The following is a 56,834-nucleotide window of genomic DNA, read 5'->3' on the forward strand; positions in this document are numbered from 1 at the left end:
GGCTGCTGTCGTTCACGCTGTCGATCGACGACCTGGTGCTGTCGGCGTTCCTGTCGGGGCCGGGGTCGACGACGCTGCCGCTGGTGGTGTTCTCGCGCGTGCGGCTGGGGCTGAACCCGGAGATGAACGCGCTGGCGACGCTGTTCATCACGGCCGTGACGATCGGCGTGATCGTCGTGAACCGGATGATGATCGCGCGCGAACGGCGCCGCGTGGCCGACATGAAGGCGGCGTTCGCGGTGGCGTGACGACGAACTCCGGCTTCGACGATAACAAGCAGTGCAGACAAGCAAGGCGCGCTGCCCCAGGGGGGGCGCGCGATTCGATCCCGATTTGACAGGCGCACGACAAGGAGAATCCGCAATGAAGAAGAAACTGATCTGCCTGCTGGTGGCCGGCGCGTTGCCGGGCATCGCGCTGGCCGACTCGACATCCGCCGAGATCAAGGCGCTGCAGGCGCAGGTCGCGGCGCTGCAGAAGCAGATGAAGGCGATGCAGGCGCAACTTTCGGCGAAGGGCGGCACCGCGACCGCCCAGGCCGGCACGAAGGCCGCGCCGGTCGCCGTGGCCGTCGATCCGGGCTCGCCGGACTACGGCAAGGCGCAGGCGACGCTGACCAACGACGAAGTCGGCGAAATGAAGCAGCAGATCGCGAACCAGCAGCTGAAGGTCGATTCGCTGACGGACGCGGCCAACACGGGCCCGCTGGCCGGCCTGTCGGTCACGGGCTACATCGACCCGACCTACATCTACAACCGCGCGGCCGGCACGTCGTCGTTCCTGTTCGCGAACCACGAGAACGCGTACAACTACTTCAACAGCACGTTCGGCGATCTCTACCTCGACATCAAGAAGACCTTCGGCGTCGGCCCGATGGCACCGTCGGCGGAAATCACGCTGATGCCGAACCGCGGCAACGGCATCACGCTGCTGCAGAACTCGCGCGGCTCGATCACCGACAACCTGCTGAACACGGCGGTCATCAACGTGCCGATCACCGCCGAGACGACACTCGTCGCCGGCTTGATCCCGAGCTTCGGCGGCTACGAGGTGCAGCAGTCGAACCAGATGCTCACGCTCACGCACAACCTGCTGTACGATTTCTCGGATCCGGGCAGCTATGTCGGGATCGGCGCGAACTACACGAAGGGCAACTGGGCGTGGAAGTTCTTCCTCGGCAACGAGCAGTACCGCACGTACGGTTCGGTCACGCAGAAGGGCACCAACGCGCTCGGCGACCCGATCACGACCAGCAACAAGGTGCCGACCTTCACCGCGCGCGCGGACTACACGTGGTCGAGCGCGCTCGACATCGGCGGGTCGTTCAACATCGGGCGGCAGACGCTGTCGTCAGCCGCGGTAACTGATCCGGTGACCGGCCAGCAGATCGGCACCAACTACGGCCCGGGCGGTGCGGCACCGAGCGCATACGGTTCGTTCTTCTTCGGTGAACTCGACGCGACCTACACGCTCGCCGACATTCAGTACAACGCGGAAGTCGACTACGGCCGTCAGCAGCATGCGGCGTTCAACGGCGGGCTCGCCCAGTGGTACGGCCTGTCGCTGCTCGCGCACCGCAAGTTCAACGCACCGGTGGTCGGCCGCATGGGCGTGACGCTGCGCTACGACCTGCTCGCCAACTCGAAGAACGGCGGCGGCGGTGGCGGCATCGCGCTGAACGGGAACGGGATGGATCCGAGCAACGGCTTCGGCGTCGACGCGGACTGCCTCGCGCAATCGAAGGCCGGCGGCGGCCTGGGCTTCGAGTGCAAGGGGGCGGTACGCCAGGACGTCGCGCTCGACCTGCTGTTCTACCCGACCCAGCAGATCACCGTGAAGGTCGAATACCGGCACGACTGGGCGAACAACAAGGTGTTCCTGCGCAACGACGGTTCGTACGGCAAGTCCAACGACCTGCTCGCGACGCAGTTCATCTATTCGTTCTGACGCAGCACACGCGGGACGCCGTGCCGCGTGCACGGCGTCCCGCGCCGTTTTTACCGGCCGCAACACGATGCATCGCGCATCGCGTGCCGGCCGCAACGAGGGAGTCGGTCTGATGACGCAGTCTTTCACCCGCCGCGCCGATGCGCTCGCGCGCGACTCGTACTACGAGGCGACGGCCGTGCGGCCGGCCGCCGACGACCCCGTGCTCGAAGACACGATCGACGTCGACGTCTGCGTGATCGGCGCCGGCTTCGCCGGCCTGTCGACCGCGCTCGACTGCCGCGCGCGCGGGCTGTCGGTCGCGGTCATCGATGCGCACCGGCCCGGCTGGGGCGCGTCGGGCCGCAACGGCGGGCAGGCGATCACCGGCTTCGCGAAGGACGAGGAAATCGAGCGGCAGCTCGGCGCCGACGGCGCACGCGCCGCGTGGTCGCTGTCGCTCGACGGCGTCGCGCTGATCGCCGAGCGGATCGCGCGTTACGGGATCGACTGCGACTTCACGCGCGGCTACCTGACGGTCGCGACGAAGCCGCGCCGCATCGACGACCTGCGCGCATGGATGGACGCCGCAACCGGGCGCTGGGGCCATCCGTCGCTGTCGTGGCTCGACACCGGCGAGATCCGCGCGCGCATCGCGTCGACACGCTATCTCGCGGGTGTCTACGACCCGCTGTCGGGCCACCTGCATCCGCTCAAGTACTGCCTCGGCCTCGCCGAAGCCGCGCGGCGCGAAGGCGTCGCGCTGTACGCGCACACGCCCGCGCTCGACGTCGTGCGCGGCGCGCGGCCCGTCGTGCGCACGCCGTCGGGCGACGTGCGCTGCCGCTTCGTCGTGTCGTGCTGCAACGCGGGCCCAGGCGGCGTGCTGCCGGCCGCGACGGCCGCCCGCATCGCGCCCATCGCGTCGTACATCATCGCGACCGAGCCGCTCGGCCAGGCACGCGCCGATGCGCTGATCGCGCAGCGCGAGGCCGTGTGCGACAACAACTTCTTCCTCGACTACTTCCGGCTGTCGGCCGACCACCGGATGCTGTTCGGCGGCCGCGCGAATTCGGCCGGCGCGTCACCCGCCACGCTCGCCGAAACGATCCGGCGGCGCATGGTCGGCGTGTTCCCGCAGCTCGGCGACGTGCGTGTCGACCACGCGTGGGGCGGCTTCGTCGACGTCACGCGCAACCGCGCGCCGGATTTCGGCGCGCTCGATCCGAACTTCTTCTACGTCCAGGGTTTCAGCGGGCACGGCGTCGCGCTCACCGGCGTTGCAGGACGCGCGATTGCCGGCGCGGTCGCGGGCGACACGCGCGCGTTCGACCTGTTCGCTCGCATGCGCCACCGGCGCTTCCCCGGCGGCGACGCGTGGCGGCAACCCGCGCTCGAGCTCGGGATGCTGTACCACCGCGTGCGCGAGCTGTTCTAAGCCCATTTATTCGTTTTCCCGACCATGCAGACATTCGCCAACCAGCCGCACGTCGCGTCCTACTACGCGGCGACCGCCAACGATACGACCCGCCACGCGCCGCTCGCCGGCACGATCGATGCCGACGTGTGCGTGATCGGCGCGGGCCTCACGGGCCTGTCCGCCGCGCTCAACCTCGCCGAGCGCGGCCATTCGGTGACCGTGCTCGAAGCGTCGCGGGTCGGATGGGCGGCGAGCGGCCGCAACGGCGGCCAGCTGATCGGCGGGTTCGCGTGCGACATCGATACGTTTGCGCAGTTCATGCCGGAAGGCGACGTGAAGCGCATCTGGGACATGGGGCTCGAAACGCTGTCGCTCGTGAAGTCGCGCATCGCGCAGCACGACATCGACTGCGCGCTGGTGCCCGGCTACCTGACCGCCGCGAACACCGAACGCGATGCCGATTCACTGAAACGCTGGCGCGACGAAGCCGCGAAGCGCTTCGGCTACGACCGCTTCCACTTCGTCGAAGCCGACGAACTCGGCGACTACGTGCAGTCCGACCGCTATTGCGGCGGCCTGTACGACCCGGACAGCGGCCACCTCCATCCGCTGAACTACACGCTCGGCCTCGCGCGCGCGGCCACCGGTGCGGGCGTGCGCATCCACGAGGACAGCTGCGTGACGCGCGTGCGCGACGTCGCGGGCGGCCATGTCGTCGAGACGAGCGGCGGCAACGTGCGCGCACGTTTCGTCGTGCTCGCGTGCAACACCTTCGTCGGCACGCTCGCGCCCGCGCTGGCGAAGAAGATCATGCCGGTCGGCACCTACGTGATCGCGACCGAGCCGCTCGGCGAAGCGCGCGCCGCCGCACTGATGCCCGCGCGCGCGGCGATCTGCGACAGCCGCTTCGTGCTCGACTATTTCCGGCCGGCGCCCGACACGCGGCTCGTGTGGGGCGGCAAGGTCAGCTATTCGACGCGGGAGCCGCGCGATCTCGCCGCGGCGATGCGCGCGGACATGCTGAAGACGTTCCCGCAGCTCGCGGACGTGAAGGTCGACTACGCGTGGGGCGGCTTCGTCGACATCACGATGAACCGCGCGCCGCACTTCGGCCGCATCGCGCCGACGCTGTATTTCGCGCAGGGGTTCTCGGGGCACGGCGTGAACACGACCGCGCTCGCGGGCAAGCTGATCGCCGAGGCGATCGACGGACAGGCGAGCCGCTTCGACCTGTTCGACAAGATCCGCCATCGCGACTTCCCCGGCGGCGAGGCATTGCGCACGCCGGCGCTCGTGCTCGCGATGAGCTGGTACCGGCTGCTCGACGCGTTCGGCGTGCATTGAGCGGCGGCGCGGGCGGCGAGCGCCGCCGCCCGCCATGCAAAACGGCCGCGCGAACGCGGCCGCCGGGTGCCGGGTGCCGGATGTCGCGGCACCGGCACGGCAGGCAGGCGACCTGGCCTGCCCGACCGGCCGAAGCCGCTGCATCCGCGCGGGTCAGTCAGTCCCGTACTTCGGCGAGTGCGGCCCGTACAGCAACCCGTTCGGCGGCCCCGCCGACAACAACCTGCTGCTGGTCAGCCCGGCCACATCGTGCGCTTCGTCGGTCAGCGAATGTGCGACCTGCTTGACGGCCGCCTGCACCAGCATCCCGACGACACCGAACGCATTGACGCTCATGGAGTTGCCGACCTCCTTGCCGGTCGCACGGCCCTCGCCCTGCCACAGCACGTCGCCGCTCTTCAGGTCGACGAGCTTCGCCGACGCCGCGACCACCGTCGTGCTGTCCACCACCTGGTAGACGGAGCCGTATTGCGTGATCTTCGAATAGAGCGCGGCATCCGCGCCGAAGATCTCGCGCAGCTTCGCCGGCGACGTGTTCTGGATCTCGGCCGCGTTCGCGAGGCCGTTCTGCTTGAAGGTCTCGTCCATCACCGCGACCGGCACCACGTAGTAGCCCGACTCGGCGAGCGGCTGCGTCATCTGCGACAGCACCCCGTAGGTCGCGCCGACATCGGTGGTCTCGTTGACCGGCGGCAGCACGAGGATCGAGCGCGGCTGGCTCTTCTTGAAGGCCGTGTAGTCGGGACGCTTGACGGGTTGCGCGCATGCGCTCAGCAGCGCGACGAGCGACAGCACGGACAGCAGCTTGAATGAAAGTGTCTTGATCATGGCACGCACGTTACTGTTGGGCGGGAGTCGGATCGGCTTGCTTCCGGCCGGCGATCGCCTGGTCGGCGGCCTTCGGGTTCGCGGCCTGCGGATTCACGGCCTTCTTCTTCATCAGGAAATCCATGTACGACGCGGATTCCGGAAAGAGCGCCTTCTCGGCCTCGAACGACTGCGTGGCCTGCTGCCCGTTGCCGACGCTCGCGTAGAGCATCCCGAGATGCGCATGGAAGCCGGGCGGCGGCTTGTTACCCTTCGCGCGGATCTCCTGCAGCGCCTTCTCGAGCGCGTCGATCTGCTGTTGCGGCGAGCTTTGCCCCTTGAAGTATTCGTACACCTGCGGCTGATAGCCGTTCCACTGATAGAGCGGCGGCGTGGTCGGTGCCGCGCAGCCCGCGAGCAGCATGGCGGCCGCCGTCGCCGGCAGCCAGATTCCCCGTTTCATGGTCTTGTCTCTTCCGATGAGTGAGTGATTCGTCGAGCGCGTGTCGCGCACGGCGCTTACTGCGGCACCTTCAGCGTGCCGGCGTCGACCTGGTCGACGAGATGGTTCACGGCCTCCTGGATCGCGAGATCCAGCACCTTGCCGTTGAGCGTCGAGTCATAACCGGCGGTGCCGCCGAAGCCGATCACCTCGCGGTTCGACAGGCTGAACTCGCCCGCGCCCTGGCTCGATGCGACGACTTCCGACGTCGTCGTGTCGACGATGTTCAGGTTGACCTTCGCGTATGCGACCTGCGTCTTGCCGCGGCCGAGGATGCCGAACAGCTGGTGATCGCCGACGTCCTTGCGGCCGAACTCGGTCACGTCGCCGGTCACCACGTAGTTCGCGCCCTTCACGGCCTGCGCCTTCTTCATGAAGCCGGCTTCCTGCTTGATCTCGTCGAGGTTCTCGCGATCGAGCACGTTGAAGCGGCGGCTCTGCTGCAGGCGCGTGACGAGGATCGTCTTCGCCTGCCCGCCGAGGCGGTCGATGCCGTCCGAGAAGATGCCGCGCATGTAGCTCGAGCGGTTGTCGAACTTGCCGACCGCGATCGCGACGGGCTTGCCCGCGTACGGTTTCTGCGCGCTGCTCACGGCCGGCACGTCGAGCGTGCGCGACGATTCGGTCGCGCAGCCGGACAGCGCCGCAACGAGCGCCGCCGCCACGAGGACGGTGCGTCGTGTCTGAATGTTCACTGTTGGTCTCCTTGTGTGGAAAGATGGCCCGGAACGGGCACGCCGGCTCGCGAACGACCCGGCGGTCGAAACGGTTGCGGTGCGAACGGGGATGCGTGCGTCGGCGCGATGGACGCACGCGCGTTCATCGCCGCACCGGCGGTGGCAGTAGATGAGTGAAACGAGCGCGCAACCCGTGCGTTGCGACGACATGCGGATGCGCGGCGCGGTACGCGACAGGCTCGCGCGCGCCGGCTATACCGTTATTCTGGTTACTGCGCTGTTGATCGCGCATGATCGGCCCCGTATATGATTTTTCGCGATCATATCAAGCCTGTTTATCGAGATGAGGAGTCTTGATAATAGTTGACGATTTTCTTACTTATCCGACGCGCGCGGTCGAATCGGCGCAATTCCTCGCCGACAGGGGCTTTGCAGGCATATGGGCGCAGCGTGCCGATTTTCCTTTGTTGTCGCCGACGATCGATCTCGAATCCGGCGATATCAAGATATATTGTCCGTACCGCCCATCCGCATGACCCCTATCCCGAGAATAATCACCGAAATCCGGCTGCCTTTACCGCACCCGACGGGTTCGCCGGTCACGCTGCCTTCCGGCAATCCTGCCGCGCGTACGAACGCGCGCGCATCCGCTCCCGCTAGTCGGCCACCTTCTGCCGCATCGTCACGAACTCCTCGGCCGCGGTCGGGTGAATGCCGATCGTGTCGTCGAACTGCGCCTTCGTCGCGCCCGCGCGAATCGCGATCGCAATCCCCTGGATGATCTCGCCCGCATCGCGGCCGACCATGTGCGCGCCGACCACGCGCTGGCTGTCGCGCGCGACGACGAGCTTCATCAGCGTGCGCTCGTCGCGGCCCGACAGCGTGTGGCGCAGTGCCTTGAACGACGTGCGGTAGATGTCGACGTCGCCGTCGTAAAGATCGCGCGCGGTCGCCTCGGTGAGACCGACCGTCGCGACCTCGGGCTGGCTGAACACCGCCGACGGCACCCATTCGTGATCGGTCGCGACTCGCGACCCGCCGAACAGCGTGCGGGCAAGCAACGCGCCGTCGCGCGTCGCCACCGGCGTGAGCTGCGGCCGCGACGTGACGTCGCCGATCGCATGGATCGACGGCACCGACGTCGCCGAATACGCATCGACGGCAATCGCGCCACGTGCGTCGAGCATCACCCCCGCCTGTTCGAGCCCGAGCCCGTCGACGTTCGGCACGCGGCCGGTCGCATACAGCACTTGATCGTACGGCCCGTGCCGCGCATCGCCGACGCGCACGCTCAGCGTGCCGTCGTCCGCGCGTTCGATCGACTCGACCACCGCACGCGCGTGGATCGTGACGCCCTGCTTCGTCATCTCGTCGGTGAGGAACTGGCGCACGTCGTCGTCGAAGCCGCGCAGGATCTTTTCGCCGCGATAGAACAGGTCGACGTGGCTGCCGAAGCCGTTGAAGATGCCCGCGAACTCGACCGCGATATAACCGCCGCCGACCACCGCGATGCGTGCGGGCCGCGCGGCGAGCGACAACGCCTCGCGCGACGTGATCGCATGTTCGATGCCGGGCCGCGCCGGCATCGACGGGCGCGAGCCGGTCGCGATCGCGATATGGCGCGCGCGGATCGTGCGTTCGCCGATCGCGACCGTGTGCGCATCGACGAGCGTCGCGCGCCCGGCGTGCATCTCGACGCCCGATTGCCGCAGCAGGTTGATGTAGATGTCGCTGAGCCGGTTGATCTCGCGATCCTTCGCGGCGATCAGCGCGGGCCAGTCGAGCGTGCCGGCGCCGAAGGTCCAGCCGAAGCCCTGCGCGTCCTCGACTTCGTGCGGGTAGTGCGATGCGTAGACGAGCAGCTTCTTCGGGATGCAGCCGCGCAGCACGCAGGTGCCGCCGATCTGCTCTTCTTCCGCTATGCCGACGCGGGCACCGTACGACGCGGACATGCGCGCAAGCCGCACGCCGCCCGAGCCGGCCCCGATGACGAACAGGTCGTAGTCGAAATCCATCGCATTGCCTCATCGCAGTTCGGATGCAGGCACGATAGCAAGATTCCGGAATTCTTGCGGCACACGGTGCCGCCACGCGCACGCCCAATAAAAAACGGCGAGAGACGTTGCCTCTCGCCGGTCAAACCGGCTGCCGGGTGTGCCATGCGTCACCGATCGACCGCATGCCCGACCTGCCGGCTGCGCGGCACCGGCCCGGCCGGGTGCGCGAAGGGCGCGCCCACGGCCGGACCAGCCGCCATGCTCATGCCTGCGACGTGTCGCTGCCGTCCGTCGCCTGCGTGTCGTCTGCCTGCTGCGGCTGCTCTTCCTTCTTCTCGAGCATGCCTTCGATCGCTTCCGCGCCCTTGAAGCCGGCGACGGCGGCTGCCGCCTTGGTCAGCAGGCCCGCATCCGGATCCAGCTTTTCCGCGCCTTCGACGGCTGCCACTGCGCCAGCGATTTCACCCACGGTGTTCAGGATACCCATCGTCATCCCCTTTCAAGAAAATCGTGAGCGCATCGTCCCACGAAAAAAACCGGCGAACCGAGATTGTCATCACCGGATACACAAGTTACGCACCAGGCCGGCCGCGCTCGCCGAGCGTGACCGGAACGACGCACCGCGCGAGCCTGGCGGCACGCAACGGGCGATGCACGCAGCGTAGCGGAAAGGCTTCGCGCGCACTGTAAAAGTATGTTCTGGATTGCCGACGGTTCCCTTACGGCGCGGGGGTCTCGTGATGGAGCATTCGCCGAATAGTCGTGCGCGCGTATGAAGGTCGCACGACGAAAAAAAAGAGGCGCCTCGCGGCGCCCCTTCGATGCATGCCGGACGACTGCCGGCGCATGCGTTCCGGCGTTCGTCAGAAGATATTGCGCAGGCCGATCGCGATGCCGGTCTGGTTGCTGCGGCCGGGCAGCTCGACGTTCGCCGCGCCGTTCGTCTTGTTGAAGTCGACGGTGCCGTAGACTTCCGTGCGCTTGCTGAGCGCGTACTCGGCGATGCCGACGATCGCGTAGCGGTTGCCGCTCGCGAGCGTGCCGTTCGTGGTCATCGCATTGCGCATGTGGTCGTAGTAGAACGCGCCCGTCAGCGTCAGCGGTGCGCTGACCTGCCAGCTCACGCCCGCGAACGGACCGTCGTCGATCCGGCCGGTGCCCTTCGCGACCGGAATCGACTGCTGGGCGAGCAGGCTGTCGACGAAACCCGTGTCGTCCTTCGAGCGCAGGTAGCCCGCGTAGATCTTCGCCTTGCTGAACGCATACACGACGTTCGCGTGGTAGATCGTCTGCTTGCGCGCCGAGTTGTCGCTGTTCTGCTGCGCACCGGCCGCGATGCTGAGCGGGCCCATCACGTACGACAGCGACACGCCCCACGCATTGCCCTTGCCGAGCGAACCCGGGATCTGGCCCGAGAAGCCGCCGGCGCCGGTCGATTCGTAGTTGGTGCCGGTCGAGTACATCGCCTTCGCGGTCAGGCCTTCGAACTTGCCCGTGTACTTGATCTGGTTGTCCGCATACAGGCCGCCGCCGAGTGCGACCGGCAGCCACGCGTTTTCGAGGTAGTTACCGACCGTCAGCGGATCGTAGGTGTCCGACAGCAGGTCGAACAGCGGCGTCTTCTGGCGGCCGAGGGTCACGGTGCCGTACGGGCTCTGCAGGCCGACGTACGCCGCGCGGTTGAACAGGCGGCCGCTGTCGGCGAATGCGCCGTTCTGCAGGTTCACGCCGCTTTCGAGGTTGAACACGGCCTTCAGGCCGCCGCCGAGATCTTCCGTGCCGTAGATGCCGAAGCGGCTGTTCGTGATCGCGCCGTTGGTCATCGACAGCAGGCCGTCGTTCTTGGCGTTGGCGTTGGTGAGGTAGCGAATGCTGGCGTCGGCGACGCCCCAGAGCGTGACCGAGCTTTGTGCGGCCGCGTACTGGCTGGCAAATGCGAGCGCGGCGCCCCCTGCGATGGCTGCGAGTCGGGTGGTCTGCTTCATGAGCTTTCCTGGTTGTAGGTGTCTCCGTTCATGGCCGGCCGCGTGCGCAGCCGGGTGGCGATCGCTCGCGTTCTTGGCGCGCGCGATGTGGGCTGAATCATATGACGACTGCAATCGCTGAAAGAAATTGAAATGCGCGGTAACGGCGGAACTGTCGCCCGCGCACAACGCTGCGCGCGCGAGGCGCGCCGGGCGGGCGTCGGATGCCGCACGGCATCCTCCGGCCATGCGGCTTACGGGATGTCGGGTCTGTAAGCATCGCCCCGCAGGCGCGGGGGAACGGGCAGGCGGCCGGAAGTGCCGGCGGGAGGCTCCGTCACGCCGCCACAGGCGGCTCGCCGGGCGTCTCGCGCCGGCGCCAGGCACGCCGGAGGATCTCCGCGAACGCACCGGCGAGCAGCAGCGCGGCACCCCACAGCGCGAACTCCGGCACGAGCCGCGTGACGAGGCCGCCGATCACCGCGCCGGCCAGGAAGCAGAAGCTGATCGTCGCGAGCAGCGCCGAGTCGTGCAGCGCGCCCGCGTCGTAGCGCGGGATCAGCCCGACGAACAGCTTCTGCGCGGCGCGGCGCAGGTTGCCGGTCGTCATCACCGACGTGTACGACAGTTCCTCGAGATGGGTGAACGACAGCGTCTGCAGCGTCGCGACGAACGAAATGCCCGGAATCAGCCATGCGCTCGACGCGCCGACGAGCCCGCTCGCGGCGACGCCGAGAAAGGCGATCTCGACGAGCAGGCTCGCGAATGCGGTATGCCGCATCCACCCGCGCTGCGCGGCGAGGCCGAGCAGGTGCGCGACGAACACTGCGACCACGAAGCCGCCGAGCGGCGGCACGTGGTGCAGCGCGGCCGCCCATTCGCCGGCCGACACGTTGATGCCGAGCAGCGCGACGTTGCCCGTCATCGTGTTCGCGAACACGTGGCCGTGGCCCACGTACGTGTAAGCGTCGAGGTAGCCGCCGGACAGCGTCAGCAACGCGGCGACAGTGAGATTGCGGCTGGCGCCGTCGAGATCCATCGAGCCTCCCGTGAAGATTCGCGCCAGTATGGCGCACGGGACGTTACCGTGCGACGGTCATTGCCCGATGCCCGTGAGCCCGATCAGCGCGCCGCCCGCGAGCAGCCACAGCGGATGGATGCGCGTGCGCCACGCGAGCACCGCGCACGCGGCGGTGATGCCCCACTGGATCGCCGTGCGGTTCGACGCCTCGGAGATCAGCACCGCGCTCGCCGCGACGAGCCCGGCCGTGACGGGCATCATCCCCTGCTGCACGTAGCGGCGCCACGGCCGGTCGCGAAAGCGCTCCCACGCATGCAGCGCGAGCACGGTGACGATCGACGACGGCCCGAACTTCGCGAGCGACGCGACCAGCAGCCCGCTCCAGCCGGCCACGTGCCAGCCGACCAGCGACACGATCATCATGTTCGGCCCGGGCGCCGCCTGGGCCAGCGCGAACAGCGCGGTGAACTCGTGCGCGCTCATCCAGTGATGGACGTCGACGACCTGCCGCTGCATCTCCGGCAGGATCGTGTTGCCGCCGCCGAATGCGAGCAGCGACAACTGGCTGAAGATCGTCGCGATGGCGATCAGCGTGTCGTTCATGGCCGGCCTCCCGGCTGCGTGTCGCGCGCCGCGGCCGGCGCCGGCTGCGGCGTGCCGGCATCGCGGCGGCGCGACGCGAGCCAGATGCTGACGGGCGTCAGCACGAGCATCGCGGTCAGCAGCGGGATGCGCAGCACCGCGATCGCGACGAACGCGAGCGCCGCGATGCCGGCCGCCGCGTGCGCATGCCGCAGCGGCTTCGCGACCTTCACGGCCATCGCGACGAGCAGCCCGGCCGCCGCGGCGGCGAGCCCCGCGAACAGGTGCTGCACGCGCGGATCGTTCTGCGTCTTCGCATACAGCACGCCGAGCGCGACGACGACGAGCGTCGGGCCCGCGATCAGCCCGAGAATGGCGGCGAACGCGCCGGCCACGCCGCGAAAGCGCATGCCGACGGCCACCGACAGGTTGATCACGTTGCCGCCCGGCAGGAACTGGCACAGCCCGAGCAGGTCGGTGAATTCGTCGGCGGAAAGCCACTTGCGCTCGTCGACGATGGTGCGCCGCGCGAACGGCAGCGCGCCGCCGAACGACATGAGGCCAAGCGACAGGAAGCCGGTGAACAACTCGGCGAGGCCGATGCGGCGGGGTGACGCGGCCGGCGGCGGAGCGGCGGGCGGAAAGGCGGATTGCATGGGGCTCCTCATCAAACGGTGAACCGAGGTTACCGCCGTTCGGCAGGCCTGCAAAACGATTTTATCGGCGCGCCCTTGTGATCTAGAATCACAAGCATGGCACGCGATCTCCCGCCCTTTTCCGCGCTTCGGGCCTTTGAAGCCGCGGCACGACATGAAAGCTTCAGCGCCGCCGGCGACGAGCTGCATGTGACTCACGGTGCCATCAGCCGCCAGATCGCCGGATTCGAGGCATGGCTCGGCAAGCCGGTGTTCCACCGCTACGGCAAGCGCGTGAAACTCACCGACGAAGGCCGCCGCTACCTGGACACCGTGCGCGCGGCGTTCGACAGCATCGCGCACGCGACCGAGCAGCTGCGCAACACCGGCGCGGCGCGCGTGCTGCGCATCAACGCGCTGCCGACCTTCGCGATGAAATGGCTATTGCCGCGCCTGTCGCGGTTCCAGCGCGACGTGCCGAACGTCGAGCTGAAGCTGTCGACGTCGAACGCGCCGCTCGACGCGCTCGACGGTTTCGACGTCGCGATCCGCCGCGGCCCCGGCCACTGGTCGAACTGCACGAGCGGCCACTTCCTCGACGAAAGCGTGATTCCGGTCTGCAGCCCCGCGCTGCTCAAACGCGCGCCGATCGCGCGCGCGGACGATCTCGCGCGCCACGTGCTGCTGCATTCGGATACGCGGCCGGAAGGCTGGCGCGACTGGTTCGCGGCGGCCGGCGTGACGATGAAGGGGCGCAAGCGGCAGTCGTTCGACCACTTCTACCTGGCGCTGCAGGCGGCCGTCGACGGGCTCGGCGTCGCGCTCGGCCCGTTGCCGCTGATCGACGACGAGCTCGCGAGCGGCCGGCTCGTGATGCCGCTGGCGGGGCCGCGCATCGCGACGCGCAGCTACTGGTGGATCGCGCCGCGCGCGCCGGCCGACGATCCGCTCGTCGCGCAGTTCTGCGCGTGGCTGCAGGCGCAGTCGAATACCGGCGCGTGAGGCAAGCGATCGGCGGCGTTGCGCCGCCGGCCCGGGTCAGACGACATCCGGCCGAGCGGTTGGTCACGGACGATCCGGATCATCCCGCCGCCTCATGACGAGAATCCCGGTCAAGGCGTTCAGATCAGCGGCTGCGTACCGGGCATGGCCGCGCCTCGCGTCAGTTCCTGGCCGGTCGGCGCCGAACGGACCACCAGTTGAACATAACTGTTCGTCGGCCCGTACGGCGCGAAGAACCGTTCAAGCAGTTTCGTGAATACGATCAGGCTAACTTCGCGTAGCGCGGTCTCGTCAAGCGACAACATGATTTCGATGCCGCGCACGAATGACGGGAACTGATTATCCAGCGACATCCATTTCATCGCCGGCTTGTATTCCAAATCGGTAATCGCGTCGATGCAGCGCTGCGCGAGCGGCGTCGTGCGCACCGCGTGGAGCCGCAGGAATGCTTTCAGCCCCGATAGCCCGTCCCGCGTGAGGTCCAACGGATGCGGCGATAAAGTCGACAGTACCCGCCACAACGCGCCGTTGCCGCGCGGCAGCTCAGCCGTCAATGTCGGGCGAGTGATCATCTGAATCGGACAATCCAGCGTCTTGCTTTCGAGCAGTAAGTCACCCACCGAATTACCGATCGACAACCGAGCCGGCAAGTCGCGATTCGTCGCCGTCGTCACCACATCGATTTGCGGCAGCTTCGGCCGAGCCGACTGTCCGTCTTGTCCGACCAGCGACAGCATCATGGTTTGCCGACCGGGCGATCCCGCGTCGCGATCACGAAACGCGACCCAATAAACCGTCGCCGAATCAGGGCTCGGATCGTGACTCAGCGCCTGATAGGGCCGCACCAGGGTCCTGGACCGATCACCGTCGAGCGACACGTCCTCGTCTTTGTCCTTCTTCTTGGACAGTTCACCCAGATAGACTGCATCGACCGAATACACGCCGAGCGGCGAATGTTTCGTCAGTCGTACGGGCTCAACGGGGTAGGCGTCCTGCCCCTTCAACACGATGGGCTGGGCAGGTTGAGAGAAGAGATTCACGACCGGCGTGCAAAACAGCTTGAACGCCGTCGCGTCAAGTGACGCGAGCGCCAGCGCAGCGATCGAATCGGCCGGCGTATCGCGCAATACGACATGCAAGGTCAGTTCCCGAGCATCGGGGGCGTTGGCCGCACGCCGTACGCGGCCGATGTCGAGATCGACGAAATCGAACAGCTCGGGAAACGCGAAGTATTCCAGCAAGTAGCGATAAGTGGTCGCGGTGCGGCTGGTGGTTCTGCTGCCCGGCAGCAAGCGATCGTCATCGGCGAACCCGACCGGCTCAAACGGCACCTTCGATATGGCCCGCCAGCGCCCACATTGATCGACCTCAACATACGCGGCGGCCGCGCGCAGCAGCAAAGCATCCAGCAGCGACGAGACAAACGGCCGCTCGCCGGAAAGGTAGACACGTATGGGGCCGTCGGTGATGGCCGCTGTGAACGGGCCGGCAGCCGACGTGAAACTGATCGACAGCACGCCAGTTGCGTCGGCGGGCAAACTCACGGCCGATGGTGCCAACGTCGTCGGTGCATACCGAGCGGACCGGATTTGCAATGGCGAGATCGTCACGTCGTAGGCCGACCGGAATCGCACCGGGGCCGTGCGTGCATTCAGCTCCACGCCACGCGGCACGACGACCGGCTCTGTCAGTTGACCGACGATCGCCCGTGGTTCGAATCGGGCAATCGCGCACGATGGCACGGTTCGCAGATAGTGCGGGTGGACGACCTCAAGCAACGCCTCGGTGAATTCGGGATAGTCGTCGGCGAGCTTCGAATCGAGGTGCGCGGCAAGAAACGAAAAGGTCTGAATCAGACGTGTAACATGCGGATCGTCGGTCCGGCCGCTCTGGATGCCGAGCCGGGCGGCGATCTTCGGATAGCGGATCGCGAAATCACCCAATGCCCGCGCGAACAACCCGAGTTCATATTCGTAATGCGACAGCAGGTGATCCATTCAGCTACAGCCCTAGTCGGTCGGGACGCACGAGCGTCGGGCCGACGAAGATAAGTTTGCGCAATGCCGCTTGTGGGCCGTATGGCTGCATCCGGAAGTGCGGTCGCCGCCAGTGGCCACTTACTTCGCGCTGCGCACTGTCCGATGGGACTGATCCGGCCGCCTCGGCGTCGAGAATCGCGGGGCCGACGACATGGCGATCGTAGAGCTGTTCGATTTCGGCGAGCCGTTCCGTGCGCTTACGCTTGCCAAGTCCCGGAAAGTGTCGCGGCGCGTTCGAATAAGCGCGATCAGGGACGACCTGCGCATCACGTGCGTTGAGGTACAGCAACATCTTGATCGCATAGTCCAGGGCGTCGCGCCAGAACCGCTGAGCATCTGGCGGATCGGGCATTCCGTCAGCCGCAGGCCGCTGGAACAGGTCGTCCACCAATTCACTGATCGTCTTGTCGGGATCCTCCAGCGGCAGCGTAATCGAATCCATCGTCGCGCCGTCATCGGGACCGCCGGCCATTAACCACGTCGCGAATCCAATCGACCGTTCATTCTTGAAAATCGCGATCGCCTCGATGTCGCCGGCTTGTTTCCAGCGGGTGGGTTCGGGAATGATGCAGAGCGTATCGGTGGGCATCTTTAGCATGCCGATCGGCACATCCTCCGCGATGTAGGCGGCGTCGAGCAGGCGGTGCAGCGGTGGGGTCGGTTCGTAAAATGCTCCTTTGCGCACCTCGAACGCGAGCCACACTGCGCTGTACTGAGCGACCCCGGCGAGCGCGTCGGCAGAGCGACCGTCAGCGCCGTGCGGCAAGAGGTCCCGCGTGAAGCGATCGAAATAGCGCGTCAGGCGCCGGACACCGTGCGAGCGCAGCATCTCGGTAAGCGTCGGCGACGCCACGCGGTCTGTTGCGGCTCGCAGCGCGTCCCACGCGGCGAGCGCACCGGTAACCCGATAGCGAACCGGTCCAGGCAGGCGAGCGAGCTTCGGATCGGTAACGGCATCGCCCGAGCGCACCAGCGCGGTCACGAGCCGCTGGCGAATATCGGTTCGCAGCGCTTCGCGCTGAGCCTCCGAAATCAAAACAGGGTTGCGTGACGGCGCCCCCGTCAAAGTTACTTTCTCCCCCCTATCTACCGAACCGCTCATGCACGATACCTCTATTCAAGCGACGAAATCAGTCGCGCCCCGCATTCCGTCAGATCGTCGTGAAAGGCGACCGGCGTACCGTGATGGTCGCGCGTGCTGTTTTGCGGAATGATCCTGAACTGCCCGCCGCACTTTGGACACCACGTCAGGTGATCCTTCAACGCAACCGGCACGCCCAGCGCCGTCAAATCGTCGCTTGCGGTAATGACTTCGCCCCCGTGGGTCGTCTTGTCACGCAGGCGGATCACGCCACGTCCGTTTTCGTCTTTCATGTTGCGTCTCGCTGCGCGGTAGCCGCCGTGGCGGGGTCCTTGAGCCACGCAGCCGCGTACCTGAGACCATCCGGCTCACTGGTCCAGTTCGGGACGCGCGCATGATCGTCGTCCGGATAGTCACCACGTTGCTGGGCCAGTACCGTCGCGGCCCAACCGACTGGTGTACTTGCGCGCGGTTCGGCATACAGGTCATCAGGCGAGACCATGGAAATACGCGCGATCGAATCCGGCCAGACAGGCGCACGGCACGTCACATTTGCCATCATCCGCATGACCGTGAACGTCAGAACCGCAGGCATCGCGATCAGCCGCATGAGCAGCGGCGCGCTCATGCCGAAGTTGTACAGCGAAAACAAGAATGATTCGCGCGGCGTTTCATGCTGGGTATGGAACAGCATCGGCTTGGGCAGACCGTGCGGACCGTTGTTCATGTATATGCACCAGTAGTTCCACTGCGCCAGCGCCAGCCGGGCCTGCGAACTGGTCCACTCACGACCAATCGAGAATACCCGCGTCACATTGCCTTGGTTGTCTACCGTGTAGTGCCGGATGTGAAACACCGTGCCGAAAGGTGTGACTTCTTGATGCAGACAAAAGATCGCATCATCATTCCACGGTACTTCCCACACGACATCGCCTTCGCCAGACTTCGCGAAGAACCGCCGTGCGCGAATCGAATAGAGCGTACGCGAGGCACGGTGGAACCGTATCGGTCGGTAGAGCAGGCCAAAAAACAACCCCCTGCCGAGATTCCAGACGATCGAACCAAACAGTATTACAGGAAGAATTGCTAGACCGTTGAATACGAACATCCAAAAGGCAGGTGCCGGGTCGCTATGCGTGAGTATGTAAACATACGGGCCAATTCCCATCGCCAAAAAGGCAATCAAGACCGCCATGATGACCCACTGCTTATCCAGAAACCCAGGGTCGATAACATCCATGAAAGTGGAGTTGACGGTAAAGACCGTTCCGAGGTCCTTGATTTCCGGGCCAGCCGGCTGGCTAATCGACAGGCGGTGAGCCTGATCCCATTCGGGGATCGGCGCACCGACGCACTTCTTCATCAAGCGCTCGTCCATGCGTCAATCTCCCATTGCAGAATTGAAGGCTTTTAACTCTTCATCCATTGTGTGATAGCCCGGTTCTTTGCTGAATTTGCACCGTGATACCCAATCATTAATAGCCGCTGATTTGAAATACACGATCACGAAGCCGATCACAATGGAAATCACCAGAATCGGCCAGAGAGGCGGCATCCAAGCGGCGATGAACGGCACAGCAGAAAGAAGTGGGGAGAGCGCAATATATACTCCGAGAGTTCCACCGACCACATAGAGAGCAGTCAGTCCATACTCCTTGTTCCCGTATGCCTCCGGAGCATTTTTAAACAGGTCGTAGCATGAGAGGATGACGCCCGCAACCGCCCCGGACCATCGAGCGACCTTGGCGGTAATTTCAGCCGTATCGTGATTGAACCAAGCCCAATGTTTCATAAGGAAAGCCGAGAGCGGGTGCTCGGGGGCCTTGGCGACGGTTTCGGAGACTGTCTCGACAAGATTGCCGATGGTTGAGACGACAGCGCCAGAAAGTTTGAGCAGGGTTTCGTTATAGTTAAAGCTATCGCTGCCCTTGAAATCCTTGTAAGCGAATCTCAGCGTCGCGATCTGGAAGATTGCGGTGGCAATCCCCTGATTGAATTCGACGGGCGACGATGAACCCAGCCATTTGCGAGTCATCTCCACGCCCGGAAGCTTGATCGCTTTGACCTCGCTCGCATCCAGCTTGCCCGACTTCACCCATGCATCGGTATCGATCGCATAGGCAAACACGGCTGGGTCAGATGGCGGCGCAGCCTTGAAGACCTCGCGACGAATATTAGCGGCAGCGGCCTGCCGTTCGAGTCGGTCGCCGTCCATGTTCAAGCCCAATGCATCGCCCTGCTTGAACACCCAGTTACGCATCTCGGCCGGCGTGATGTGGGCGGCCTTGATCGACACGCCCGCATGCAACGACAGTCGGATCGTAGCGAAACCGATGGCCGCGCCTTTCCCCCCCTTCGCCAGCACATTGACGATCGTGTTGGCGGTCGTCACGATGAGCCGGTCACGCAGGTTCGCGGCATTACCCAGTTTCTCGATCTGCTTGAAGGCTTCCTTGTACAGATTCAGGATGTTTTCGTACTGAATGTCCGAGCCGTGTACCTGCGCATCGGCCGCCTTCATCAAGGTTTCCTGATTGAACATCAGCGCTCGCACATACAAATTACGGGCATCCGATGCCTGACCGTTCAGCCAGTCATTGAGCACCTTCTGGCACGCTTCCGTGCCGGCCGCGGCTCCGATCGACTGCGCGCACGATTCGCTATAGGCGTAGCCGCTGCGCAGATCCTTTGTATCGTGATTGCCTGCCATCCAGTCGGCAAGCAACTGTGATTTGAGCCAGTCGGCGTGCGCCTGCACAAGCGGCGCCCATTTCGGCTTGAACGCGTCGAGCGCATGCGGGTACTCGTTATCGCGGAAGCGTTGCAGCGCTTGGGTATCGATCACGGTCACGGGTTTACCGTCCGGGCCCATCTGCGGCTTGCCGTCCGGCCCCTTCTTGTAATACGCGTCGCCCCAGGCTTCGTTGGCGGATTCGTTCGCCGCCTCCGGTACATTTTTCGAACGCTTGCTATCCTCGTCGGCGGCCTTCTCCAAACTCCCAGTCTTGATCCATCCCTTCGTGACTCGATAAAGGTAGCCAAAATCTATAGATTCCCCGCCTGACATTGGGGTTGGCGGCGATGCGGACTGATTGCCCATGTTGATCGCTGCCGATACAGCGTAACTGGTCTGGGTCTCCATTTTCGCGTTGGCCCGAATGCCCGCCTCGGCACGCTCAAGGAGCTGTGCCGACACGTACTTCCAGTACATCCCGGCGTCAAAACCATTGTTCAGATTCGGCACCGTGAGTTCGGAAAGATCGTTGGTGATCCCGACAGGATCGTTGACGGCAACGACAAAGCCTTTTTTGAGAGGCGACTGGGCCATGACGTCGCCGATGCGTGCGTCTGCGTGGCGCTGACGCAGCTTGATTTCGTCCTTCGGCGAGCGATTGCTGAAGCCGAACGCCTCTTTCATCGCACGATCGTCCATCGTGAAGTGCGCGATCTTGCTGCGCGTTGCCTGAAACTCGCCCGTGTCGGCCTCGTTGCCGGCCACCATCGCAGGAACGTTTATGCACTGCATATGCTTCTTGCGCCACGTGGCGTCCCCGATCTTGTTGAAGACCGTATCGCGCGTCCAACGTACGTTGGACCACCCGATCCAGAAGTTGGTCGCTTCGTCGCTGCCCGGGGTATGTTGGACGCCCACACAACGGCCATAGGATTCAGGTGCCATGTCGCTGGACGGGCAAATACCCTGGGTCACGTTATTCTCGGCCGCATTACCGGGCGGTGGCACGATGCTGGGTGCGAACTGGTAGAGCACACCGTCATCCAGCACCATGAAGGCACGCAGCTTCTTGCGCTTTTCGTCGTACGTGTACAGGTAGCCTTGCCGCAGCGACCGCAAGGTGTACTTGGCCGTCGCGACGGCCTGCGGGGCGCGCGCGTCGATACGGAAATTTCCGGACAGCGCGGGTGCTTTGGCCGCGCCGCGTGGACACGCGATCGCGTAGCGAACGGGGTAGATCAGCAGCGAGTCGCGATCGCAGATCGGACAGCCGGGGATGGTCGCCATAGTGTGATCCTTGAGCCTCGGAATATTCGTATTGGGATACCGGTGTTATTCGGCCAACAATTCTTGCTGTACGCGTTGTACCGCGTGTTCCACCAGCGCATCGGTGCCTGCGACATCTTGATCGGCCAAAGCATGCAACGCCTGATCGATCGCAGCCGGCAACCGCGCGGCTTGGTTAGACGTCAGCGCCGGCAATCGCTGGCGTACCTGCTCGGCAACTTCGCTGCGATCGAGGCGCGGCCATTGGTCCGGACGCGGCCAGCCGGTTGATTGGTCTTCGGGTACGACCTTCGCTCCTGGTACGTCGACGGACCAACGGTGGCCCGCCCATGCAAACCGCCAAACGTCGATCGGCCCGAGCAAAGCACGGCGCTGGTCCGGCTCGAGAATCGCGAGCGCGAGACTGAGAACACGCGGATCGTAATACCGCCAGAACACAGGGCGGCCGTCTGCGCCGGGACCCACCAGATGCCGGGCGATATGCTCGACGACCGTATCGGCGCTGGCTTCGGTATTGAGCCACGCGCACGCGACCGGCGGCCGCTCGGTAGTGACTTCATCTTGCCAATGCGCTGCGGCGATATCCTGGCTTTGCGCATCGAGCGCCGCGAGATCGATCAAGTGCGGCATCAATTCTTCCCGATGGGCCAGCACACGCGGCGAACAGGGGCGCATATCAAGTGCTGCGAGATCCGGCGCGTGAATAAGCATGGTCGGTTCAACCAGCAGAAAGCCCCGCGTCAGCGGTGGCGCAGCGGATTCGTCAACGGACAACATGAGAGTAGTGGCGGCGTTCATCGGCTTTAGGAGAGAGCAACCGACGCCTGACCGCTTTGCGCGGCGTCCTGAGCAACCGGTGCGCAGAGGTCGGAGCCGGGGAATTTGGCCGGGACGCTCTGCGGCCCCACTGTATCGTGGCTGCCCGCATGAATCTTATTCTCACCGGGCGTATAGCCCACGATGCCTTTTGCGCTGACTTCGAGCTGGCTGTTGCCGGCCGTCAAGCGAATGCCCTGCTTGGCGGTGATGTTGATCCAGTCCGTCGTGCTGATGATCGACAAGACCTTCTTCGCCAGCAACTCCAGCTCGTCGTTTTCCGCATGCACCTGCACCTTGCCGCTCGCGGCGATCAGCTTCATGCCCATCTTGTGCACGAAGAGCGAGAACTTGTCGGATACGCTGGCGAAGAACGATTTGCCTGTCGCGACCGACATGCTTTCGCCGGCCGTAACGGCTACGTGCTGGCCGCCCGTGAGGTGCGCCGTCGCGGGCGTCGTGACGGCGATGCCGGCCGCACCGGCCAGCAGCAGGTGCGCTTCGTCGAGTTCCGGGAAATCACCCTTGTCGCTGCTGCCCGTCGCGCCTGCGCCCTGGATGCCCTCCACCTGCGACTTGAGCGCGTCGGCGATGGGCGTCTGATCCGCTCCGTTGTCCTGCGCCTGATAGTGCTGCGCAAGCTTGGCCGACTGCGCGTGTAACGTTTGCGCTTTGGTCAAGCGCGATGCCGGCGGGCCTACGTCTGACAGATGGCCCTTCGCCATTGCCTGGACTTCGGTGCTGATCAGCATTCCCTTGCCCGAACGAATCGCACCGACCTCATCGGTACGCAGCTCGAAGCCCTCGCCACGGGCATCCTTGCGGCCCTGCCAATCCTCGATTCGCGTGATCTTGCCGAGCGAGAGCTGGCTCGCCGCATGGTCGGACCGGAGCTGCGCCTGAATGGCATTCGCCGTATCGTCGAAAATCAGGTGATTGCTGCGGCCGGACGACGCGTTGCCGTCCGCACCGTTCAGTTCCCGGCTGCGAATGCCCATCAGCGCATGCTCGTCCGGCAGCTTCCACGACGGGACGTTGCGCGCGTTCATCACGCGGCCCGTAATGATCGGGTGGTCCGGATTGCCATCGAGCCATTGCACGATCACTTCGGAACCGATGCGAGGCAGCGCCGCCATCCCCTGGCCGCCGCCGGCCCATCCGCTTGCGACCCGCACCCACGTCGAATACTTGCCGTCGCGATCCCAGTGGAATTGAACCAGCACGCGGCCGTGTTCGTCGGTATGAATGCTCGTGCCCGACTGGCCGACGACGATCGCTGTCTGCGGTGCGAGGATCTTCGTGTCGACACTGTTGAAGCCGCGCCCGGGCCGCCACGGCATCGCCCTAGGAACGCACGTGAACTCGTTGCGGTATTCCGCCAGCACGCCGGTGTCCTGCAGATAGTTGTTGGTCGCTACGTGCCGGACCGTGACGATCAGGTATTCGTCGTCGCTCTGGTCGCGACTCAGCGCCGAGCCGTAACGGTCCGTCAGTCGGAACCAGCGCCCAGGCTGCACGAAGCGATTGTTGCCCTTCGCGTCGAAGTGCTTGATCGTCGCTTCGATTTCCTCCATCCGTCGATTGGCGACCTGATACCCGTGTTCCATGTTCCGATAGCCGTACGCGCCGGCGTACTCGTTCCATTCAAGACGGGGCTGCGCGGCTTCGGGGTTCAACAGACTCGTTTGGACATGGGTCGGCGTCGGGCTCTTGAAGTCGAAACGGGACAGTTCCGCGTGCGTCGACGTGGTTTGCTGGAACGGGGACCAGCTCAGAATGCTGTCCGATTCCTCGGCACCCATGCCATTGTGGAAACGGATTTCGTGAACCTTGCCATCGATCGCGGGCGCAGGGCGCGTCGGATCGGAGACGGTGAGCTTGTGCACCTTGGCCGTGTGCTCGTACCAGTACAGGTAGCCCGCGTGTTCCCAGCGCCGATGAAGGTAATTGTGGTCGTCTTCGTCGAACTGGCAGGCCATCGTCATGCGCGGATCGTCTTCGCCGACCTGCCACGCCCATTCGGGCAATACGCCGTAGTCCTGGAAAACCGTCGCTGTCTGGTCGTGCAGGTTCTGATCGAGGAACAAGCGATTGTGCTGGCTGTACTTCAGGTAGCGCAGCCACGGACCGACATGCGCCTCGTAGAACACCCAGCCGCCATCCGTACGAACGTGCCGGAACGCGAAGATATGACCGTTGAAATATCGCTGGCTGCCGTCGCCGCGCAGCAGGCTGATCGTCACGCGCTTGCCGATGAAATCCTTCGGCGCAAAGTGGTCGTTATCGGACAGGATTTCGATTTTGTAAGCGAAATCTTTCGATAGCGCTTCAACTGCCTCGAATGCGTTCGGCAGGAGGATTCTGTAAGGCGCGTTATCGTCCGGAAAGCTGATTTGCACTTGCCGGTTGTGCTGCGGCCCCAGCGCAAGGTCTCTCAGGGCTTGTGCCGTGTTCTGCATTGTTCTTATCCCTAGATCCGAGCGCGAAATGCCGCTGGGCGGCCCGTGCGCCCTGAATGCGCCGGCAACGCGGGACTAACAATGCTCATCCCGTCCCGACGTGCGGCGATAAGCTCAGACGTATACCACAAAGCCTCTCGAAGGCACACGGGGAAAACTGTCAGGAATATTGAACGAACGGTGGTCGCGTGTAGGGAAAACGAACGCCATATGAGGCGACATCGAGTCCTTTATTGGGGTCCGGCACCGACGGCTTTGCATCCGACACCGTTACTAATTGTGACGTTACAAAATGGGACCCACGAGGTATTTTCAGCCAACCGGACAGCATACGAAATGTAGCGGGGCCAAATCGATTCCAACGCGATGTTGCTCTCAAGAGCCCCTCGCATCCATTTGCAGCGGATCAGGACTTGTAGGGTATCCATTTCGGGATACCTGACCAGGAGTCCAAAAGAACGCCCGCACTCCGCACGGGTTTGCCGTTCACACGTATGCCCGCGGGCGGCATTGCACCGCCCGCTCCCGAATCACACCACCGGGCCCGGTTCCTTTTCCTTGCGCAGGATCGCGTACAGGATGATCGCGCCGAACGTCGCGGTGCCGATCCCGCCGAGCCCGAAGCCGCCGATCTTCAGCGAGAAGTCGCCGGCGCCGAGCACGAGCGTGACGGCCGCGACGATCAGGTTGCGGTTGTCGGAGAAGTCGACCTTGTTGACGACCCAGATCCGCGCGCCCGTCACCGCGATCAGCCCGAACACGACGATCGACACGCCGCCGAGCACGGGGCCCGGAATCGTCTGGATCACCGCGCCGAACTTCGGCGAGAAACCGAGCACGATCGCGATCAGCGCGGCGACCGCGAACACGAGCGTCGAGTAGATTCGCGTGACGGCCATCACGCCGATGTTCTCCGCGTAGGTCGTCACGCCCGTGCCGCCCACGCTGCCCGACACGATCGTCGCGAGCCCGTCGCCGATGAACGCGCGGCCCACGTAGCGATCGAGGCTGGTGCCCGTCATCGCGCTGACGGCCTTGATGTGGCCGAGGTTCTCCGCGACCAGGATCACCGCGATCGGCGCGAGCATCAGCATCGCGTGCGGATCGAACACCGGCGCGCGGAAGCTCGGCACGCCGAACCAGGCCGCGTGCCCGACGATCGAGAAATCGATCGGCTTGCCGAGCCCCATCCCGTTGGTCACGACCGCGTAGATCACGTAAGCGATCACCAGCCCGACGAGGATCAGCAGGCGCTGCACCATGCCGCGCGAGAACACCGCGACGCCGCCGACGCACAGCACCGTGACGAGCGCCATCACCGATTCGAAGGTCGACCCGGACACGCCCTTGACCGCGATCGGCGCAAGGTTGAGCCCGATCACCGCGACCACCGCGCCGGTCACGACCGGCGGCATCAGCGTCTCGATCCAGCGCGTGCCGATCGCCTGCACCAGCGCGCCGATCGCGACGTACACGACACCGCACGCGATGATCCCGCCGAGCGCGACCGGGATGTTCGGGTTCGGGCCGCTGCCGCCGTAACCGGTCACCGCGATCACGAGGCCGATGAACGCGAAGCTCGAGCCGAGGTAGCTCGGCACGCGGCCGCCGACCAGCACGAAGAACAGCAGTGTGCCGATGCCCGACATGAAGATGCACAGGTTCGGGTCGAAGCCCATCAGCAGCGGCGCGAGCACGGTCGAGCCGAACATCGCGACGACGTGCTGCACGCCCATCGCGACCATCTGCGGCCACGGCAGGCGCTCGTCGGGGCCGACCACGCGCGATGCCGCGCCGGTCGATTGCACCCGCCAGCGCGGGAAGTAGGAATCGGACATGGGGAAAAGGGCTCCTGTCGGTCGGTCGCCGGCTGCGGAGGATGCGCCGGTCTGGAATCTGGCGCGAGTTTACGGAGCGGAAATGGGGCTGGCAAGCAGACCGACACGCGGGACGGCGGGCGGCGCCGGCAGGCGCGGGGCGCGGCCGGGTGCAGGTGAAACGGGGCGCGATCGCGCGGCCCGGCGGCCGGCCGGCCGCGCATCGGGGGCAAGCGGGCAGGCGGGCGGCGGTCGACACCGGCCGCGACGCAAGCGTGCGCTCACATCGCGGCCGGCGCGGCGTGCATCAGGGGTTGATGTACTGGAACAGCGACAGGTTCTGCAGCTGCGCGTAAGCCTTCTGCGAGCCCGTCAGCGCGTTCTGCATCTGCAGGAACTGGCTGATCGTCGACACCATGTTGGTGCTCGTCAGGTCGGACAGGTTGCTGGTGACCTGCAGCGTGTTGGTCTGGTTCACGGTCTGCATCGCCTTGATTTCCTGCTCGCGGCCGCCGACCGACGCCTGCACGGTGAGGACGTTCGTCATCATGTTGTTCAGCTTCGTCGTGCCGGTGGTCATCGCGTTCGCGAGCGAGGCCGCGGCCGACGTGTTGCTGCTGATCGGCACCTTCAGCGCGGCGATCATCGAGTCGAGCGCCGCGAACACGTCGGTGCCGGCCTTCGGCGCGGGCGTGACGGTGAACGTGTCGCCGGGCGCCGGCGTTCCCGACACCGGCACCGACAGGCCGTTGCCGAGCGCGATCCCGGCGCCGGCCGAATACGGCTGCGCGGGGTTCGTGGTCGGCGGCACCACGGTGTTGTCGGTGACCGTATAGGTCGGCGCGGCGGCCGTCCCGCCGAACGTGATCGTGAACTGGTGCGTGTTGGTCGCGGCCGACGGGCTCGTGATCGACACCGCGCCGATCGTGCCCGTGCCGGTGTTGCCCGCGCCGGCGAGCGGCACCGGCTGGCTGCCGAGCATCGGCACCGACAGGAACACGTTCGCGCCGTTGTCGCCCTGCGAGATCGCGCGCGTATCGGCGATCTGCACCTGCCGCGTGCCCGTGTCGCCGCTGTAGGTCACGCCGCCGCCCGGTGCGTTCGAGAACGGCGCCGTGGTCGACTGGAAGCCCGAAAACAGGTAGTTGCCCGAGCCGTCGGTCGAGTTCGCGAGCGTCAGCAACTGGTCGCGATAGCCCTGCAGCTGCGTCGCTTGCGCCGCGCGGTCGCTGTCGGACAACGAGCCGTCGCCGGCCTGGATCACGACCGTATGGATGTTGTTCAGCAGGTTGTTGACGCTGATGAGCGTCTGGTCTTCCTTCTGCAGCGACGACAGCGCGGCGCTCTGGTTCGACGCATACTGCGACAGCGTCGCCGACGTCATCGACAGCTGCACCGCCTGCGCGGCGCCGAGCGGGTTGTCGGCAGGCGTCGAGAGGCTCACGCCACTCGAGATCTGCTGGTACAGCTGCGAGAGCTGCGCCTGCTGATCGTTCATCTGCGCGACGTTCATCTGGTAGAACTGCGTGGTGGAAATCCGCATCTGATCGATCTCCGAAATCAGTTGAACAGGCCGAGCACGGTCTGGAACAGCGTCGACGCGGTCTGGATCACCTTCGCGTTCGCCTGGTAGAGCTGCTGGTACTGCATCAGGTTGGCCGCCTCTTCGTTCTGGTTCACGCCCGACACCGACTGCTGCGCCTGCGTGATCTGGCCGATCAGCGAAGTCTGCGCGGCGCTCGACGACTTCAGCTGGCTCGTCGTGTTGCCGATGCTGTTCACGTAGCTCGCGTACGCGCCCGTCAGCGTGGTCGAGCCGTTGCCGAACGATTTCGCGCTGACGAGCTTCGACAGCGCAAGCGCGTTGCTGCCGTCGTTCGTGCCGCCCGTGTTCGGCGCGACCGTGAACGTGTCGCCGACCGTGGGCGCGCCCGACACCGTGACCGTGACGCCGGCCGTCAGCGTGATCGGCGTGCCGGACTGGTACGGCTGCGCCGCGCTGGTCGTCGGCGGCACGGCCGTGTTGTCGGTGACCGTGTAGGTCGGGCTGGCGGTCGTGCCGCCCATCGTGATCGTGTAGTTGTGCGGGTTGGCCGCGGCCGTCGCGCTGGTGACCGACAGCCCGCCGATCGTGCCGGTGCCCGTGTTCGTCTTGGTGGCCGACGGCACGTACGGCGACGCCGCCGCGATCGCGGAGCCGTTCGACGTCGCGAGGCCAAAGCCGTTCAGCGCACCGCGCGTCGGCTGCACGGTGAACTTGTCGCCGGCATTCATCGCGCCGGACGAGAACGAGAAGTTCAGCCCGCCGATCGAGGCCGGCATGCTGGCCGACTGGCCGACCACCGCACCGCTCGCGCGGTCGGTCAGCGTGTAGTTCGTGCCGTCGTACGACAGCGTGTAGTCGCTCGTGGTCGGCTGCGACGCGTTCGCGAACGACACGGACAGCGCCGCGTTGCCGGTATTGCGCTGGTTCGCGTACGTGATCGGCGTGCCGGTGGTGAACAGGTTGCCGCCGACGTTGCCCGACAGGTCGATGCCGAGCGCGTTCTGCGCGTTGACCTGCGCGGCGAAGCTGGTCGCGATCGCGCCGAGCTGCGCTTCGGCCGGGTCGAGCGTCTGGCTGCGGAACGCGAGCAGGCCGCCGAGCGTGCCGCCCGACAGCGACGCGTCGGACAGCGCCTGGTTCGGCCCCTGCGGGTTCGCGCCGGCGATGCCCTGCGACACGACGGTCAGCTCGCTCGGATCGGACGGCGACGTGACGGCCGCGAGCTGGTAGCTCTTGTTCGCGACGACGAGCGGCGTGCCGCCCGCGAGAAACACGCTGTAGCCGTCGCTGTTGCGCACGACCTGCACGCCCGCGAGGTTCGACAGGTTCGACACCGCGAGGTCGCGCTGATCCATCAGCTGGTTCGGCGGCTGGCCCTGGCTGCTCGCGGACGCGATCTGCTGGTTCAGTTGCGCGATCTGCGCGGTGTACGCGTTGATCTGCGTCACGGTGCTCGAGATCTGCGTGTTCACGCTCTGGCGCAGCGCGTCGTACTGCTGGCCGGCCGCCGTGATCTGGTTCGCGAGCGTCTGCGCATTGCTCATCGCGGTCTGCCGCACCGACGCGTCGGATGCGCTGTTCGCGACGTTCTGCATCCCGGTGAAGTAGCTCGTGATCGCGGTCGAGATGCCGGACGTCGGGCTGCCGATGTAGTTGTTCAGCTGCGTGACGAGCGAATACCACGTCGACAGCGCGCCGCTCTGCGTCTGCGCACCGTTCAGCTGGTCGCTCAGGTACTGGCTGTACTGCCGCTGCACGGTGACGGTGTTCACGCCCTGCGGCATGTAACCGCTGCTCGTGTACTGGCCGCTTGCCTCGGCATAGACGGGGCGTTCGACCGAATAACCCGGCGTCGCCGCGTTGCTGATGTTCTGGCCGGTCGTCGTGAGGCCCCAGAGTGCGGCATTCAGGCCGCTGACGCCGAGGTTCATGAGTGTGTTGGACATGCGCGATCCTGATGAGCCGGCCGCGCTGCGGCCGCCGGGTTGCGTGACTCCCGGTATAACGGCCGCGGATCGAAAAAATTGAGGAAAAAATGCACGCGCGACGCGCGCTCGCGCGTGGCGGGTCGAAACGCCCGGCGGCCCGGGCCGGCGGCGGTGCGTGGGCGGCCTCGAGCGGCCTCGGGCAGCCTCGAGCGGCCCCGGGCGGGGCCGGCGGCCGCGTGCGCGTCAGGCCCGCGCGAGCGAGCGGCGCTTCATCTCGAGCTGCGTGATCAGCCGCTGCAGCGTGTTCTCCGCGCTGCCCGGCAGCGACATGTAGCGAAAGCCGAGCTGGTAGCGCCGCGACCCGTTCGGCATCTGCGTCGAACGCTGCGACACGAGCTGCAGGTCGAGCGACAGCTTGCCGTGACCGGTCAGTTCGAGCTCGACGTCGGGCAGCAGCGTGCCGACCTCGAGCGCCTCGACGCGTTCGTCCGCCGTGCGCAGCCCCACGCCGCCGAGCGACAGGTTGTGCACCTCGAACAGGAAGCTCTCGCCGTCCGGCAGCTTGCCGCGGCACACGTACGGATCGACGACCGGCGCATCGACGCGGAAATACTCGCGGCGCTGGATGCACATCAGGACGTCGGGGAAATCGGCGACGAACGCGGGCAGCCCCTCGTAGCGCGTCTCGCGCGGCGTGCCCGTGGAGAATTCGACGCGCACGCCCTCCGGCGCGGCCGCGAACGTGCAGTGCGACGCGCCCAGGATGCCGGCGTTCTGCTCGGACAGCGCGCCCCAGTCGAACGTGAACGTCCGCGCGCCGACATCCACCTCGAGCAGGCGCGTGACGAGCTGGCCGCCCGGGTACTGGACGGTCAGGAAATCGCCGCGATTGACGAGGTTGCGCAGCTGCACGCCGATTTCCAGCGGATTGCGGCGGGCATAGTCGGGCCCGGAGTGGCCTGCATCCAGGCTGGGGTCCGTCGACGTTTCGATATTCATGGCTAGCCGGTCTTTCTTGTCATGGGCGCCCGGGCAACCGGTGCGCGATAAAACCGGGCCAGAACGGGGGCCCGGTCGCAGGTCTCTCACACTTAGCGGCAGTGCTGACCGAAAGTTTAGATCGAAACGGGGATTTTTTTCGCGCAAACGTTGAAACCGCGCGCGGCGGGCTGCCGGGCGCGGTCCGAAAGGGGCAACGGCGCTGGCCGACGGGCCGTCAGCCGATCTGCTGCATGATCGAGATCAGCTTCTTCGCGTAGTTCGGGTCGGTCGCGTAGCCGGCCTTCTGCATCCCGTGCGCGAAGCCTTCGACGCTGCGGCTCGCGCTCAGCACGCCCGAGTAGCGCGGATTGTTCTTCAGCAGGGTCGCGTAATCGGTCATCGCGTGCTCGTACGAGTCGTACGCGCGGAACTTCGCGACCACGCGGCGCGGCGTGCCGTTCACGTATTCGGTCGTCAGCGCCGACACCGTGCGGCCGGTCCAGCCCTTGGTCGCCTTGATGCCGAACACGTTGTAGCTGGTCGAGCCGTCGCTCGCGCGGATCTCGCGCTTGCCCCAGCCCGACTCGAGCGCGGCCTGGCCGACGATGAAGCGCGCCGGGATGCCGGTCGACGCGCTGGCCGCCTGCGCGGGGCCCGCGAGCCGGTCGACGAACGCGTCGGCGTCCTGCACGCCGCTCGCGCCCTTCAGCGGCGGCGTCAGCGCGCTGCCGGCCGAATAGCCGCGCGTGCCGGCGAGCCCGCCGTTGTTCGCCGCGTTCGCGTAGGCCTTCGCCATCGCGTTCATCGCGGCGAGGCCGCCTTCGTTACCCGACGTGCCGAGGCCGCCCGCGCCCAGGCCGGCCGCGCCGACGTCGGCCGCCGTGTCGCTGCCCGCACCCTGCCCCGCATTGCGCAGCAGCTGCTTCATCAGCGCGTCGGCGACGCCGATCCCGCGCGTCGACATCTGCTGCGCGAGCTGCTGGTCGAGCATCGACGTGTACAGCTTGGACGTATGCGAATCGAACAGCCCGCCGTCCGGCGACGCGTCGCGCATGCTCTTGAGCATCATCTGCGTGAACATCGCGTCGAACTGGCCGGCGACCGCCTTCGCGCCGGCCTGCGGCGACTGTTTCGCCTGCGCGCGCAGCGCGTCGAAACCCTGCACGTCGAGCGCGAAGCGCTGCGTGAGGTCGTTCGCGTTCGGAAGAGAGGCTGCCATTTAGATGATCTCCAGGTCGGCGCGCAGCGCGCCGGCGGCCTTCATCGCCTGCAGGATCGACATCAGGTCCGCGGGCGTCGCGCCGAGCGTGTTCAGCGCCTTCACGACGTCGGCGAGATTCGCGCCGGCCGTCACCATCTTCAGCGCGCCGTTGTCCTGCTTGAGCTGGATCTGCGACTGCTGCGCCACCACCGTCTGCCCGTTCGAGAACGGCCCCGGCTGCGATACCACCGGCTGCGTGTTGACCACGACCGACAGGTTGCCGTGCGCGACCGCGCAGCTCTGCAGCGTGACCATCTGGTTCATCACGATCGAGCCGGTGCGCGCGTTCAGGATCACCTTCGCCGCGGCCTTGTCCGGGCTCACGTCGAGGTTCTGCAGGCGCGCCATGAACGCGACCTGCTGCGCCGAATCGGCCGGCGCGGCGAGCTGGATCGTGCGGCCGTCGAGCGCCGTCGCGGTGCCCGGGCCGAAGCTCGAATTGACCGCGGACACGATCCGCTGCGCGGTGCCGTAGTCCATGTCGTTCAGCTGCAGCTGCAGCACGCCGTTCATCTGCGCGATCGCGTTCGGCACCGAACGCTCGACGATCGCGCCGCCGACGATCCGGCCGGCCGCGAGCTGGTTCACCTGCACGCGGCTGCCGTTCGCGCTCGCGCCCGCGCCGCCGACCGCCATGTTGCCCTGCGCGAGCGCGTAGACCTGGCCGTCCGCGCCCTTCAGCGGCGTGAGCAGCAGCGTGCCGCCGCGCAGGCTTTTCGCGTTGCCGAGCGACGACACGGTGACGTCGAGCGCCTCGCCCGGCCGCGCGAACGGCGGCAGCGTGGCGGTCACCATCACGGCCGCGACGTTCTTCAGCTGCATGTTGCTCAGCGACGACGGGCCGCCGTTGGCCGAACCGTTGTTGATCGAGATGCCGAGGTTCGCGAGCATGTTCGCGAGCGTCTGCGTCGTGAACGGCGTCTGCATCGTCTGGTCGCCCGTGCCGTCGAGACCGACGACGAGGCCATAGCCGATCAGCGGGTTGTCGCGCACGCCCTGGATCTGCGCGAGATCCTTCAGGCGTTCCGCGTGCGCGGGCGCCGCGCCGAGCACGCACGCCGCGAACACGAGGGCGAGCCGCGCGGCGGCATGCGCGCGGGCCGACAGCCGGTTGAACAGGGTCTTCTGCATCGTCATCACCACGGCGCGATGTTGAGGAAGAAGCGCTGCAGCCAGCCCATCGTCTCGGCTTCGTTGATGTAGCCCTTCGACGAGTATTCGATCTTCGCGTCAGCGACCTGCGTCGAGTAGACCGAGTTCGCGCCCGAGATCGTGTTCGGGTTCACGACGCCCGAGAAGCGCACGAATTCGTTGCCCTGGTTGATCAGCATCTGCTTCTCGCCGCTGACCACCAGGTTGCCGTTCGGCAGCACGTTGGTGACGGTCACCGTGATCGTGCCGTTGAACGTGTTCGCCGCGCTCGCGCCGCCGGTCGCCGCGAACTTGTTGTTGCCGGCGGCCGACAGGTTCGCCTTCGCGAACAGCCCGCCGAGGAAGCCGGCCGTCGGCACGTTGAAGTCGGTGTTGCCCTGCCGGTTCGTGTTCGCGCCCGACGACTTGGTCGCGTTGATGTTCTCCGCGATCATGATCGTCAGGATGTCGCCGACGTTGCGCGGCCGCTGATCCTCGAACAGCGGCCGCCCCGCGTAACCGGGGTTGTAGATCGAGCCGGGCGCCTGCATCGACATCGGCGCCGGCGGCTGTGCCGTCATCGGCTGCTGGATGATCGGATCGCGCGGAATCTGCGCGCAACCGGCGGCGAGCGCCGCCACCGCGACCGCGCATGCGGCGCGGACGGTGGCTGACGGGAGGAGGCGAACCTGCTTCATGGCGACGACGGGACTTTCCGGTTAGCTCTTCATCTGCGTGACGGTCTGCAGCATCTGGTCGGACGTCGTCACGGCCTTGCTGTTGATCTCGTAGGCACGCTGCGTCTGGATCATGTTGACGAGCTCCTGCACGACGTTCACGTTCGACGCTTCGACGTAGTTCTGGTTGAGCACGCCCGCGCCGTTCAGGCCCGGCTGCGACACGTTCGGCGCGCCCGACGACGTGGTCTCGGAGAACAGGTTCTCGCCGCGCGCCTCGAGGCCGGCCGGGTTGATGAAGGTCGCGATCTGCAGCGAGCCGATCTGCACCGAGTTGGTCGAGCCCGCCTGCGTGACCGACACGACGCCGTCCTTGCCGATCGTCAGCGACGTCGCGTTCTGCGGGATCGTGATCGCCGGCAGGATCTGGTAGCCGCTCGACGTGACGAGCTGGCCCTGCGCGTTGGTCTGGAACGAGCCGTCGCGCGTGTACGCGTTCGTGCCGTCCGGCATCAGCACCTGGAAGAAGCCCGCGCCGTTGATCGCGACGTCCTTCGAGTTGCCGGTCTGCGTGAGGCCGCCCTGCGTGTACAGGCGCTCGGTCGCGACCTGCTGCACGCCGGTGCCGAGCTGCAGGCCCGACGGCAGCTCGGTCTGCTGCGTCGAGTTCGCGCCCGGCTGGCGGATGGTCTGGTACAGCAGATCCTCGAACACCGCGCGCGACGCCTTGAAGCCGTTCGTGCTGGTGTTCGCGAGGTTGTTCGAAATCACGTCCATCTGCGCCTGCTGCGCATTCATGCCGGTGGCGGCGATGTAGAGCGAACGGTTCACTTGTCAATTCTCCTGCGTGGGCTGGCGCGGGCGCTCAGCTGAAGTTGAGCAGCTGGTTCGCCGACTGCTCGTTCTGGTCGGCCGTCTGGATCAGCTTCGACTGAAGCTGGAACGCGCGCGCGTTGTCGATCATCGCGACCATCGCGGTCACCGGGTTGACGTTGCTGCCCTCGAGCGAATTCGGCGTGACGACCACGTTCGGGTCGGCGTCGGCCGGATTACCGTCGGCGGTGCGGAACAACCCGTCGTTGCCGCGCGTGAGCGTGGCCGGATCGGGATTGACGAGCTTCATCTGGTCGACGATCGCGACCGCCGTCGGCGGGTCGCCCGGCATCAGCGCGGACACCGTGCCGTCCTTGCCGATCGTCACTTCCGCGTTCGGCGGCACCGAGATCGGGCCGCCGTTGCCGACCACCGGCAGGTTGCTCGCGGTGACGAGCTGGCCGTTCTCGTCGACATGCAGGTTGCCGGCGCGCGTGTACGCCTCGCTGCCGTCGGCCGCCTGCACCGCCAGCCAGCCGGCGCCCTGCACGGCGACGTCGAGCGGGTTGCCGGTGCGCGTGATCGGACCCGGCGCGTAATCGGCGCCGGGCGTCGATGCGAGCACGTAGGTGCGCGTCGTCGTCGGGTCGATGTTGCTGCCGTCGCCGAAATTCATCGGCACCGCGCGATACGTCGCGAGCTGCGCGCGAAAGCCCGTCGTCGACGCGTTCGCGAGGTTGTTCGCGACGATCGCCTGCTGGTCGAGCGACTGCGACGCGCCCGTCATCGCCGTGTAGATCAGTCGGTCCATGGCTGCCCGTTATCCGCGCTTACAGGTTGATGAGCGTCTGGTCGACGGTCTGCTGCGTCTTGATCGTCTGCGCGTTCGCCTGGTAGTTGCGCTGCGCGGTGATCAGGTTGACGAGCTGCGACGTGAGGTCGACGTTCGAGCTCTCGAGCGCGCTGCCCTGCAGCGTGCCGTGGTTCGTGCTGCCCGGCGCCGAGATCTGCGGCACGCCCGACGCGGAGCTTTCCGCGTACTGGTTGCCGCCGAGGTTCACCAGCCCGTTCGGGTTGTTGAAGTTCGCGAGCGCGATCTGGCCGAGCACGGACGTCTGGCCGTTCGAGTAGTTGCCGGTCAGCTTGCCGTCGGTGCCGATCGTGTAGGTCGTCAGCGTGCCGCTCGCGAAGCCGTCCTGCGCGAGGTTGTTCACGCCGTCCTTGCCGCCGTACTGCGTCGTGCCGGTCAGGTCGAGCGTGAGGTTCTGCGGCGTCGCCGAGCCGTCGGTGTTCGGCACCGTGAACTGGAACTGGCCGAGCGACGTGGTCGGCGTGGCCGGCGTGCCCGTCGTCGTGCTCTGGATCGCGCCCGACGAGTTGAACGTGACCGTCCCGAGGTCGTTCGTCGCGCCGCCCTGCACGCCCGCGTACGCTTCCCACGTGCCGGCCGCCGACTTCACGAAATACATGTTGACCGCTTGCGAGCCGCCGAGCGAGTCGTATACCTGGATCGACGTCGAGTAGTTGTACGTCGTGTTGTCGGTCGCGTTGAACGGCGTCTTGGTCGGCACCGTGTCCTGCGAGTTCAGGTTGAACTGCGCGGAGATCTTGGTCGTCGCGGTCGGCGCGAGGTTGGTCGTCGGCGCCTGCAGCGGCACGGTCTGCGCGGTGTTGATCACGCCGCCCGCGTTGGCTGCGTAGCCCATCAGGTTGCGGCCCTGCGAGTCGACGATGAAGCCGTTCTTGTCACGCTGGAACGTGCCGTCGCGCGAGTACGTCGTCACGCCGTTGTTCGACATCTGGAAGAAGCCGTTGCCGTTGATCGCGACGTCGAGCGACGAGTTCGTCGTGGTGATCCCGCCCTGGCCGAAGTTCTGCTCGACCGAGTTCAGCCGCGTCCCGATGCCGATCTGCGTGTTGGTCGACGTCGCGACCGAGTTCGCGTACATGTCGGCGAACTGCGCGGTGCTCGACTTGAAGCCGACCGTGTTCGCGTTGGCGATGTTGTTGCCGATCACGTCGAGCGCGTTCGATGCACCCGAGAGGCCGCTCAGACCCTGTTGATAACCCATTTCGGTCTCCGTTTCGAGAATGCTCGATCAGTATCAGTTGGTGGTGGTGCCGCCGGCCGACGACGAGGACGACGCGGTGTTCGGGAAGATCGACGCGACCTGGGTCAGCCCCACCGTCGTGCCGTTCGACAGCACGAGCCCCGCCGTGCCGTCCGCCTGCTTGATCACGCTCTGCACCGTCGCGGCCGCGAGCGTCGTGGCCGGCTGCGGCGTGCCGTTGCTGTCGGTGTACGACGCGCTGACCGTGTACTTGCCGTCCGGCAGCGCGTTGCCCGCCGAGTCGGTCGGCGTCCAGTTGAACGGCACGGTGCCGGCCGACTGCGCGCCCGCCTTGATCGTGTTCACCACGGTGCCCGCCGCGTTCTTCACGGTGATCGTCAGGTTCGACACCGAGCTCGACAGCGACACGCCGAACGGCGACGCCGCGCCGCCCTTCACCGCGACCGCGTTGCCCGGCGCGAGCACGTTCGTGCCGATCAGCAGCGCGGCCTGCGTCTGCTGGCCGGCCGTGAGCTGCGACGACAGCGACGTGAGCGACGTATTCAGCTGCGCGATGCCGCTCACCGTGTTGATCTGCGCGAGCTGCGACGTCATCTGCGAGCTGTCGACCGGGCTCGTAGGGTCCTGGTTCTGCAGCTGCGTGACGAGCAGCTTCAGGAACGTCGCCTGCAGGTCGCTCGCCGACGTGCCGTTGGTCGACGACACGTTGTTGGTGTTCATCGTGTCGGTCGGCAGGTTCGACACGTTCGTGCCGTTGCTGCCGATCGTCGTGCTGGAGGAAGTCATCCTGGGTGGCCTTCTGTCTGGACTTTCGGAACTGTCGGGTCTGTGAGGTCGGTCGGCGCGCGGCTTACGAGCCGATCGTCAGCGTCTTGAGCATCAGCGTCTTCGCGGTGTTCAGCGTCTCGACGTTGGCCTGGTACGAGCGCGACGCCGAGATCATGTTCACCATCTCCTGCACCGGATCGACGTTCGGCATCTGCACGTAGCCGTTCGCGTCGGCGGCCGGGTTCGACGGGTCGTAGGTCGACTTCATCGGCGACGGGTCGTCCATCACCTTCGTCACGCGCACGCCGCCCACGCCCTGGCCGGACGCGGTGCGCGCGCCGCCGATCGGGTCGGTCGCGAACACGACCTGCTTGGCCTTGTACGGCTTGCCGTCGGGGCCGGTCGCGCTGTCGGCGTTCGCGAGGTTCGACGCGGTGACGTTCAGGCGCTGCGACTGCGCGGACAGCGCCGAGCCGGCAACGCCGAAGATGTTCATCAACGAAGGCATGGAAGCTCCTTTTGCTCGGATTCGGAGGCGGCGCGCGCCGTCACTGGTTCGTCGTGATCGCGGCGATCATCGCCTTGATCTGCTGGGTCATCACGGTCATCCCGGTCTGGTAGTGCAGCGCGTTGTTCGCGAACTGCACGCGCTCGACGTCGAGATCGACCGTGTTGCCGTCGAGCGACGGCTGCAGCGGCATCCGGTACTGCGCGCGGCCGTAGTCGTCCGCCGGGCCGCCCGTCGGGATCAGCTTCGCGGTGCCGGCCATGTGCCCCGCCGCCGTCGACACCATCGACATGCCGCTCGTCACGCCGGCCGGCTGCGTCATCGGCAGTTGCGCGGCGTTGCTCGGCGCGAGGCCGCCATTGGCCTGCTTCAGCGAGCGCGCGAGCGTCGACGCGAAATCGACGTCGCGGGCCTGGTAGCCGGGCGTGTCGGAGTTCGCGATGTTCGACGACAGCAGTTCCTGCCGGTAGGCGCGCACGTCGAGCGCCTGTCGGCCGAACGCGAATTCCGCATCGAGTTTGTCCAGCATGTGTGCGTCTCTCCGTATGAAGCGCTGCACGCCCCTCGCGCCGGATGGCGGCCCGAGAGGCTTTTTTCCATGACAGCGATGGTAGGCGCCGGACGCAACCGGCAATCGGGCGAATAACGCGGCAAAGGCCCCCTCTATTCATCGTTTGCGCGACGGCCCCGCTCCCTAGAATGCGAAGCGGAGCAACGGATCGGGGATCGGGCGATGACTGGCAGCGCACTTCGCGGAAGGAACGGGCGGCTCATGCACGTCCGGCGTGCGTTTGCGCGTGCCTTTGCGCTCGCCGCGGCAGTGTGGATCGCCGCCCCGGCCGCGCATGCGGACGACGGGATGATCGTGATTCCCGGGCGCGGCGAGACGGCCGAAACCGCGCTCGCGCACGCCAATGCGGCAAGCGGCGGGCAGTTCGGCGGGAATGCGGCGATGGCGCCGGGTGCGGGCCTCGCGCCGGACGCGGGTCGCTCGACGAGCGGCACGGGTGCCGCCGGCACCGGCTACGCGCCGCAACCGGCCGGCACGATGGTCGTGACGACCGTCCCGCCGCCGGCTGCTGTGGCACCGGCGCCCGCGCCCCGCCCCGTCTACGCAGCCACCCGCGCGAACGCCGGATACGGCGCGCCGCGTGCCGCCGATCCGACTGCGATCGCGACGGTCGTCGCCGGCACGGCCGAACCCGCGTCGAATCCCGTGCGGCCGGCCCCGCAGCCGGCCTTCGCCGCACGCATGGCGGCCGCCCGCGCCGCGTCGGCGTTGCCGGCGCCGCGCGCGACGCCGGGTTCCGCCAACCCGGCCCCGGCAGCCAATCCCACCAATGCCGCCCAACCCGCGACGCCGCTCGGCCAGCAGGATCCCGAGTCGATCCGCCGCGCGGCCCTCGCGTTCCTGCAGCAGCAGATCGCGGGCCTGCCCGGCAAGACCACCGCGACGGTCACGACCGCGTTTCCGCGCGGGCTCGCCGCGTGCACGACGCTCGAGCCGTTCATGCCGACCGGCGCGCGCCTGTGGGGCCGCACGACGGTCGGCGTGCGCTGCGCGGGCGAGCGGCCGTGGACCGTCTACCTGCAGGCGAAAGTCACCGTACAGGCCACCTATTACGTCGCCGCGCGCCAGATCGCGCCCGGCGAGCCGCTCTCCGCGGCCGACCTGGTCGCCCGCGACGGCGACCTGACGGTGCTGCCGCTCGCGGTGATCACCGATCCGGCGCAGGCGATCGGCTCGACCGCGCTCGCGCGCATCTCGGCCGGGCTGCCGCTGCGGCAGGACCTGCTGAAGAGCGCGGCGTCGGTGTCGGCCGGCCAGACGGTGCGGGTGGTCGCGGCCGGGCCCGGTTTCACGATTTCGGCCGAGGGCAGCGCGCTGGCGAATGCCGCGCCCGGCCAGTCGGTCAGGGTGCGGATGGCGGCGGGCCAGATCGTCACGGCGATCGTCAAGGACGCCGGCACCGTGGAGATTCCGCTGTAGGGACGGATCCTGCGGCAAGAATGTAAAGAATTGTTTATTCGGAGCATTTCGGGCTCGCGATGCTAAAGTTCGGGCCGACCCGGCCGTTATCTGGGTCAAACCGAACAGGAAACCCATCGTGAAGATCGATTCCACTCCGAACCCGAGCCCCCTGGCGCCGACCGGCAACGGCGCGACCCGTGCGCCATCCGGCGCGGCCTCGTCTTCGTCCGCGCAGGCGGCCGACGCAGGGTCGACCGGCGGCGACACGACCGTGAACCTGTCGGGTCTGTCCGGCCAGTTGCGTTCGGTATCCGCGTCCGGCAACGCCGATATCGACACGGGCCTCGTCCAGTCGATCAAGGACGCGCTGAACAACGGCACGTTGACGATCGATGCGAGCAAGATCGCCGACGGCATATTGAATACCGCCCGCGAGCTGCTGCAGCAGCAGCGCCCGGGCAACTGAAGCCGGCCTCGCGGCCGGTCCCCCGGTCTACCGGTTTGCCGGCGCGCCCAACCCGCGCCGGCGCGACGAGCATGACGCGATGAGAGAAGAGCTGCTGGCCACGGTCAACGACGAACACGCGACGGTCGAGGCGTTCGCGTCCCTGCTCGCCTACGAGGAAAAGGCGCTGACGATGGCCCAGCCGCTCGAGATGCTGCCCGGGATCGTCGAGAAGAAGAGCGAGCTGATCGACCGGCTCGCGCAGCTCGAACGCACGCGCGACACCCAGCTTTCCGCGCTCGGCTTTCCGGCCGGCAAGAAGGGGATGGACCAGGCCGCCGAGCGCGATGCGCGCCTCGCCGGCCGCTGGCAGCTGCTGCAACAGGCCGCCGAACGTGCGCGCCAGGCCAATGCGAACAACGGGATGCTGATCCGGATCCGGATGGACTACAACGAGCGCGCGCTCGCGGTACTGCGCTCGGCGCCCGCGCCGGCTGGCGTCTATGGCCCCGACGGGCGCGTATCGGCGCTCATGCGCTGACGCACGGACTGACCAACCGAGCGACCGGCAGCGGCGCCGCTGCCTTTCCTGCCGCACCACCTCATAGCAGCTCGCAGTACCTCGCAGTACCTCGCAGCACCTCGCCGCCATTCGCGGCTTCCCGAGTTTCGACAGACCGGGCTCGAACCCGGCACCCACGGTCCCTTCCGATACACGGCTGCGCAGCCGCGCCGCCGTCCCGTCACAACAATCAGAAGAGGGCCGCATGCCATATTTCCGCATTCCGTTTTCGTACCGCATCGCCGCCGTTTCCGCCGCCGCGACGCTGGGCGCCGCATTGACGCTGTCCGCCGCGCAGGCCGCCGGCGTCGCGCCGCTGCCCGTGCCGACGGGCGACATGTCGCTGTCGCCGGCCGGCCCCGACATCGTGCCGCCGGCCGCCCCGGCCACGCCCGGCGCGACGCCGCGCGCGCCGCGCCGCGGCTCCGACACCTACACGTACCTGCGCTGCTGGTACCGGATCGACGCGGATCCGCTGAAGCCGGCCGCGACCTACGAATGGGCGCGCGACCCCGCCGGCGGCGACTGGTATCGCGTGTCCGGCTACTGGTGGGCGGACGGCATCACGCAGTGGAAGAACATGTTCTACAGCACGACGACGCAGGACACGCTCGCCGACGTGTGCCGCAAGACGCTGGCCGCGAAAGGCATCGGGTCCGACCTCGTGCAGGCGGTCGCGGCAAACAACGCGCTGTCGTTCAACTACACGGTATGGACCCTCGACGCCGCGCAACAGGACGCACGCGTCAACAAGCTGATCGTGTTCGGCGACAGCCTGTCCGACACGCAGAACATGTTCAACGCGAGCCAGTGGAAGCTGCCGAACGGCACGAGCTGGCAGGCGGGGCGTTTCAGCAACGGCCCGGTGTGGGCCGAATATCTCGCGAACGCGCTGCGGCTGCCGTTCTACAACTGGGCGATCGGCGGCGCGGCGACCGACCAGTACCTCGTCGTGCCGGGCCTCGTTCAGCAGATCGACTCGTGGCGCGAATACATGGATCGAGCACCGGACTACCGGCCCGCCAACACGCTGTTCGCGGTGTTCGCGGGCGGCAACGACCTGGTGAACTACGGGCGCTCGCCCGAGCAGGCGGCGAATGCGGTGCGCGACAGCCTCGAGCGGCTCGCCGCGGCCGGCGCGACGCGGATCATGCTCGTCACGCTGCCGGACGTGTCGCGCGCACCGGTGTTCGCGACGCGCACCGACACGGCGAGCGTCGCCGCGCAGGTGAAGGACTACAACCGGCGCCTCGCCGACGCGGCCGCCGCGCTGCGCGCCCGTTACGGCGCGACGCTGCGGCTCGAGGTGTTCGACGCGTACGCGCTGTTCGACGACCTGCTGAGCCATCCGGCCCAATACGGCTTCGACGACGCGAAGCGCGCGTGCCTCGACATCCCGAAACCGTCGTCGCTCACCTACCTGAGCGCGCAGACGCCGCGTGCGGACTGCCGCGACCCGGCGCGCTTCGTGTTCTGGGACACGCTGCACCCGACGACACGCACGCACGCGTGGCTCGCCGAGCGGATCGCGCCGTTCGCACGGGCGCGCCTGCTGAACTGACCGGTGCGGGCGGCGGTGCCTACAGCAGCGGACACGCGGTGACCTGCGTGCCGCGCTCGACGCACAGCCGCTCGTAGTCGCGCAGGTACGCGCGCTCGTCGTCGTCCAGCAGGTCGAGATCGATCAGGTCCCAGTCGTAGCCGACCGTCACGATGTTCTCGAACGTCACGGTATCCGGCTGCGCGTCGTCCTGACGGATGATCACGATGTTCTCGATCCGCACGCCGCCCTTGCCCGGCAGGTAGATGCCCGGCTCGACCGAAATCACCGCATTCGGCACGAGCCCGTACTGCGCGCCCGGCGCGAACCGCACGCCGCCCTCGTGCACGTGAATCCCGACGCCGTGCCCGGTGCCGTGGCCGAAATCGTGGCCGTGATCGCGGCACACCTGCCGCACGAGCGCATCGACGTCGCCGCCCTTTGCCGTGCTCGGGAAGCGCGTGACGAGCCCCTTGATGCAGGCCTTCAGCGCGACCGTGTAGATCTCGCGTTGCCACGGCTGCGCGACCGTATCCGCGCGCGTCCGGCGCAGCACCACGCGCGTGCAGTCCGTCGCGAAGCCGGCTTCGTAATACGCGCCGCTGTCGAGCAGCACGAGTTCGCCTTCCGTCAGCTCGACGTCGGCGCTCGCCGCCGTGTAATGCGCGAACGCGCTGTTCGCGCCGTTCGCGGCGATCGACGGAAACGTCAGCGCAACCGCGGAGCGCGCGGCGTATGCATCGTTGATCGCGCGCGCCAGGTCGTATTCGGTATGGCGCACACCCGGCTCGCCCGTCTTCGCCCAGCGCATCGTCTCGGCGATCGCCGCGGAACTGCGCGCAAACGCGTCGCGGAACCGGTCGAGCACCGCCGGCGTCTTGCCGGCCCGCATCGCCTCGACCGGGTTGAAGTCGGCATGCCGCGCCTGCGGCCACACCCGCTTCACCGCGTCGACGAGCGCGCAGTTCACCGATTCGAAGCCGTAGCACACGTGCTCGACCGCGAACGGCGCGAGAAAGCGCTCGAGCGCCGCGACATCGCGCCGGATCACATGCAGCGCCGGATACGACTCGAGCGCGACCTCGCAGCGGTCGCAGCCTTCCGGCAGGAACAACGCCACCTGCCCGCCCACCGCGAACAGGAAACCGAGGTGCGACGACGCATTCGGGATGTGATAACCGCGGCTGTTCAGCAGATACGCGAGGTCGTCCGATGCGCAGGTGAAGAAGGCGGTCCTGCCGTCCGGCGCGCCGGTGTGCGCGGCGAGCTTGGTGTTCAGCGCGTCGAGGTTCTGCGCGACGCTCAGGCCGGTCATCGCTTCCGGCACCTCGAAGATCGGCCGCTCGACGACCCAGCCCGGCAACGCGATCGCGCGATCGATCTCGCGATCGGCGAGACTCGTCCAGTCGAGCGACGCGGCCTGCGTCCGCTCGAACAGGCGATCGCGCTGCGCGACGCTGATCCGCCGCGCGTCGTAGCCGACCCGTGCGAGCCGGCTCCCGTGCGCGACCAGCCAGTCGGCCATCGCCTGCCAGATCGTCACGTTCATCCCGAGCTTCTCGATGCGCACGCGCGCCGGATCGCACTGCTGCTCGGCCTGCAGGTGATAACGGCCGTCGACGAACAGCACGAACGGCGGCACGCCGAGCGCCTGCGCGGTCGCCGCGCTCAGGAAGATCCCGCAGCCGGCCGAACCGTCGAAGCCCGACAGCGCATAACGCGGGTTGTTGCTGCGCGGCAGGTACTCGGTCACGTATTCGTCCTGTGACGTGACCAGTACCGCGTCGAGCCGCGCGGCGTCGAGCAGGCGCGACAAGGCCGCCTGCGTGTCGACGACGGACGCGTCGTACGGGGGAAGGCCGGAGAAGCTGTATTTCAGTCGATCGATCATCGGAAGCCCGTTATGCATTGTTGTCGGCGGCCGGCGGTGACGCGGCGGGGTACAGGCCCAAAGCGGGCCCAAAGCAGGCTTGAAGCAGGCCTGACGCGGCCCGGCGCCGCTGCACGGTCGACGCTCGACCCGGCGCGGCACGACGCCGGGCCGCCGTACCGTCCCGGCGGCGGGCCCTTTAAAAAATTTCGTCTCACTTAACTTTTTTTGATGCGCGCGACAGAATCTAGAGCACGCTGAAATTGAGGTCAAGCTGAAATTTTCGTAGGGCTAAAATCGGCATGACGCTTGCGGATCCCGGCACAACGGGCGTTCGTCCGGCGGCACCGCGCGGTACAATGCGCCGGCATCGCCGCCCCGACGGCCGTGCTTCTGCGGTGCGCGGAATTCCCTGTCCGGCGACTGCACCGCCCGTCCGCCTCCCGATTCGTTGCCGCGAAAGAGATTCATGGATTCAGACCTCATGCGTATCGGCCAGCGCATTCGCCGCCTGCGCCGGGAAGCGAAGAAGACGCTGCAGGAAGTCGCGACCGAAGCGAAACTGTCGGTCGGGTTCCTGTCCCAGGTCGAGCGCCATCTCACGGGCATCTCGCTGTCGTCGCTCGTCAACGTCGCGAAGGCGCTCGACGTGCCGCTCGGCGCGCTGATCGACCAGCCGCGCCAGGTGCGGCCCGATTCGCACGAGGGCAGCCGCAAGGCGTACGCGCTCGACGCCACGTCGCAATGGTACGAACGCCTGTCCACCACGTTCGACGGCAGCCAGATCAACGCGCTCAAGGTGCGGATGATGGAAGGCTACCGCTCGGAATGGGTGGCGCACGGCGGCGACGAATTCGTGTACGTGCTGGCCGGCCGGATCTGCTTCACGATCGGCAAGAAGCATTACGCGCTGTCGCCCGGCGACTCGCTGCACTTCGACGCGCGCAAGCGGCATCGGGTCGCCAACGTGGGCGACGGGCCGGCCGAGCTGATCGCGGTCGGCACGCTGCCGCTGTTCGACGACCGTCGCGCCGGGTTCGTGTCCGCGACGACGGACACCACGAAACCGGCCCCCGTCGTGCGCGCCACAGCGGACGAACCGCGCACGAGCCGCCGCGCGCCGGCGCCCGAACGGGCGGATCGCGATCGGGCCGCCGGCTCGGTGAAAAAAGACCAGAAGGCGGCAGCCAAGCCGCGCGCGGCCGCCGGCAAACGCGTGGCGGCCGCCAAGCCGGCACGCAAGAAGAAGCCGTAACGGCTTTGCAGGCGCGCGACGCGCGCCCTTCCTGCCGCCCTATTCGCCGATCTCGAGCGCCTGCGCGACAGCCTCGATCCGCGCGCGATGCACGGCCTCCCGGATCTTCTCCGTATCGTTGCCGATGCCGCGCGCGATCGCGCCGGCATCGACGCTGCGCGCGGCCGCGAGCGCGACACGCAGCCGCTCGGCCTGCGGATACGGCTGCGTATCGAGCCCGAGCCGCCCGCGCGCATCCGATTCACACGCCTGCAGCATCTCGGCGAAACGCGCCGGCTTGCGCAGCGCGTCGCTGCGCTCGAACAGCCGCACCAGCGCGGCCGCGCCCATCTCCATCACGCGATGCAGGTTGCCGTGCTCGCGCGCGACCACGAGCGCGAGATCGCGGCATTCGTTCGGCACGCGCAGCCGTTCGCACAACGGCTTGAGCAGGTCGACGCTGCGTCCCTCGTGGCCGATATGGCGCGGCAGCACGTCGGCAGGCGTCGTCGCCTTGCCGAGATCGTGCGTGAGCGCCGCGAAGCGCACCGGCAGCGAATAACCCTGCTTCGCCGCATAGTCGACGACCATCATCACGTGCACGCCGGTGTCGACCTCCGGGTGGTAGTCGGCGCGCTGCGGCACGCCCCACAACGCATCGACTTCGGGCAGGATGCGCGCGAGCGCGCCGCACTCGCGCAGCACCGCGAACATCCGCGACGGTTTCACCTCCATGAGCCCGCGCGCGATTTCCTGCCAGACGCGTTCGGGCACGAGCGCGTCGACCTCGCCCGCGTCGACCATCCGCCGCATCAGCGCGAGCGTTTCGTCCGCGACCGTGAAATCCGCGAACCGGGCGGCAAAGCGCGCGATGCGCAGGATCCGCACCGGATCCTCGACGAACGCATCGCTCACATGGCGGAACACGCGCGCGCGCAGGTCGGCCTGCCCGTCGAACGGGTCGATCACGGGCCCGACCAGCTCGCCCTCCGGGCTCACCTCGCGCGCCATCGCGTTGATCGTCAGGTCGCGCCGCGCGAGATCCTCGTCGAGCGTCACGTCCGGCGCGTAATGAAACTGGAAGCCGTGATAACCGGCCGCCGTCTTGCGCTCGGTGCGTGCGAGCGCGTACTCCTCCTGCGTCCGCGGATGCAGGAAGACCGGGAAATCCTTGCCCACCGGCCGGAAACCCTGCGCGGCCATCTGCTCGGGGGTCGCGCCCACCACCACGTAGTCGCGGTCCTGCACGGGCACGCCGAGCAATTCGTCGCGGATCGCACCGCCTACTGCGTAGATGTTCATGGCTGCGGCTCGAATTCAGCGATCACGTTCGTTTCACGGCGCGCGGCGTCGATCCAGCGCTGGACGGCCGGCAGCGCCGTCACGCGGGCCGCATAACCGGCCGCCTCCGGCGACAGGCCCGGCGCGTACGTGTTGAAGCGCATCACGACGGGCGCGTACATCGCATCGGCAATCCCGAATTCGCCGAACAGGAACGGCCCGCCCGACGCCTCGAGGCACGCGCTCCACAACGCGTCGATGCGCGCGACGTCGGCGAGCGCATCGGGCGTCGCGCCGCGCCCCGGCATCGACGCGCGCACGTTCATGCCCATCTGCGTGCGCAGCGCCGCGAAGCCCGCATGCATCTCGGCCGCGACGCAGCGCGCATGCGCGCGCTCGAGCGGATCGGCCGGCCACATCGGAAACTGCGGATAGCGTTCGGCGAGCGTCTCGGCGATCGCGAGCGAATCCCAGATCGCGACGCCGTGGTCGTCGATCAGGCACGGCACCTTGCCGGACGGCGAATACTCGAGGATGCGTGCGGCCGTGTCGTCGTGGCGCAGCTCGATCGCGATCTCGTCGAACGGGATGCCGAAATGCACGAGCAGCAGCCACGGACGCATCGACCACGACGAGTAGTTCTTGTCTCCAATGACGAGTTTCATGACGGTGTTCCGGAAAGCGAGAAGGTGAAAAGGGTGAAGCTGAACGCCTAGCGGCGCGAGCGGAACCAGTCGAACCGGGACCGCTGCGCGGCCTGGCCGAGATACGCGGGCGCGATGCTTTCGAGACTCGCGGGCGAGATCCCGAGCTCCGGCGCGAGCGGCCCCGACAGCACGTTCGGCACCGACATCGTCGCGAGATTGTCGCGCGTGAGCACGGGCTCGCCGGGCAGGCATTCGAACACGCTCGCCTGCAGCCGCGCGAGCGCGTCGGGCAGCCGCACGATGCGTGCCTGCCGGCCGACCAGCGTGCCGCAATAGCGGACCAGCTGCTCGAGCGTGTAGACGGTCGGGCCGCCGAGTTCGTAGGTCTTGCCGTGCGCGGCCGCGAGATCGAGCGTGTTGACGAACGCGCGCACGACATCGCCGACGAACACGGGCTGGAAGCGCGCGTCGGGCATCGCGAGCGGCAGCACGGGCACCGTGCGCTGCAGGTTCGCGAACGTGTTGAGGAACGCATCGCCGGGGCCGAACACGACCGACGGGCGGAAGATCGTCAGCGCGAGCGAATCGGTCGCCGCGATCGCATGCAGCGCGGCCTCGCCGTCGCCCTTCGAGCGCTGGTACATGCTCGCGCCATGCGAATCGGCGCCGAGCGCGCTCATGTGCAGCACGCGCCGCACGCCCGCCTCGGTGCAGGCGGTCGCGAGCGCGGCCGGCAGCGTGACGTGCGCGCGCTCGAAGCCGGGCCCGTAGGGCGTACCGCGGCCGCCGTGCAGCACGCCGACGAGGTTGATCGCCGCGTGCGCACCGGCGACGAAGCGCGCGAGCGTGCGCGTGTCGAGCGCTTCGAGCTCGACGATTTCGACCGGCAGCATCTGCAGGTGGCGCGCGTGGTCGCGCCGGCGCGTGCCGATCCGTACCTGCTTGCCGGCTTCGATCAGCGCATTGACGAGCCGGCTGCCGATGAAGCCGGTGCCGCCCAGCAGCGCGACGGTCTGGCGATCCATGATGTGGGCCTCAAAAGAACACTGCCGCGTCTCGCGCGGCAGTGTGAAGATTGCTTATCAGGGCGAGATCATGCCTAGACGTTTCTTCAACGACTGCGGTTTGCCCTCGAAGAGCGCCGCGTAATAGACGGTGTTCGACAGCACGTTCTTCACGTAGTCGCGCGTCTCGTTGAACGGAATCGTTTCTGCGAAGATCGCGCCTTCGACCGGCTGCGTCAACACCTGGCGCCACTGGCGCGGCCGGCCCGGGCCCGCGTTGTAGCCGGCCGTGGCGAGCACCGGCGAGCTGTCGAAGTTGTTGTAGATGTCAGCCAGATACCAGGTGCCGAGCTGGATGTTGGTATCGATGTCGTGCATCTGCGTGCGTGAGATCGTGCCGAGGCCGAGCTTCTTCGCGACCATCTGCGCGGTGGCCGGCATCAGCTGCATCAGGCCGCCCGCGCCCACCGACGAACGCGCGCTCGTGATGAAGCGCGACTCCTGGCGGATCAGCCCGTACGCCCATTCGGTGTCGAGGCCCGTCGACTGCGCGTAGCGCTCGACGATGTTGCGGTACGGCGACGGGTAGCGCAGCGTGAAATCGTGCTCCGCTTTCGTGCGGTCGGCCGTGTTGACCGTGCGGTCGAGCAGGTCGACACGCTTGCCGTACTCGGCGGCCGCGAGCAGCTGGCGATCGGTCATCCCGCGCAGCGGCCAGTTCCATTCGCGGTTGCCCTCGAGGCGCAGGTTCAGCGCGTAGAAACGCTGCGCGAGCGCGAAGCCCGGAATCTTGCCCATCGCGTCGATCTCGGCGTCGCTCACCTTCGTGCGCGGCGGGATCGTCGTGCGCTGGCCGAGCTCTTCACCGGCGAGCTGCCCGTAGAAGTTGTACTGCCCGGCGACCTGCTCGAATTCCTGGTTCGCCTGCAGCGTGTCGCCGCTCTGCTTGAGCGCGCGCGCATGCCAGTAGATCCACGCCGGATCGTCGCGCAGCGACGGCGGCATCTGCTCGATCGACCAGCGCACCATCGGCCAGTTGCCGGCGAGCAGCGCGGCGCGCGTGCGCCATTCGTAGCCCGGGTTCGACAGCGGCGCATTCTTGGATTTCGCATACCAGACCGATGCGAGCGGCGAGCGCTTGATCGCGCCCTGGTAGCCGATCGCGCCCCACGCGATCGCCTGCTCCTGTTTGGTCAGCGAAGGCGCGATCGTCGTGAGCATGCCGGCGGCCGCGTCCGGATCGTTGCGCGCCATGCGGCCGAGCGCGATCAGCGCGAGCTGGTGCGACGTCGCGTCGGGGCCGACGCCGCGCGCGAGGTACAGCGGCGGCGCGCTCGTCGCCTGGTCGAAGCCGACCGGACGCGCGCCGAGCGCGTCGACGATCTTGCCGCCGAGCGTCGTGTAGTTCTGCTCGTACGCGAGGCGCGCCTGCTGCCACACGTCGTCGCTCGTGAACTGCTGGTTGACCGTCAGCGCGGTGATCAGGTCGACGCATGCGTCGCCGTAATTCTTCGGCTCGACGAGCAGCGCGCGTGCCGCATCGGCGACGTTCTCGCCGCGCGCCGCGCGCGATTCGAGCGCATAACACTTGACCTGCGTGTCGTCGTCGAGCACGAAGCGCTTGTATTGATCGTCGAAGTTGCGCCAGTCGTGGCGCGCGCCGAGCACGAGCAGGTAGTCGTTGCGCAGGCGGTCGGCGATCGCCTGGCCATCGTAGCGCTGCAGGAACGACTGCACGGGCGCGTCCGGCGCATCCACGCGCGCGCGGCCCGTCGAATCGAACAACTGCGGCTTGATCTGGAAATACTCGACGTAGGACGGTACCGGATAGTTCGGAATCATCGACGCGAGCTGCGCGGCTTTCGCGGCGTCGTTGCGGCGCGCGGCTTCACGAAGCTGCACGAAGGTCTGGTCGTCCCCGGAGACCGTATCGTCGTTCGGTGCGGCGCACGCGGCCGTGCCCGCGACGAGCGCGGTGGCCGAAAGCGTCAGCGCGACCGCGCGATATACTCGGAAAAGGCTGTTCGACATCGTTTTGAATGGAGCACGAAGTGAGCGAAAGCATAGCACGCAACCCTGTGCCGAACCCGAAGGTTGCGCTACGCAAAACGCTGTCCGGCGCGCGTCGCGACGCCGCGTCGCAACCCGCCGCGAATGCCGCGCTCGACGCGCGGCTGCGCACGCTGCTCGAACGGCTCGCGCCGCGCACGGTCGGGTTCTACTGGCCGCTGCCGGGTGAATTCGATGCGCGCGATGCGGTGCTCGCCTGGTGCGCGGCCGGTGCCGGCCGGCGCGCGGCGCTGCCCGTGATCGGCGAGCGGCACACGCCGCTCGAGTTCCATGCATGGGACACGCACACGCCGATGCGCGAAGGCCATCACCGGATTCCGGAACCGGCGTCGGGAATCGTCGTCGTGCCCGACCTGTTGCTGATTCCCTGTGTGGGATTCGATCCGCAGCGCTACCGGCTCGGCTACGGCGGTGGCTATTACGATCGCACGCTCGCCGCGTGGCCGGGCAGCCGGCCGCCCGTGACGGTCGGCATCGCCTATGAAGCGTGCCGCGTCGACGCACTGCCGGCCGAAGCGCACGATCTCGCACTGGGCTGGATCGTGACCGACGGCGCGCTCTACCCGGCCGCCGGATGATGCGGCGGGCGCCGCCGCGTCCGTCGTCGCACGCCCGCCGGCGCATTGCCGCGCGCCACGGCCGGCGCCACCCCGGCCCTGACCCAACCGTTTACAGCGACGCCGCCGCGCGCGCGGCCGTGTCGTACAGGCCCGATGCATTGCGCAGCAACTGCGCCGCGTCGCCGATCTGCTCGTTGGTGAGCCCGCTGTCCTTCAGCGTCTCGATCAGGCAGTGCTCGCGCACCTCGCGGTACTTCAGGCACAGCTCGCGGCCCGCGTCGGTCGCGAAGAAGAATACTTCCTTGCCGCTCTTCTCGCTCTTCACATAGCCGCGGGCGATCAGTTTTTTCAGCGCATAGGTCGCGACGTGCGTATCCTCGATATTGAGCACGAAGCAGATGTCGGCGAGCTTCTTCTTGCGTTCACGGTGGCTGACGTGATGCAGCAGCGACACCTCGACCGCCGTCATGTCCTTCGCGCCGGCCGCCGACATGCAGCGCACCATCCACCGGTTGAACGCGTTGCCTGCCATGATGAGCCCGTATTCGAGCTCCGACAGCTCCGCGCTCGAATCGGAAACGAGGTGTTCGGATGACACGATCTTGGTCGCAGGACGCTTCATGTAAAGACGGAGCAAGCCGGATGACAGGGTGTGCCGAGTGTACGCCAGAAGCCCGGACATACGGGCTAGGCGAAAACGCTTATTGGGAAGTTGTCGATATTTTATTGACAATGTGCGCTAACATTGCCGTCCGAACCGTGCCAGTCCGATGACGCAACCCCGCATTTATCCGCTCGGCGATGCCGCCCTCGTCTGCGAGGTGCCGCCGCCCGCCACGCTCGATTGCCAGCGCCGCGTCTGGGCCGTTGCCGAGGCCGCGCGCGCGTGGCCCGACGTGATCGACGTCGTCCCCGGCATGAACAACCTGACCATCGTGTTCGACCCGCTCGCCGCGACGGCCGACTCGCTCACGCCCGCGCTGCGTGACGCGTGGGAGACGGCCGACGTCGAGCATGCGGACGGTCGCGAGGTCGAAATCCCGGTCGAGTACGGCGGCGCCGCCGGCCCCGACCTGGCGGCCGTCGCCGCCCATACCGGCCTGTCGGCCGACGAAGTCGTCGCGCGCCACGCAGCCGGCGCCTACGTCGTGTTCTTCGTCGGCTTCCAGCCGGGTTTCGCCTATCTCGGCGGGCTCGATGCCGCGCTGCACACGCCGCGCCGCGCGGCGCCGCGCCTCGAGGTGCCGGCCGGCTCGGTCGGCATCGGCGGCGCACAGACAGGCATCTACCCGGCCACGTCTCCCGGCGGCTGGCAACTGATCGGCCGCACGTCGCACGTGCTGTTCGATCCGGCGCGGCCGCAGCCGACGCTGCTGCTGCCCGGCGACCGCGTGCGCTTCACCATTGCGGGAGTCGACGCGCGATGACCCAGAACAACGCACCGGGCACCATCGAGGTGGTGCGGGCCGGCCCGCTGTCCACCGTGCAGGATCTCGGCCGCCGCGGCTCGCGCCATCTCGGCGTCGCGCAGGGCGGCGCGCTCGACAGCCTCGCGCTCGAGGTCGGCAACCGGCTGGTCGGCAACCGTCCCGACGCGGCCGCCGTCGAAATCACGATCGGCCCGGCCGCCTTCCGCTTCACGCGCGCGACCCGCATCGCGATCACCGGCACCGAGTTCGGCGCCACGCTCGACGGCCGGCGCGTATATTCGTGGTGGAGCCTGCCGGTCGAGGCCGGGCAGACGCTCGTGCTGCCGGCCGCGAAACGCGGGATGCGCGGCTACCTGTGCATCGCCGGCGGCATCGACGTGCTGCCGATGCTCGGCTCGCGCAGCACCGATCTCGCGTCGCGCTTCGGCGGCCTCGGCGGCCGCGCGCTGCGCGACGGCGATCGCCTCCCGGTCGGCGTGCTTCCGGCCGGGATGGGGTGCCTCGCGGCCGATGCGCCCGAATTCGGCGTAAAGGCGCCGGCGTGGTGCGCGTTCGCGCGCGTCGACGAGCCGCCGCGCCGCCATCGCCCCGCGCATGCGCCGTGGGCGATGCCCGTGCGCGTGCTGCCGGGCCCCGACTACGCGTCGTTCGCCGCCGATGCGCAGCAGGCGTTCTGGGACGAGGAATGGCTCGTCACGGCGAACAGCAACCGCATGGGTTATCGGCTTGCGGGCGTCGAACTCATGCGCGAGCGGCCGGCCGAGCTGCTGTCGCATGCGGTGCTGCCCGGCACGATCCAGGTGCCGCCGAACGGCCAGCCGATCGTGCTGATGCATGACGCGCAGACCACCGGCGGCTACCCGAAGATCGGCACGGTGATCCGTGCGGACCTGTGGAAACTCGCGCAGGCGCGGCTCAACCTGCCGATCCGCTTCGTGCGCACGACACCCGACGCCGCGCGCGCCGCCCTGGCCGCAGAACGTGCCTATCTGCGGCAGATCGACGTGGCGATCGACCTGCGCGAGGAAGCGCGCCGCCGCGCCCAGTCGCGCGCGGCATGACGATGGCGGTAGCAGTACCGAAGGCAGTAGCAGCAAGAACGGGCCACGCAATCAGTGGACGAGGAACACCATGGAAATCGATCTGAATGCCGATCTCGGCGAAGGATGCGGATCGGACGAGGCGCTGCTCGACCTCGTCACATCGGCGAACATCGCATGCGGCTGGCATGCAGGCGGCGCGAATGCGATGCGCGACTGCGTGCGCTGGGCCGTGCAGAAGGGCGTGTCGATCGGCGCGCACCCGAGCTTTCACGATCCGGAGAATTTCGGCCGCAAGGAAATGCAGCTGCCGGCTGGCGACATCTATGCCGGCGTGCTGTACCAGCTCGGCGCGCTGTCGGCGATCGCGCAGGCCGAAGGCGGGCGCATCGCGCACGTGAAGCCGCACGGCGCGCTGTACAACCAGGCCGCGCGCGACCCGATGATCGCCGATGCGGTGGTGTCCGCGATCCGCGACTTCGATCCGTCGCTCGCGGTGTTCGGGCTCGCGAACAGCGTGTTCGTCGCAGCCGCACGGCATGCGGGGCTCGCCGCGGTGGAGGAAGTGTTCGCCGATCGCGGCTACCGCGCGGACGGCTCGCTCGTGCCGCGCAGCCAGCCCGGCGCGCTGATCGACGACGAAGACGCGGTGCTCGCGCGCACGCTCGACATGGTGCGCAACCGGCAGGTGCGGGCACTGAGCGGCGAATGGGTGCCGCTCAATGCGCAGACCGTCTGCCTGCATGGCGACGGGCCGCATGCGCTCGCGTTCGCGAAGCGGATTCGAGCGGCGCTCGAGGCCTCCGGTGTCGATGTGGTGGCGCCGGGTGCGCTGCAGGCGGACGAGGGGACGTAAGCCATCCCCCGCCAGCAGTCCCTTGCTCCACGCGTAGCGCTTCTTGAGTGCAAGCCGCATCGCCTGCGTGCGTCGCGATAGCCTGAGCATCCGACGCGACGCGCCTTCACCGGTCGCCAAGTTTCTCCCATCGTCGAAAACGACAGATTTCGACCGCTCCCCGAAGTCTCCCTCTCGGCCAGCGCCTCCATTCGAAAGGCACGCTATTGCGACTCCTTTGACCTGCGCCCAAAAAACCGATCCGCCGGGGCCGCGGAGAAGCTCACGAACACTTCGCCAAAATCACGGAACGCCTTGTCTCAAAAAACCGTGAGAAATTCCATATTTTCTGACGACCGAACCGCTGTTAAGTTTGAGGGGAGACAGTCAATCGAATAGCGATCGGCTTGCTCATATTTATAGGATACCTAAATCATGCGAGTTCTGACGCAAAACGAAACCAACCAAGCCAGCGGCGCAATTACCTGCACGCTCAATCCGAACCCGATCAATCTCGCCGACCTCGCGATCGCAACAGCGCTGGGAGCGCTGGCCGGCCCTCAAATGGCCATTCTTGCTGGCGGAGGGAATTTCCCTTCCCAAAGCTGGATTTGCCGGTTCTGATCGAGTCGAAGCCCCGACCGACCCGGCCGGGGCAATGTTCCTCCCCGACCTGACAATTCTTGATCAAAAAGCGCTCCAGCCAATGAAACTCCGCACGGTCACCGACATGCTGACGAGATACTGGACCTACGGCGTTTTTCTTGCTCCGCTAGCCCCCCGTTTCGGAGGCAACTGGAAGGGCATCATTCTTGCCGCAACCATCCGGACAGCGATAGTTTCGCTTCCCTATGCGATTCTGCTTCGCGCCTTCTCGTCACAAAAGACTTTCGGGTGGCTAATCGTCACGTCAGCCGCGCTTTTCTACTCGCTCTGGGTCGAATTCCGATGGAGCCGCAAAAATCGACACTGACGTCACGCGTCGTGCGGAAAGCCCGAACGAACTCAAACCGATGAAATTCCGACCGCAATGAACGCACTGAAACGCCCCCCTGATTCGCCGGGTTCATTTCAGTCCGCTTGCACCCCGCTTCGGAGGCGGGCGCACCGGAATTATCATGGCCGCCGCCGCGAAAACGGCGCTGTTCGCAATCGTCAATGCTGTCGTTCTTTGCTTCAGCGACATCGGAACCCCTATGTCCTGGATCGCATCCACAGCGCTCACGTTTCTTGCCATGCTGGGAAGCGAAGTAGTCTGCCGTTGGGCCCATCGCCACTAGCCGCGACACGCGCCGGCTGATCGACCCTGTTTGTGCGACACCACCGAAACGATGTCCGTTGGACGAGATCGTCCGAATCGATCATGCGGCCCGTCAATCAATGAAAAACAAAACCCTCGCCGAAACGCTCAGAAAATTTGCCCGGTACGGCATCTTTCTCGGTCCTCTTGCTCCTCGTCTGGGAGGTGGGTGGATCGGCACCCTGGCTGGCGGAGCAGTCAGAGGTCTCATATTTTCCACACTGTCCGCACTAGCGCTGTACCTGCTGGGCACATGGGAACTGTTCAAATGGAGCGCAGGGGCCGTCGTATTCCTCGTGTATTCGCTCTTGCTCGAAATAGTTCTCAGCCGGCCGCGACGACGCTGACAGCGGATCAACATGCTCGTTCACGCCGACATCGCGCCACGCTTGCGGGCAACCGGCTCGCCCGATCCGCTCTCCCATCCCTCACCTTCGCACGCATCGATCATCCCGAGCGCGAGTGCCCGCGTAATGGCGTGTGTGCGATTCCTCACACCCAGTATCCGCATCGCGCTCGCAATGTGATTGTCGACCGTGCCGATGGCCAGACTCAGCATCACCGCGATTTCCTTCGTCGAATACCCCGCGCAAAGCAACTGCAGCACATCCTGCTGGCGCGCCGTCAACCGCATGCCCGCCGCGATTTCCGGAAACGCAGGGCGCCCGTCGAGTATCGACTGCAATGCGCCGGAGAACACGCCGAGCGGTGCATCCTTGACGACGTACGCGATCATGCCGAGGCGCTTCGCCTCGGCGATCCACGACGGCCGCGCGCCGGCCGTGACGATCGCGCATCGATCGGCAATACCCGACGCATGAAACTGTCGTGCCAGCGCCAGCCCGCCGCGGGGCATCTCGAGATCCACAAGAATCCGGAACCACGTGGGCACCCGACGAAAAGCGTCGATCGCACCGACTGCACTGTGACAAACCGTAACGTCGAGCCGGCTGTCGAGGTCAACGAGCACCCCGCCGATCGCATCCGCGACGATCGGGTGCCCATCGACCACCAGCACCGGCAGGCGCTCGCGTCCTTCTCGTTGCATCCGTCCACTCCTGTTCGCACCTGAGGCAGAACGTCGACGGTGCCATCGCGGGCATCTCGAAACAATCGCATACCGTCCAATCCGCCAATCCGTGGAGCGTAGTGCACGCCCGATGCGCGTGCAGGGCGCGATTCGACGATGGAACAGATGCGCCAGCAGGCGGTGTATGGATCATGCCGGCGTGTCCGGCAAGCGAGGGGG

Annotated in this window: 52 protein-coding genes and 1 pseudogene; 17 read left to right on the plus strand and 36 right to left on the minus strand. The window is 66.8% G+C overall.

All coding sequences use genetic code 11. The features are described 5' to 3' along the window. From DPV79_RS33610 to DPV79_RS33625, 4 genes and pseudogenes are all read left to right on the plus strand, one after another. Nucleotides 1-248, plus strand: a pseudogene (locus tag DPV79_RS33610) (putrescine ABC transporter permease PotI); the annotation flags it as partial. Nucleotides 249-363: 115 nt separating this feature from the next. Continuing rightward, complete coding sequence (locus DPV79_RS33615; RefSeq protein ID WP_048026635.1) at nt 364-1,947, plus strand: DUF3138 family protein; 1,584 nt, start codon at nt 364-366, stop codon at nt 1,945-1,947. Between the two features lie 112 nt (nt 1,948-2,059). Further along, nucleotides 2,060-3,364 (plus strand): NAD(P)/FAD-dependent oxidoreductase, encoded by a 1,305-nt coding sequence (locus DPV79_RS33620; RefSeq protein ID WP_113047479.1) that lies wholly within the window; start codon nt 2,060-2,062, stop codon nt 3,362-3,364. A gap of 24 nt (nt 3,365-3,388) precedes the next feature. Further along, nucleotides 3,389-4,690, plus strand: a complete 1,302-nt coding sequence (locus DPV79_RS33625; RefSeq protein WP_048026634.1) for an NAD(P)/FAD-dependent oxidoreductase — start codon at nt 3,389-3,391, stop codon at nt 4,688-4,690. 153 nt (nt 4,691-4,843) lie between these two features. On the opposite strand, the gene DPV79_RS33630 is transcribed toward DPV79_RS33625, so the two are convergent. From DPV79_RS33630 to DPV79_RS33670, 9 genes are all read right to left on the minus strand, one after another. Next, nucleotides 4,844-5,518 (minus strand): DUF799 domain-containing protein, encoded by a 675-nt coding sequence (locus DPV79_RS33630; protein ID WP_027788935.1) that lies wholly within the window; start codon nt 5,516-5,518, stop codon nt 4,844-4,846. Between the two features lie 10 nt (nt 5,519-5,528). Further along, the gene (locus DPV79_RS33635; RefSeq protein WP_048026633.1) at nt 5,529-5,960 is read right to left on the minus strand and encodes a DUF4810 domain-containing protein; all 432 of its coding nucleotides are present in this window, start codon (nt 5,958-5,960) and stop codon (nt 5,529-5,531) included. Nucleotides 5,961-6,016: 56 nt separating this feature from the next. Next, the gene (locus DPV79_RS33640) at nt 6,017-6,688 is read right to left on the minus strand and encodes a CsgG/HfaB family protein (protein WP_182670311.1); all 672 of its coding nucleotides are present in this window, start codon (nt 6,686-6,688) and stop codon (nt 6,017-6,019) included. Nucleotides 6,689-7,332: 644 nt separating this feature from the next. Continuing rightward, nucleotides 7,333-8,691: a glutathione-disulfide reductase gene (gor, locus tag DPV79_RS33645; protein WP_059586888.1), complete on the minus strand. Its 1,359-nt coding sequence runs from the start codon at nt 8,689-8,691 to the stop codon at nt 7,333-7,335. A gap of 244 nt (nt 8,692-8,935) precedes the next feature. After that, on the minus strand, nt 8,936-9,160 hold the full coding sequence (locus DPV79_RS33650; RefSeq protein WP_043185162.1) for a hypothetical protein: 225 nt from the start codon (nt 9,158-9,160) through the stop codon (nt 8,936-8,938). A 376-nt stretch (nt 9,161-9,536) separates the two neighbouring features. Next, a complete protein-coding gene (locus DPV79_RS33655) occupies nt 9,537-10,658 on the minus strand; it encodes a porin (RefSeq protein WP_011353454.1) in 1,122 nt (373 codons plus the stop codon). Nucleotides 10,659-10,974: 316 nt separating this feature from the next. Then, nucleotides 10,975-11,676, minus strand: coding sequence for a YoaK family protein (locus tag DPV79_RS33660; protein WP_113047458.1), 702 nt, complete (start codon nt 11,674-11,676; stop codon nt 10,975-10,977). 57 nt (nt 11,677-11,733) lie between these two features. Next, nucleotides 11,734-12,261: a chromate transporter gene (locus tag DPV79_RS33665; RefSeq protein WP_043184629.1), complete on the minus strand. Its 528-nt coding sequence runs from the start codon at nt 12,259-12,261 to the stop codon at nt 11,734-11,736. Continuing rightward, entirely contained in the window at nt 12,258-12,896 is a 639-nt protein-coding gene (locus DPV79_RS33670) for a chromate transporter (protein WP_113047459.1), read from the minus strand. Before DPV79_RS33670 ends, DPV79_RS33665 begins: the two co-directional genes overlap by 4 nt. 96 nt (nt 12,897-12,992) lie before the next feature. On the opposite strand from DPV79_RS33670, the gene DPV79_RS33675 reads away from it, so the two are divergent. Further along, complete coding sequence (locus tag DPV79_RS33675) at nt 12,993-13,877, plus strand: transcriptional regulator GcvA (protein WP_021163478.1); 885 nt, start codon at nt 12,993-12,995, stop codon at nt 13,875-13,877. A 119-nt stretch (nt 13,878-13,996) separates the two neighbouring features. Here the strand turns inward: DPV79_RS33675 and tssF are convergent, their stop codons facing one another. The 20 genes from tssF to flgB all read right to left on the minus strand — a co-directional run bounded on the left by tssF (nt 13,997) and on the right by flgB (nt 38,324). Further along, the gene (gene tssF, locus DPV79_RS33680; protein WP_059619602.1) at nt 13,997-15,874 is read right to left on the minus strand and encodes a type VI secretion system baseplate subunit TssF; all 1,878 of its coding nucleotides are present in this window, start codon (nt 15,872-15,874) and stop codon (nt 13,997-13,999) included. Between the two features lie 4 nt (nt 15,875-15,878). Beyond that, entirely contained in the window at nt 15,879-17,018 is a 1,140-nt protein-coding gene (locus DPV79_RS33685) for an AcrVA2 family anti-CRISPR protein (protein ID WP_113047460.1), read from the minus strand. 11 nt (nt 17,019-17,029) lie between these two features. Continuing rightward, entirely contained in the window at nt 17,030-17,290 is a 261-nt protein-coding gene (locus DPV79_RS33690; RefSeq protein ID WP_113047461.1) for a PAAR domain-containing protein, read from the minus strand. Then, a complete protein-coding gene (locus tag DPV79_RS33695) occupies nt 17,287-18,375 on the minus strand; it encodes a DUF6708 domain-containing protein (protein ID WP_113047462.1) in 1,089 nt (362 codons plus the stop codon). The genes DPV79_RS33690 and DPV79_RS33695 overlap by 4 nt, the downstream gene beginning before the upstream one ends. 3 nt (nt 18,376-18,378) lie before the next feature. Continuing rightward, the gene (locus DPV79_RS33700) at nt 18,379-21,018 is read right to left on the minus strand and encodes a T6SS effector BTH_I2691 family protein (RefSeq protein WP_113047463.1); all 2,640 of its coding nucleotides are present in this window, start codon (nt 21,016-21,018) and stop codon (nt 18,379-18,381) included. Nucleotides 21,019-21,063: 45 nt separating this feature from the next. Continuing rightward, on the minus strand, nt 21,064-21,816 hold the full coding sequence (locus tag DPV79_RS33705) for a DUF4123 domain-containing protein (RefSeq protein ID WP_244321846.1): 753 nt from the start codon (nt 21,814-21,816) through the stop codon (nt 21,064-21,066). Nucleotides 21,817-21,821: 5 nt separating this feature from the next. Beyond that, nucleotides 21,822-24,293 (minus strand): type VI secretion system Vgr family protein, encoded by a 2,472-nt coding sequence (locus DPV79_RS33710; protein ID WP_113047464.1) that lies wholly within the window; start codon nt 24,291-24,293, stop codon nt 21,822-21,824. A gap of 530 nt (nt 24,294-24,823) precedes the next feature. After that, nucleotides 24,824-26,131, minus strand: a complete 1,308-nt coding sequence (locus DPV79_RS33715) for a solute carrier family 23 protein (RefSeq protein ID WP_021163479.1) — start codon at nt 26,129-26,131, stop codon at nt 24,824-24,826. Nucleotides 26,132-26,417: 286 nt separating this feature from the next. Beyond that, entirely contained in the window at nt 26,418-27,653 is a 1,236-nt protein-coding gene (gene flgL / locus DPV79_RS33720; RefSeq protein WP_059496532.1) for a flagellar hook-associated protein FlgL, read from the minus strand. Nucleotides 27,654-27,670: 17 nt separating this feature from the next. Then, complete coding sequence (flgK, locus tag DPV79_RS33725; RefSeq protein WP_113047465.1) at nt 27,671-29,602, minus strand: flagellar hook-associated protein FlgK; 1,932 nt, start codon at nt 29,600-29,602, stop codon at nt 27,671-27,673. A gap of 225 nt (nt 29,603-29,827) precedes the next feature. Beyond that, entirely contained in the window at nt 29,828-30,583 is a 756-nt protein-coding gene (locus tag DPV79_RS33730) for a flagellar brake protein (RefSeq protein WP_021164374.1), read from the minus strand. A 217-nt stretch (nt 30,584-30,800) separates the two neighbouring features. Then, nucleotides 30,801-31,784, minus strand: coding sequence for a flagellar assembly peptidoglycan hydrolase FlgJ (gene flgJ, locus DPV79_RS33735; protein WP_027788924.1), 984 nt, complete (start codon nt 31,782-31,784; stop codon nt 30,801-30,803). Next, nucleotides 31,785-32,957 carry a flagellar basal body P-ring protein FlgI gene (locus DPV79_RS33740; RefSeq protein ID WP_042978316.1) on the minus strand — a complete coding sequence of 391 codons (1,173 nt, stop codon included), beginning with the start codon at nt 32,955-32,957 and terminating at the stop codon, nt 31,785-31,787. A 5-nt stretch (nt 32,958-32,962) separates the two neighbouring features. Next, nucleotides 32,963-33,655 carry a flagellar basal body L-ring protein FlgH gene (gene flgH, locus DPV79_RS33745; protein ID WP_021164161.1) on the minus strand — a complete coding sequence of 231 codons (693 nt, stop codon included), beginning with the start codon at nt 33,653-33,655 and terminating at the stop codon, nt 32,963-32,965. Nucleotides 33,656-33,676: 21 nt separating this feature from the next. After that, on the minus strand, nt 33,677-34,465 hold the full coding sequence (flgG, locus tag DPV79_RS33750) for a flagellar basal-body rod protein FlgG (protein ID WP_021164160.1): 789 nt from the start codon (nt 34,463-34,465) through the stop codon (nt 33,677-33,679). A gap of 34 nt (nt 34,466-34,499) precedes the next feature. Beyond that, nucleotides 34,500-35,258: a flagellar basal-body rod protein FlgF gene (gene flgF / locus DPV79_RS33755; protein WP_027788921.1), complete on the minus strand. Its 759-nt coding sequence runs from the start codon at nt 35,256-35,258 to the stop codon at nt 34,500-34,502. A 19-nt stretch (nt 35,259-35,277) separates the two neighbouring features. Next, nucleotides 35,278-36,519: a flagellar hook protein FlgE gene (flgE, locus tag DPV79_RS33760; RefSeq protein WP_021164158.1), complete on the minus strand. Its 1,242-nt coding sequence runs from the start codon at nt 36,517-36,519 to the stop codon at nt 35,278-35,280. 33 nt (nt 36,520-36,552) lie between these two features. Beyond that, nucleotides 36,553-37,305, minus strand: coding sequence for a flagellar hook assembly protein FlgD (gene flgD / locus DPV79_RS33765; RefSeq protein WP_021164157.1), 753 nt, complete (start codon nt 37,303-37,305; stop codon nt 36,553-36,555). A gap of 64 nt (nt 37,306-37,369) precedes the next feature. Continuing rightward, nucleotides 37,370-37,795 (minus strand): flagellar basal body rod protein FlgC, encoded by a 426-nt coding sequence (gene flgC / locus DPV79_RS33770; protein ID WP_021164156.1) that lies wholly within the window; start codon nt 37,793-37,795, stop codon nt 37,370-37,372. A gap of 40 nt (nt 37,796-37,835) precedes the next feature. Next, nucleotides 37,836-38,324 carry a flagellar basal body rod protein FlgB gene (gene flgB / locus DPV79_RS33775; protein ID WP_021164155.1) on the minus strand — a complete coding sequence of 163 codons (489 nt, stop codon included), beginning with the start codon at nt 38,322-38,324 and terminating at the stop codon, nt 37,836-37,838. A gap of 204 nt (nt 38,325-38,528) precedes the next feature. Between flgB and flgA the strand changes: the two genes are divergently transcribed. The 4 genes from flgA (at nt 38,529) to DPV79_RS33795 (ending at nt 42,335) form a co-directional block, all read left to right on the plus strand. After that, entirely contained in the window at nt 38,529-39,785 is a 1,257-nt protein-coding gene (gene flgA / locus DPV79_RS33780; protein WP_113047466.1) for a flagellar basal body P-ring formation chaperone FlgA, read from the plus strand. 118 nt (nt 39,786-39,903) lie between these two features. Then, the gene (gene flgM / locus DPV79_RS33785; protein ID WP_048026624.1) at nt 39,904-40,233 is read left to right on the plus strand and encodes a flagellar biosynthesis anti-sigma factor FlgM; all 330 of its coding nucleotides are present in this window, start codon (nt 39,904-39,906) and stop codon (nt 40,231-40,233) included. A gap of 79 nt (nt 40,234-40,312) precedes the next feature. After that, complete coding sequence (locus tag DPV79_RS33790; protein WP_021163144.1) at nt 40,313-40,753, plus strand: flagella synthesis protein FlgN; 441 nt, start codon at nt 40,313-40,315, stop codon at nt 40,751-40,753. Between the two features lie 226 nt (nt 40,754-40,979). Further along, entirely contained in the window at nt 40,980-42,335 is a 1,356-nt protein-coding gene (locus DPV79_RS33795) for an SGNH/GDSL hydrolase family protein (RefSeq protein ID WP_113047467.1), read from the plus strand. 19 nt (nt 42,336-42,354) lie between these two features. Here the strand turns inward: DPV79_RS33795 and DPV79_RS33800 are convergent, their stop codons facing one another. Further along, entirely contained in the window at nt 42,355-44,205 is a 1,851-nt protein-coding gene (locus tag DPV79_RS33800; RefSeq protein ID WP_113047468.1) for a M24 family metallopeptidase, read from the minus strand. A 448-nt stretch (nt 44,206-44,653) separates the two neighbouring features. On the opposite strand from DPV79_RS33800, the gene DPV79_RS33810 reads away from it, so the two are divergent. Next, nucleotides 44,654-45,439 carry a helix-turn-helix domain-containing protein gene (locus tag DPV79_RS33810; RefSeq protein WP_113047470.1) on the plus strand — a complete coding sequence of 262 codons (786 nt, stop codon included), beginning with the start codon at nt 44,654-44,656 and terminating at the stop codon, nt 45,437-45,439. A gap of 39 nt (nt 45,440-45,478) precedes the next feature. Here DPV79_RS33810 and DPV79_RS33815 read toward each other — a convergent pair whose 3' ends face one another. From DPV79_RS33815 to DPV79_RS33830, 4 genes are read right to left on the minus strand one after another with little or no spacing between them, the layout of a single operon-like run. Next, complete coding sequence (locus DPV79_RS33815; protein ID WP_059483924.1) at nt 45,479-46,720, minus strand: multifunctional CCA addition/repair protein; 1,242 nt, start codon at nt 46,718-46,720, stop codon at nt 45,479-45,481. Further along, complete coding sequence (locus DPV79_RS33820; RefSeq protein ID WP_042977654.1) at nt 46,717-47,364, minus strand: glutathione S-transferase family protein; 648 nt, start codon at nt 47,362-47,364, stop codon at nt 46,717-46,719. Before DPV79_RS33820 ends, DPV79_RS33815 begins: the two co-directional genes overlap by 4 nt. Before the next feature lie 47 nt (nt 47,365-47,411). Beyond that, nucleotides 47,412-48,371 carry a complex I NDUFA9 subunit family protein gene (locus tag DPV79_RS33825; RefSeq protein WP_059483926.1) on the minus strand — a complete coding sequence of 320 codons (960 nt, stop codon included), beginning with the start codon at nt 48,369-48,371 and terminating at the stop codon, nt 47,412-47,414. 57 nt (nt 48,372-48,428) lie between these two features. Then, entirely contained in the window at nt 48,429-50,381 is a 1,953-nt protein-coding gene (locus tag DPV79_RS33830; RefSeq protein ID WP_113047471.1) for a lytic transglycosylase domain-containing protein, read from the minus strand. An 8-nt stretch (nt 50,382-50,389) separates the two neighbouring features. Here DPV79_RS33830 and DPV79_RS33835 point away from each other — a divergent pair, with 8 nt between their 5' ends. Next, nucleotides 50,390-50,998, plus strand: a complete 609-nt coding sequence (locus DPV79_RS33835; protein ID WP_059812447.1) for a 5-formyltetrahydrofolate cyclo-ligase — start codon at nt 50,390-50,392, stop codon at nt 50,996-50,998. Between the two features lie 91 nt (nt 50,999-51,089). Here DPV79_RS33835 and DPV79_RS33840 read toward each other — a convergent pair whose 3' ends face one another. Further along, entirely contained in the window at nt 51,090-51,602 is a 513-nt protein-coding gene (locus DPV79_RS33840) for a winged helix DNA-binding protein (RefSeq protein WP_059496546.1), read from the minus strand. A 148-nt stretch (nt 51,603-51,750) separates the two neighbouring features. Here DPV79_RS33840 and pxpB point away from each other — a divergent pair, with 148 nt between their 5' ends. The 6 genes from pxpB (at nt 51,751) to DPV79_RS33870 (ending at nt 55,932) form a co-directional block, all read left to right on the plus strand. Then, the gene (gene pxpB, locus DPV79_RS33845; protein ID WP_059496547.1) at nt 51,751-52,407 is read left to right on the plus strand and encodes a 5-oxoprolinase subunit PxpB; all 657 of its coding nucleotides are present in this window, start codon (nt 51,751-51,753) and stop codon (nt 52,405-52,407) included. Then, nucleotides 52,404-53,471 carry a 5-oxoprolinase subunit C family protein gene (locus tag DPV79_RS33850; protein WP_113047472.1) on the plus strand — a complete coding sequence of 356 codons (1,068 nt, stop codon included), beginning with the start codon at nt 52,404-52,406 and terminating at the stop codon, nt 53,469-53,471. The genes pxpB and DPV79_RS33850 overlap by 4 nt, the downstream gene beginning before the upstream one ends. A 70-nt stretch (nt 53,472-53,541) precedes the next feature. Further along, complete coding sequence (gene pxpA / locus DPV79_RS33855) at nt 53,542-54,306, plus strand: 5-oxoprolinase subunit PxpA (protein ID WP_059483934.1); 765 nt, start codon at nt 53,542-53,544, stop codon at nt 54,304-54,306. Between the two features lie 414 nt (nt 54,307-54,720). Continuing rightward, nucleotides 54,721-54,909 (plus strand): hypothetical protein, encoded by a 189-nt coding sequence (locus DPV79_RS33860; protein ID WP_113047473.1) that lies wholly within the window; start codon nt 54,721-54,723, stop codon nt 54,907-54,909. Between the two features lie 34 nt (nt 54,910-54,943). Next, nucleotides 54,944-55,258, plus strand: coding sequence for a hypothetical protein (locus DPV79_RS33865; protein ID WP_113047474.1), 315 nt, complete (start codon nt 54,944-54,946; stop codon nt 55,256-55,258). A gap of 365 nt (nt 55,259-55,623) precedes the next feature. Beyond that, entirely contained in the window at nt 55,624-55,932 is a 309-nt protein-coding gene (locus DPV79_RS33870) for a hypothetical protein (RefSeq protein WP_133295751.1), read from the plus strand. A 20-nt stretch (nt 55,933-55,952) separates the two neighbouring features. On the opposite strand, the gene DPV79_RS33875 is transcribed toward DPV79_RS33870, so the two are convergent. Continuing rightward, nucleotides 55,953-56,633, minus strand: coding sequence for a response regulator transcription factor (locus DPV79_RS33875; RefSeq protein WP_059812443.1), 681 nt, complete (start codon nt 56,631-56,633; stop codon nt 55,953-55,955). Nucleotides 56,634-56,834: the final 201 nt, after the last annotated feature.

The organism is Burkholderia reimsis (genome assembly GCF_003294055.1).
In the GTDB taxonomy this organism is placed as follows: domain Bacteria; phylum Pseudomonadota; class Gammaproteobacteria; order Burkholderiales; family Burkholderiaceae; genus Burkholderia; species Burkholderia cepacia.

What these genes read in the sequence shown, in the direction of transcription:
- DPV79_RS33615 (WP_048026635.1), top strand. Translation starts at nt 364, where the DNA reads ATGAAGAAGAAACTGATCTGCCTGCTGGTGGCCGGCGCGTTGCCGGGC.
- DPV79_RS33620 (WP_113047479.1), top strand. Translation starts at nt 2,060, where the DNA reads ATGACGCAGTCTTTCACCCGCCGCGCCGATGCGCTCGCGCGCGACTCG.
- DPV79_RS33625 (WP_048026634.1), top strand. Translation starts at nt 3,389, where the DNA reads ATGCAGACATTCGCCAACCAGCCGCACGTCGCGTCCTACTACGCGGCG.
- DPV79_RS33630 (WP_027788935.1), bottom strand. Translation starts at nt 5,518, where the DNA reads ATGATCAAGACACTTTCATTCAAGCTGCTGTCCGTGCTGTCGCTCGTC.
- DPV79_RS33635 (WP_048026633.1), bottom strand. Translation starts at nt 5,960, where the DNA reads ATGAAACGGGGAATCTGGCTGCCGGCGACGGCGGCCGCCATGCTGCTC.
- gor (WP_059586888.1), bottom strand. Translation starts at nt 8,691, where the DNA reads ATGGATTTCGACTACGACCTGTTCGTCATCGGGGCCGGCTCGGGCGGC.
- DPV79_RS33650 (WP_043185162.1), bottom strand. Translation starts at nt 9,160, where the DNA reads ATGGGTATCCTGAACACCGTGGGTGAAATCGCTGGCGCAGTGGCAGCC.
- DPV79_RS33655 (WP_011353454.1), bottom strand. Translation starts at nt 10,658, where the DNA reads ATGAAGCAGACCACCCGACTCGCAGCCATCGCAGGGGGCGCCGCGCTC.
- DPV79_RS33660 (WP_113047458.1), bottom strand. Translation starts at nt 11,676, where the DNA reads ATGGATCTCGACGGCGCCAGCCGCAATCTCACTGTCGCCGCGTTGCTG.
- DPV79_RS33665 (WP_043184629.1), bottom strand. Translation starts at nt 12,261, where the DNA reads ATGAACGACACGCTGATCGCCATCGCGACGATCTTCAGCCAGTTGTCG.
- DPV79_RS33670 (WP_113047459.1), bottom strand. Translation starts at nt 12,896, where the DNA reads ATGCAATCCGCCTTTCCGCCCGCCGCTCCGCCGCCGGCCGCGTCACCC.
- DPV79_RS33675 (WP_021163478.1), top strand. Translation starts at nt 12,993, where the DNA reads ATGGCACGCGATCTCCCGCCCTTTTCCGCGCTTCGGGCCTTTGAAGCC.
- tssF (WP_059619602.1), bottom strand. Translation starts at nt 15,874, where the DNA reads ATGGATCACCTGCTGTCGCATTACGAATATGAACTCGGGTTGTTCGCG.
- DPV79_RS33685 (WP_113047460.1), bottom strand. Translation starts at nt 17,018, where the DNA reads ATGAGCGGTTCGGTAGATAGGGGGGAGAAAGTAACTTTGACGGGGGCG.
- DPV79_RS33690 (WP_113047461.1), bottom strand. Translation starts at nt 17,290, where the DNA reads ATGAAAGACGAAAACGGACGTGGCGTGATCCGCCTGCGTGACAAGACG.
- DPV79_RS33695 (WP_113047462.1), bottom strand. Translation starts at nt 18,375, where the DNA reads ATGGACGAGCGCTTGATGAAGAAGTGCGTCGGTGCGCCGATCCCCGAA.
- DPV79_RS33700 (WP_113047463.1), bottom strand. Translation starts at nt 21,018, where the DNA reads ATGGCGACCATCCCCGGCTGTCCGATCTGCGATCGCGACTCGCTGCTG.
- DPV79_RS33705 (WP_244321846.1), bottom strand. Translation starts at nt 21,816, where the DNA reads ATGAACGCCGCCACTACTCTCATGTTGTCCGTTGACGAATCCGCTGCG.
- DPV79_RS33710 (WP_113047464.1), bottom strand. Translation starts at nt 24,293, where the DNA reads ATGCAGAACACGGCACAAGCCCTGAGAGACCTTGCGCTGGGGCCGCAG.
- DPV79_RS33715 (WP_021163479.1), bottom strand. Translation starts at nt 26,131, where the DNA reads ATGTCCGATTCCTACTTCCCGCGCTGGCGGGTGCAATCGACCGGCGCG.
- flgL (WP_059496532.1), bottom strand. Translation starts at nt 27,653, where the DNA reads ATGCGGATTTCCACCACGCAGTTCTACCAGATGAACGTCGCGCAGATG.
- flgK (WP_113047465.1), bottom strand. Translation starts at nt 29,602, where the DNA reads ATGTCCAACACACTCATGAACCTCGGCGTCAGCGGCCTGAATGCCGCA.
- DPV79_RS33730 (WP_021164374.1), bottom strand. Translation starts at nt 30,583, where the DNA reads ATGAATATCGAAACGTCGACGGACCCCAGCCTGGATGCAGGCCACTCC.
- flgJ (WP_027788924.1), bottom strand. Translation starts at nt 31,784, where the DNA reads ATGGCAGCCTCTCTTCCGAACGCGAACGACCTCACGCAGCGCTTCGCG.
- DPV79_RS33740 (WP_042978316.1), bottom strand. Translation starts at nt 32,957, where the DNA reads ATGCAGAAGACCCTGTTCAACCGGCTGTCGGCCCGCGCGCATGCCGCC.
- flgH (WP_021164161.1), bottom strand. Translation starts at nt 33,655, where the DNA reads ATGAAGCAGGTTCGCCTCCTCCCGTCAGCCACCGTCCGCGCCGCATGC.
- flgF (WP_027788921.1), bottom strand. Translation starts at nt 35,258, where the DNA reads ATGGACCGACTGATCTACACGGCGATGACGGGCGCGTCGCAGTCGCTC.
- flgE (WP_021164158.1), bottom strand. Translation starts at nt 36,519, where the DNA reads ATGGGTTATCAACAGGGTCTGAGCGGCCTCTCGGGTGCATCGAACGCG.
- flgD (WP_021164157.1), bottom strand. Translation starts at nt 37,305, where the DNA reads ATGACTTCCTCCAGCACGACGATCGGCAGCAACGGCACGAACGTGTCG.
- flgC (WP_021164156.1), bottom strand. Translation starts at nt 37,795, where the DNA reads ATGCCTTCGTTGATGAACATCTTCGGCGTTGCCGGCTCGGCGCTGTCC.
- flgB (WP_021164155.1), bottom strand. Translation starts at nt 38,324, where the DNA reads ATGCTGGACAAACTCGATGCGGAATTCGCGTTCGGCCGACAGGCGCTC.
- flgA (WP_113047466.1), top strand. Translation starts at nt 38,529, where the DNA reads ATGACTGGCAGCGCACTTCGCGGAAGGAACGGGCGGCTCATGCACGTC.
- DPV79_RS33790 (WP_021163144.1), top strand. Translation starts at nt 40,313, where the DNA reads ATGAGAGAAGAGCTGCTGGCCACGGTCAACGACGAACACGCGACGGTC.
- DPV79_RS33795 (WP_113047467.1), top strand. Translation starts at nt 40,980, where the DNA reads ATGCCATATTTCCGCATTCCGTTTTCGTACCGCATCGCCGCCGTTTCC.
- DPV79_RS33800 (WP_113047468.1), bottom strand. Translation starts at nt 44,205, where the DNA reads ATGATCGATCGACTGAAATACAGCTTCTCCGGCCTTCCCCCGTACGAC.
- DPV79_RS33810 (WP_113047470.1), top strand. Translation starts at nt 44,654, where the DNA reads ATGGATTCAGACCTCATGCGTATCGGCCAGCGCATTCGCCGCCTGCGC.
- DPV79_RS33815 (WP_059483924.1), bottom strand. Translation starts at nt 46,720, where the DNA reads ATGAACATCTACGCAGTAGGCGGTGCGATCCGCGACGAATTGCTCGGC.
- DPV79_RS33820 (WP_042977654.1), bottom strand. Translation starts at nt 47,364, where the DNA reads ATGAAACTCGTCATTGGAGACAAGAACTACTCGTCGTGGTCGATGCGT.
- DPV79_RS33825 (WP_059483926.1), bottom strand. Translation starts at nt 48,371, where the DNA reads ATGGATCGCCAGACCGTCGCGCTGCTGGGCGGCACCGGCTTCATCGGC.
- DPV79_RS33830 (WP_113047471.1), bottom strand. Translation starts at nt 50,381, where the DNA reads ATGTCGAACAGCCTTTTCCGAGTATATCGCGCGGTCGCGCTGACGCTT.
- DPV79_RS33835 (WP_059812447.1), top strand. Translation starts at nt 50,390, where the DNA reads ATGGAGCACGAAGTGAGCGAAAGCATAGCACGCAACCCTGTGCCGAAC.
- DPV79_RS33840 (WP_059496546.1), bottom strand. Translation starts at nt 51,602, where the DNA reads ATGAAGCGTCCTGCGACCAAGATCGTGTCATCCGAACACCTCGTTTCC.
- pxpB (WP_059496547.1), top strand. Translation starts at nt 51,751, where the DNA reads ATGACGCAACCCCGCATTTATCCGCTCGGCGATGCCGCCCTCGTCTGC.
- DPV79_RS33850 (WP_113047472.1), top strand. Translation starts at nt 52,404, where the DNA reads ATGACCCAGAACAACGCACCGGGCACCATCGAGGTGGTGCGGGCCGGC.
- pxpA (WP_059483934.1), top strand. Translation starts at nt 53,542, where the DNA reads ATGGAAATCGATCTGAATGCCGATCTCGGCGAAGGATGCGGATCGGAC.
- DPV79_RS33860 (WP_113047473.1), top strand. Translation starts at nt 54,721, where the DNA reads ATGCGAGTTCTGACGCAAAACGAAACCAACCAAGCCAGCGGCGCAATT.
- DPV79_RS33865 (WP_113047474.1), top strand. Translation starts at nt 54,944, where the DNA reads ATGTTCCTCCCCGACCTGACAATTCTTGATCAAAAAGCGCTCCAGCCA.
- DPV79_RS33875 (WP_059812443.1), bottom strand. Translation starts at nt 56,633, where the DNA reads ATGCAACGAGAAGGACGCGAGCGCCTGCCGGTGCTGGTGGTCGATGGG.